At 72.1% G+C, this 49,381-nt stretch carries 49 protein-coding genes and 1 pseudogene; 42 read left to right on the top strand and 8 right to left on the bottom strand.

The window, feature by feature from the left end:
- Positions 1-97 precede the first annotated feature (97 nt).
- Positions 98-1,501 carry a xylulokinase gene (gene xylB / locus ACFE76_RS17370; RefSeq protein WP_375433034.1) on the bottom strand — a complete coding sequence of 468 codons (1,404 nt, stop codon included), beginning with the start codon at positions 1,499-1,501 and terminating at the stop codon, positions 98-100.
- A 382-nt stretch (positions 1,502-1,883) separates the two neighbouring features.
- Between xylB and ACFE76_RS17365 the strand changes: the two genes are divergently transcribed.
- Both ACFE76_RS17365 and ACFE76_RS17360 read left to right on the top strand, forming a co-directional pair.
- A complete protein-coding gene (locus tag ACFE76_RS17365) occupies positions 1,884-2,804 on the top strand; it encodes a hypothetical protein (RefSeq protein ID WP_375433033.1) in 921 nt (306 codons plus the stop codon).
- Positions 2,801-3,823 carry an HAD-IIA family hydrolase gene (locus ACFE76_RS17360; protein WP_375433032.1) on the top strand — a complete coding sequence of 341 codons (1,023 nt, stop codon included), beginning with the start codon at positions 2,801-2,803 and terminating at the stop codon, positions 3,821-3,823. The genes ACFE76_RS17365 and ACFE76_RS17360 overlap by 4 nt, the downstream gene beginning before the upstream one ends.
- Here ACFE76_RS17360 and ACFE76_RS17355 read toward each other — a convergent pair.
- Positions 3,798-4,160, bottom strand: coding sequence for a DUF2256 domain-containing protein (locus tag ACFE76_RS17355; protein WP_375433031.1), 363 nt, complete (start codon positions 4,158-4,160; stop codon positions 3,798-3,800). The genes ACFE76_RS17360 and ACFE76_RS17355 overlap by 26 nt on opposite strands.
- A 70-nt stretch (positions 4,161-4,230) precedes the next feature.
- On the opposite strand from ACFE76_RS17355, the gene ACFE76_RS17350 reads away from it, so the two are divergent.
- The 3 genes from ACFE76_RS17350 to ACFE76_RS17340 all read left to right on the top strand — a co-directional run bounded on the left by ACFE76_RS17350 (position 4,231) and on the right by ACFE76_RS17340 (position 7,083).
- Complete coding sequence (locus ACFE76_RS17350) at positions 4,231-5,019, top strand: aldo/keto reductase (protein ID WP_375433030.1); 789 nt, start codon at positions 4,231-4,233, stop codon at positions 5,017-5,019.
- Between the two features lie 19 nt (positions 5,020-5,038).
- On the top strand, positions 5,039-6,496 hold the full coding sequence (locus ACFE76_RS17345) for a CHAD domain-containing protein (RefSeq protein WP_375433029.1): 1,458 nt from the start codon (positions 5,039-5,041) through the stop codon (positions 6,494-6,496).
- Positions 6,497-6,597: 101 nt separating this feature from the next.
- The gene (locus ACFE76_RS17340; RefSeq protein WP_375433028.1) at positions 6,598-7,083 is read left to right on the top strand and encodes a pyridoxamine 5'-phosphate oxidase family protein; all 486 of its coding nucleotides are present in this window, start codon (positions 6,598-6,600) and stop codon (positions 7,081-7,083) included.
- 118 nt (positions 7,084-7,201) lie between these two features.
- On the opposite strand, the gene ACFE76_RS17335 is transcribed toward ACFE76_RS17340, so the two are convergent.
- Positions 7,202-8,575: a glucose-6-phosphate dehydrogenase gene (locus ACFE76_RS17335; protein WP_375433027.1), complete on the bottom strand. Its 1,374-nt coding sequence runs from the start codon at positions 8,573-8,575 to the stop codon at positions 7,202-7,204.
- Between the two features lie 130 nt (positions 8,576-8,705).
- Between ACFE76_RS17335 and ACFE76_RS17330 the strand changes: the two genes are divergently transcribed.
- Positions 8,706-9,344, top strand: a complete 639-nt coding sequence (locus ACFE76_RS17330; protein WP_375433026.1) for an alpha/beta hydrolase — start codon at positions 8,706-8,708, stop codon at positions 9,342-9,344.
- Positions 9,345-9,346: 2 nt separating this feature from the next.
- Here the strand turns inward: ACFE76_RS17330 and ACFE76_RS17325 are convergent, their stop codons facing one another.
- Positions 9,347-9,991, bottom strand: coding sequence for a DsbA family protein (locus ACFE76_RS17325; RefSeq protein ID WP_375433025.1), 645 nt, complete (start codon positions 9,989-9,991; stop codon positions 9,347-9,349).
- Between the two features lie 159 nt (positions 9,992-10,150).
- Here ACFE76_RS17325 and ACFE76_RS17320 point away from each other — a divergent pair, with 159 nt between their 5' ends.
- From ACFE76_RS17320 to ACFE76_RS17205, 24 genes are all read left to right on the top strand, one after another.
- Positions 10,151-10,678 carry a hypothetical protein gene (locus tag ACFE76_RS17320; RefSeq protein WP_375433024.1) on the top strand — a complete coding sequence of 176 codons (528 nt, stop codon included), beginning with the start codon at positions 10,151-10,153 and terminating at the stop codon, positions 10,676-10,678.
- Entirely contained in the window at positions 10,675-10,848 is a 174-nt protein-coding gene (locus tag ACFE76_RS17315; RefSeq protein WP_375433023.1) for a hypothetical protein, read from the top strand. Before ACFE76_RS17320 ends, ACFE76_RS17315 begins: the two co-directional genes overlap by 4 nt.
- Positions 10,849-10,871: 23 nt before the next feature.
- Positions 10,872-11,645, top strand: a complete 774-nt coding sequence (locus ACFE76_RS17310) for a TlyA family RNA methyltransferase (protein ID WP_375433036.1) — start codon at positions 10,872-10,874, stop codon at positions 11,643-11,645.
- 23 nt (positions 11,646-11,668) lie between these two features.
- Entirely contained in the window at positions 11,669-12,667 is a 999-nt protein-coding gene (locus ACFE76_RS17305) for an NAD kinase (protein WP_375433022.1), read from the top strand.
- Between the two features lie 51 nt (positions 12,668-12,718).
- Complete coding sequence (recN, locus tag ACFE76_RS17300) at positions 12,719-14,416, top strand: DNA repair protein RecN (protein WP_375433021.1); 1,698 nt, start codon at positions 12,719-12,721, stop codon at positions 14,414-14,416.
- 176 nt (positions 14,417-14,592) lie between these two features.
- The gene (gene steA / locus ACFE76_RS17295; protein WP_375433020.1) at positions 14,593-15,771 is read left to right on the top strand and encodes a putative cytokinetic ring protein SteA; all 1,179 of its coding nucleotides are present in this window, start codon (positions 14,593-14,595) and stop codon (positions 15,769-15,771) included.
- Positions 15,768-16,706 carry a copper transporter gene (locus ACFE76_RS17290; protein WP_375433019.1) on the top strand — a complete coding sequence of 313 codons (939 nt, stop codon included), beginning with the start codon at positions 15,768-15,770 and terminating at the stop codon, positions 16,704-16,706. Before steA ends, ACFE76_RS17290 begins: the two co-directional genes overlap by 4 nt.
- Positions 16,703-17,560: a hypothetical protein gene (locus ACFE76_RS17285; protein WP_375433018.1), complete on the top strand. Its 858-nt coding sequence runs from the start codon at positions 16,703-16,705 to the stop codon at positions 17,558-17,560. Before ACFE76_RS17290 ends, ACFE76_RS17285 begins: the two co-directional genes overlap by 4 nt.
- A complete protein-coding gene (locus ACFE76_RS17280) occupies positions 17,557-19,161 on the top strand; it encodes a lipid II flippase MurJ (RefSeq protein WP_375433017.1) in 1,605 nt (534 codons plus the stop codon). The genes ACFE76_RS17285 and ACFE76_RS17280 overlap by 4 nt, the downstream gene beginning before the upstream one ends.
- A complete protein-coding gene (locus ACFE76_RS17275) occupies positions 19,148-20,209 on the top strand; it encodes a glycosyltransferase family 4 protein (protein ID WP_375433016.1) in 1,062 nt (353 codons plus the stop codon). The genes ACFE76_RS17280 and ACFE76_RS17275 overlap by 14 nt, the downstream gene beginning before the upstream one ends.
- A 53-nt stretch (positions 20,210-20,262) precedes the next feature.
- The gene (locus ACFE76_RS17270; protein WP_375433015.1) at positions 20,263-21,945 is read left to right on the top strand and encodes a CTP synthase; all 1,683 of its coding nucleotides are present in this window, start codon (positions 20,263-20,265) and stop codon (positions 21,943-21,945) included.
- Complete coding sequence (locus ACFE76_RS17265) at positions 21,942-22,613, top strand: NUDIX domain-containing protein (protein ID WP_375433014.1); 672 nt, start codon at positions 21,942-21,944, stop codon at positions 22,611-22,613. The genes ACFE76_RS17270 and ACFE76_RS17265 overlap by 4 nt, the downstream gene beginning before the upstream one ends.
- Before the next feature lie 44 nt (positions 22,614-22,657).
- On the top strand, positions 22,658-23,152 hold the full coding sequence (locus ACFE76_RS17260) for an NINE protein (RefSeq protein ID WP_375433013.1): 495 nt from the start codon (positions 22,658-22,660) through the stop codon (positions 23,150-23,152).
- Positions 23,153-23,306: 154 nt separating this feature from the next.
- Positions 23,307-23,639 (top strand): hypothetical protein, encoded by a 333-nt coding sequence (locus tag ACFE76_RS17255; protein WP_375433012.1) that lies wholly within the window; start codon positions 23,307-23,309, stop codon positions 23,637-23,639.
- Positions 23,632-24,462: a response regulator gene (locus tag ACFE76_RS17250; protein WP_375433011.1), complete on the top strand. Its 831-nt coding sequence runs from the start codon at positions 23,632-23,634 to the stop codon at positions 24,460-24,462. The genes ACFE76_RS17255 and ACFE76_RS17250 overlap by 8 nt, the downstream gene beginning before the upstream one ends.
- A gap of 94 nt (positions 24,463-24,556) precedes the next feature.
- On the top strand, positions 24,557-25,672 hold the full coding sequence (gene ald / locus ACFE76_RS17245) for an alanine dehydrogenase (protein ID WP_375433010.1): 1,116 nt from the start codon (positions 24,557-24,559) through the stop codon (positions 25,670-25,672).
- Positions 25,673-25,694: 22 nt separating this feature from the next.
- Positions 25,695-26,609 carry a site-specific tyrosine recombinase XerD gene (xerD, locus tag ACFE76_RS17240; protein WP_375433009.1) on the top strand — a complete coding sequence of 305 codons (915 nt, stop codon included), beginning with the start codon at positions 25,695-25,697 and terminating at the stop codon, positions 26,607-26,609.
- 200 nt (positions 26,610-26,809) lie between these two features.
- Positions 26,810-27,703 (top strand): ParA family protein, encoded by an 894-nt coding sequence (locus tag ACFE76_RS17235; RefSeq protein WP_375433035.1) that lies wholly within the window; start codon positions 26,810-26,812, stop codon positions 27,701-27,703.
- A complete protein-coding gene (locus ACFE76_RS17230; protein ID WP_375433008.1) occupies positions 27,688-27,999 on the top strand; it encodes a hypothetical protein in 312 nt (103 codons plus the stop codon). The genes ACFE76_RS17235 and ACFE76_RS17230 overlap by 16 nt, the downstream gene beginning before the upstream one ends.
- A complete protein-coding gene (locus ACFE76_RS17225; protein WP_375433007.1) occupies positions 27,996-28,874 on the top strand; it encodes a segregation and condensation protein A in 879 nt (292 codons plus the stop codon). The genes ACFE76_RS17230 and ACFE76_RS17225 overlap by 4 nt, the downstream gene beginning before the upstream one ends.
- 13 nt (positions 28,875-28,887) lie before the next feature.
- On the top strand, positions 28,888-29,556 hold the full coding sequence (locus tag ACFE76_RS17220; protein ID WP_375433006.1) for an SMC-Scp complex subunit ScpB: 669 nt from the start codon (positions 28,888-28,890) through the stop codon (positions 29,554-29,556).
- Positions 29,553-30,338, top strand: coding sequence for a pseudouridine synthase (locus ACFE76_RS17215; protein WP_375433005.1), 786 nt, complete (start codon positions 29,553-29,555; stop codon positions 30,336-30,338). The genes ACFE76_RS17220 and ACFE76_RS17215 overlap by 4 nt, the downstream gene beginning before the upstream one ends.
- 78 nt (positions 30,339-30,416) lie before the next feature.
- Positions 30,417-31,784 carry a Pup--protein ligase gene (gene pafA / locus ACFE76_RS17210; protein ID WP_375433004.1) on the top strand — a complete coding sequence of 456 codons (1,368 nt, stop codon included), beginning with the start codon at positions 30,417-30,419 and terminating at the stop codon, positions 31,782-31,784.
- A 227-nt stretch (positions 31,785-32,011) separates the two neighbouring features.
- Positions 32,012-33,031: an FKBP-type peptidyl-prolyl cis-trans isomerase gene (locus ACFE76_RS17205; protein ID WP_375433003.1), complete on the top strand. Its 1,020-nt coding sequence runs from the start codon at positions 32,012-32,014 to the stop codon at positions 33,029-33,031.
- A 15-nt stretch (positions 33,032-33,046) separates the two neighbouring features.
- Here the strand turns inward: ACFE76_RS17205 and ACFE76_RS17200 are convergent, their stop codons facing one another.
- On the bottom strand, positions 33,047-34,183 hold the full coding sequence (locus ACFE76_RS17200) for a DUF3866 family protein (protein WP_375433002.1): 1,137 nt from the start codon (positions 34,181-34,183) through the stop codon (positions 33,047-33,049).
- Between the two features lie 161 nt (positions 34,184-34,344).
- Between ACFE76_RS17200 and ACFE76_RS17195 the strand changes: the two genes are divergently transcribed.
- Positions 34,345-35,301, top strand: a complete 957-nt coding sequence (locus ACFE76_RS17195) for a helix-turn-helix transcriptional regulator (protein WP_375433001.1) — start codon at positions 34,345-34,347, stop codon at positions 35,299-35,301.
- Entirely contained in the window at positions 35,298-36,296 is a 999-nt protein-coding gene (locus ACFE76_RS17190; protein WP_375433000.1) for a helix-turn-helix transcriptional regulator, read from the top strand. Before ACFE76_RS17195 ends, ACFE76_RS17190 begins: the two co-directional genes overlap by 4 nt.
- Here ACFE76_RS17190 and ACFE76_RS17185 read toward each other — a convergent pair.
- Positions 36,282-36,608, bottom strand: coding sequence for a MerR family transcriptional regulator (locus tag ACFE76_RS17185; protein WP_375432999.1), 327 nt, complete (start codon positions 36,606-36,608; stop codon positions 36,282-36,284). The two genes, ACFE76_RS17190 and ACFE76_RS17185, sit on opposite strands and share 15 nt — an antisense overlap.
- 99 nt (positions 36,609-36,707) lie before the next feature.
- Between ACFE76_RS17185 and ACFE76_RS17180 the strand changes: the two genes are divergently transcribed.
- From ACFE76_RS17180 to ACFE76_RS17155, 6 genes and pseudogenes are all read left to right on the top strand, one after another.
- Complete coding sequence (locus ACFE76_RS17180; protein ID WP_375432998.1) at positions 36,708-37,127, top strand: Hsp20/alpha crystallin family protein; 420 nt, start codon at positions 36,708-36,710, stop codon at positions 37,125-37,127.
- 102 nt (positions 37,128-37,229) lie between these two features.
- Positions 37,230-37,445, top strand: coding sequence for a hypothetical protein (locus ACFE76_RS17175; protein ID WP_375432997.1), 216 nt, complete (start codon positions 37,230-37,232; stop codon positions 37,443-37,445).
- Between the two features lie 65 nt (positions 37,446-37,510).
- Positions 37,511-37,663, top strand: a pseudogene (tatA, locus tag ACFE76_RS17170) (twin-arginine translocase TatA/TatE family subunit); the annotation flags it as partial.
- Between the two features lie 277 nt (positions 37,664-37,940).
- Positions 37,941-38,843 (top strand): twin-arginine translocase subunit TatC, encoded by a 903-nt coding sequence (tatC, locus tag ACFE76_RS17165; RefSeq protein WP_375432996.1) that lies wholly within the window; start codon positions 37,941-37,943, stop codon positions 38,841-38,843.
- A gap of 4 nt (positions 38,844-38,847) precedes the next feature.
- On the top strand, positions 38,848-39,750 hold the full coding sequence (locus ACFE76_RS17160; RefSeq protein WP_375432995.1) for a diacylglycerol/lipid kinase family protein: 903 nt from the start codon (positions 38,848-38,850) through the stop codon (positions 39,748-39,750).
- A 39-nt stretch (positions 39,751-39,789) separates the two neighbouring features.
- Positions 39,790-42,732, top strand: a complete 2,943-nt coding sequence (locus ACFE76_RS17155; protein ID WP_375432994.1) for a DEAD/DEAH box helicase — start codon at positions 39,790-39,792, stop codon at positions 42,730-42,732.
- Positions 42,733-42,748: 16 nt separating this feature from the next.
- Here the strand turns inward: ACFE76_RS17155 and ACFE76_RS17150 are convergent, their stop codons facing one another.
- Both ACFE76_RS17150 and ACFE76_RS17145 read right to left on the bottom strand, forming a co-directional pair.
- Complete coding sequence (locus tag ACFE76_RS17150; protein ID WP_375432993.1) at positions 42,749-44,200, bottom strand: metallopeptidase TldD-related protein; 1,452 nt, start codon at positions 44,198-44,200, stop codon at positions 42,749-42,751.
- Positions 44,197-45,699: a TldD/PmbA family protein gene (locus ACFE76_RS17145; protein WP_375432992.1), complete on the bottom strand. Its 1,503-nt coding sequence runs from the start codon at positions 45,697-45,699 to the stop codon at positions 44,197-44,199. Before ACFE76_RS17145 ends, ACFE76_RS17150 begins: the two co-directional genes overlap by 4 nt.
- Positions 45,700-45,798: 99 nt before the next feature.
- Here ACFE76_RS17145 and hisF point away from each other — a divergent pair, with 99 nt between their 5' ends.
- From hisF to ACFE76_RS17125, 4 genes are read left to right on the top strand one after another with little or no spacing between them, the layout of a single operon-like run.
- On the top strand, positions 45,799-46,572 hold the full coding sequence (gene hisF / locus ACFE76_RS17140) for an imidazole glycerol phosphate synthase subunit HisF (RefSeq protein WP_375432991.1): 774 nt from the start codon (positions 45,799-45,801) through the stop codon (positions 46,570-46,572).
- Between the two features lie 16 nt (positions 46,573-46,588).
- Positions 46,589-47,530, top strand: a complete 942-nt coding sequence (locus tag ACFE76_RS17135; RefSeq protein ID WP_375432990.1) for a 2-hydroxyacid dehydrogenase — start codon at positions 46,589-46,591, stop codon at positions 47,528-47,530.
- The gene (locus tag ACFE76_RS17130) at positions 47,527-47,961 is read left to right on the top strand and encodes an HIT family protein (RefSeq protein WP_375432989.1); all 435 of its coding nucleotides are present in this window, start codon (positions 47,527-47,529) and stop codon (positions 47,959-47,961) included. The genes ACFE76_RS17135 and ACFE76_RS17130 overlap by 4 nt, the downstream gene beginning before the upstream one ends.
- Positions 47,958-49,217, top strand: a complete 1,260-nt coding sequence (locus ACFE76_RS17125) for a glycosyltransferase 87 family protein (RefSeq protein WP_375432988.1) — start codon at positions 47,958-47,960, stop codon at positions 49,215-49,217. Before ACFE76_RS17130 ends, ACFE76_RS17125 begins: the two co-directional genes overlap by 4 nt.
- Positions 49,218-49,381 lie beyond the last annotated feature (164 nt).

Genomic DNA, 49,381 nt, shown 5'->3' with positions numbered 1-49,381 from the left:
GAGACTAGGACGTCGCCGGACAACACACTTCAAGGCCGACCCCATCAGGGGCCGGTCTTGAAGTATTTTCACGCCCAAAAACGTCTCGCAGCATTGCTCAGCTGGTGGTCGGAAAATGAGCGTGCATGACCGCTTGGTAGCGCTCATCTGTCGCCGCGGCCGCGTGTTGTTCTTTCGTCGTCGGTTCGTGCTGACTAACGACCGGAACCGGCCACTCGGGCAGTGTGCCGCTGGACGCCCAGGCGGCCTGACGTGCTGCCCCCACGGCGACGCTCTCGAAGCTGTCCGTGACCACCACGGGCAAGCCGAAGACCGCCGGCGCAATGCGGCGGACCGCTTCGGACTGGGAGGCGCCACCGGTCAAGGTGATGGCGTCGATCGGCCTAGTCTGTTCCTGTAGGACGCGGACGCCGTAAGCCAGACTCCAGAGGACGCCTTCAATCGTGGCGCGCGCGACGTTCGCGGCCGTCATGTTCGCCAGCGTCATCCCCACCAGCTCACCTTGGGCGTCCGGCAGCGGGGGCGTGCGCTCGCCCTCGAGGTAGGGCAGGAAGACCAGGCCGCCGGCACCGGGTGCTGCACTCAACGCGAGCCCGCTGAGCTCGGCCAGGCTGACCCCGAGCAGCTCGGCGGTCGCCACCAGGTTGCGGGCCCCGTTCAGGGTGCAGACCAGCGGCAGGAAGGATCCGGATGCGTCCGCAAACCCAGCGACCGTGCCCGTCGGGTCGTGGGTCTGCTCGTCGGTACGCGTGAAGGCCGTCCCACTCGTGCCCAAGGACACGACCGCCGCGCGCGCCGACACTCCGAGCCCGAGGGCGGCGGCCATGTTGTCCCCCGTACCGGGGGCGATGGCGATGCCGGTCGGCGTCTCGCCGACCAGCTCGTCCGGCTGCGCCACCCGAGGCAGGGTGAGGTCGTGGCCGATGGCCAGGCGCACCAGGTCGTCGCGGTAACGGTTCGCGGTCGCGTCGAAGTAGCAGGTACCGGACGCGTCTCCGCGGTCGGTCGTCGGCTCGCCGCGCCGCCCCCCGATCTGCCAGGACAGCCAGTCGTGGGGCAGCAGGACGCGGGTCGTCCGCTTGGCGTGCTCCGGCTCGGCTCGGGCCAACCAGCGCAGCTTGCTCACCGTCATGGAGGCGACCGGGACCGAGCCGACGGCGTCGGCCCACGCGGCCGCGCCGCCCAGCTCGCCGATCAGGTCCCGCGCGTCCGGCGCTGAGCGGTTGTCGTTCCACAGCAACGCGTCTCGGACCAGCTCACCGGTGTCGTCGAGGGTGACCATGCCGTGCTGCTGGCCACCGACGGCCAAAGCCGACACCCCATCGAGCAACTGCGGGTCGGCGGTGGCCTCCTCATAGGCGGCGAGCCAGGCGTCAGCGCTGACTTCGGTGCCGTTCGGGTGGGCGGCCCGCGCGGACCGCATCACCGCGCCGGTCTCGCCGTCGCACACCACGACCTTCACCGACTGGGTGGAGGAGTCCACCCCCGCCACAAAGCTCATGCTCGTGCTGCTCCGTCCTGGCCGTTGGCCGTCGCCGTGCCGCTGTCGGCCGTCGAGACCGCCAGCCCATAGTCGAGGACGGGCTGCCGCCGGGCCGCAGCGGGTGTCCCGGCCACCTCCCCTCCACGGCATCGTCGTGCTCGAATCCGAGTTCACTGACCCTGTTCGGCGCCAGGCGTTCCCGCGCGACCGCCGGCCTCGTGCTGATGACCACCGACTCCGAGGAGGCGGCCACCAAGCGGGCCCTGCTGCTCGGCCCGCCGTCGGATCGTCCCAGTGATCTCGGGCAAGATTCGGCCAGAGCTCGTTCTGCTCCTTCGCCGCCGTCGCGGCCGGAGCCGCTCACTTTGCTTGCGGGCGGCGACCTCGGCAAGATTGAGCGGTGGACCAGCCGAACCGCCCTGACCGTCGTGACCCTCAGCCCTCGCCGCGCTCGGGTGGGTCGGGCGGCGACCGCCGTTCCGGCCCGCCGCCGAACCGGTCAGGGGCTGACCGCCGTCCGGACCGCTCGGGGGAGGACCGCCGGCCCCGGGGGGGCGAGGGTCGTGGCCGTCCGGAGCCGCCCCGGCCGGGCCTGGAACGCAAGGCCAACGAGCCGCCCATCCCCGAGGGGATCGACACCCGGGTGCTGCACCGAGCCGCGCGCGCTGAGCTGCGCGGTCTGCCACAGGAACTCGCCGAGATCGTCGCCTCCCACCTGGTGGTGGCCGGCCAGCTGATCGAGGACGATCCCGAGCAGGCCTATGCGCACGCGGAGGCGGCGCGGCGTCGAGCCGCCCGGCTGCCCATCGTGCGCGAGGCGGCGGCCGAGACCGCGTACGCCGCCGGGATCTGGGACGTCGCGCTGAGTGAGTTCCGGGCACTGCGCCGGATGACCGGGACCCACGACTACCTGCCGGTGATGGCGGACTGCGAGCGCGCTCTCGGTCGCCCGCACCACGCCCTCAAGCTGGCCCGGGAAGCAGACCGGCTCGAGCTCGACCCCGGGCTGAGGATCGAGATGACCATCGTCGAGGCCGGTGCCCGGGCCGACCTCGACCAGCATCCGGAGGCGCTACGGCTGCTGCAGCGCGCGGTCGCCGACACCAAGCCGTCCTCGCCGGTCCGGCTGCCGGTCGCGCGCCTGCGGTACGCCTACGCCGAGGCCCTGCTGCAGGGCGGCGCCGAGACCGAGGCTCGTCGCTGGTTCGCCGCGGCAGCCTCCCTGGACACCGAGGGCGAGCTCGACGCCGGCCAGCGTGTCGACGAGCTCGACGGCTTGCTGATCGATTTCGACGAGGACGAGTCCGAGGACGACTCGTGAGCGGGGACGCCGCGCTCGTCGACGGCTACGACGCGGCGCTCTTCGACCTCGACGGGGTGGTCTACCTCGGCCCGGTCGCGGTGGTGGGCGCCGTCGACGGGATCGCGGAGCTGCGCCGCCGCGGCTGCACCCTCGGTTTCGTCACCAACAACGCTGCCCGCTCACCGCGGGCCGTCGCCGAGCACCTCGTCGAGCTCGGCATCGAGGCTGGTAAGTCCGACGTGGTCACGTCCGCTCAAGCGGCGGCCCACCTGCTGGTGGCCCGCTTCGGACCGGGGGCCCGCATCCTCACGGTCGGCGGTGAAGGGGTGCTGGACGCGCTGGCGGAGTCGGGCCTGCAGGCCGTCCGCTCCGCCGACGACGACCCGGTGGCGGTGATCCAGGGCTTTGGCCTCGCCCTCGCCTGGCAGGAGCTGAACGAGGCCGCCATCGCGATCAACCGGGGCGCCTACTGGGTGGCCACCAACGACGACCCGACCCGGCCCACCGACCGTGGCCTGGTGCCCGGCAACGGCGCGGCGGTCGCGGCCGTCCGCTTCGCGGTCTCGGTCACCCCGGAGGTGGCGGGCAAGCCGTACCGGCCGCTGCTCGACGACACCATCGCCCGCCTGGGGGCGACGCACCCCATCTTCGTCGGTGACCGGTTGGACACCGACATCGCCGGCGCGGTGAACGCCGGGCTGGACAGCCTGCTCGTCCTCAGCGGGTCCCACGGTCCGGCGGACCTGCTCGCGGCCTCCCCCGAGTCGCGGCCGACCCACCTCGGGGACGACCTCACCGCCCTGCTGCGGCCGGCCCGGGTGGCGCGATCCGACGGCGACGACTGGGTCGTCGACGGCGTCACCGCCCGCGCCGAACGGGGACAGCTACAGCTCCACGGCAGCTCCGAGGACCCGCTCGCGGCGCTGTGGGCGACCGCTCAGCTGTGCTGGGCTGCGGCCGACCGGGGGGAGCCGCTCGAGGTGGCCGAGGCCCTCACCGTGCTCGCGCGGTTCAGGTCCGTCGGCGACGGATCGTGACCGCGCCGGTGGCTGTGGACGGGTCGACCACCCGCCCGCGCTGCACGAGCTCGACCTCACCCGCCGCCTCCAGCCGACGGGCGGCGCGGCGGACGGGCTCCCGTACGTCGGCCAGACCGAGCGCCGGCAGCGCCGCCGCCACAGCGACATCGGTCACGTCACCCCGGGTCATGAGCAGCCGACGGATCTCGTCCTCGATCCGGCGGTCGGTCGCGGAGACGCCGCGGGCCCGGCAGCCCGCGCTGCAGTAGCGGACCTCGTCCCAGTCGCGTTCCCACTTCTTCCGCCAGGTGATGCGGCGCCCGCACGACTGACAGGGCTTCGAGGGGACCGGCACCGTCCCAGTGTTCCCGACCCGGGACCGGCAGGCCGTTTCGGGAACGGGGCCGCCGGATACGGTGGCAGACATGACCGACGTCGCCTACGCTCTGCCCGCGGTCGCGCTCGGCCGCCACGCGATGCCGCTGCTCGGTCTGGGCACGTGGCCGATCAGCGACGACGAGGTCGCCGCGACCGTCGACGTGGCCCTGGAGGCCGGCTATCGCCATCTGGACACCGCCACCGGTTACGGGAACGAGGCCGGTATCGGTCGTGCCCTGACCGCCGCCGGATCGGTCGCCGCGGACGTCTTCGTCACCACCAAGCTGCCCCCCGACCACGCCGGCCGGGAACGCCGGACGCTGGAGGAGAGCCTGGCCAAGCTGGGTCGCGGCTACGTGGACCTGTGGCTGATCCACTGGCCGCCGAACGGTCAGGCGTCGCCCGAGGTGTGGGAGGAGCTGCTCCGGGCTCGCGCCGACGGCCTGGCTCGCGCGGTCGGGGTCAGCAACTACTCCCTCGAGCAGATCGACGAGCTGACCCAGGCGACAGGTGAGACGCCGGAGGTCAACCAGATCCGGTGGGGGCCGCTGCTCTACGACGCCGACATGGTCGCCGGGCACGGCGAGCGCGGCGTCGTGCTGGAGGGGTACAGCCCGCTGAAGGCGAGCAACCTGGCCGATCCCCAGCTCGTCCGGATCGCGGCTCGGCACGACGCCAGCCCGGCCCAGGTGGTCATCGCCTGGCACCTCGCGCACGGTTTCGTGGTCATCCCCAAGTCGGCGGAGCCGGCCCGGATCGCCGCCAACGCCGCTTCGGTGCTCGTCCCCCTGACCGCCGACGAGGTCGACGCCATCGACGCCCTGTCCAAGCCATGAGCAGCAGAAGAGGGAGTCGATGCTGACCCAGCACCGAGAGCGCGAGGACAAGTTCGAGGTCACCGAGGACTTCGTGCTGCCCGGTCTCGACGACCTTGCGGCCGCCGGGGCCCCGGTCGGCACCGGCTCCTTCCGGCTCGCCAGCCTGTACCACGACACCGACGACGGCGACCTGCGTCGAGCCCGTCTCACCTTGCGCCGCCGGACCGGCGGCCCTGACGCCGGCTGGCAGCTCAAGCTGCCGGCCGGTCGTGCCCGTACCGAGGTGGCCAGCCGGTCCCGCACGCGTACGGTGCCGGTGGCCCTTGCCGACGTCGTGCAGGGACTGACCCGCGGCCGGCCCCTGGTGCCGATCGCCGAGCTGAGGACCGATCGCACCGTCAGCCGGCTGGTGGACGCCGACGGCGTGCTGCGGGCCGAGGTCGCCGACGACCGGGTGAGCAGCACCACGTACGGGACCTCGGCGCGGCTCGACCACTGGCGTGAGGTGGAGGTGGAGCTCGGACCGGCCGGCGACGAGGACCTGCTCGCGGCCATCGGGAGCCGGCTGGCCGACGCCGGGGCCGTACCCTCGGCGTACGGGTCGAAGCTGTCCCGAGCCCTCGGCACGGCGCCGCGGGCCGCTGAGGCGGAACCGCCCGAGATCACCACGGTGGCGGACGTGGTCACCCGCTACATCCGGGCCCAGTGCGTCGAGATCTTTGCCGGTGACCTGGCGCTCCGGCTGGGCGAGCCGCAGGTGCACCGCACCCGGGTCGCGATCCGACGGCTGCGCAGCACGCTCCGGGTCTTCGCCGGGCTGCTGGACGCCGAGCCGAGCCAGCGGCTCGACGTCGAGCTGAGCTGGTTCGCCGGCCTGCTCGGCGAGGTCCGCGACCGCGAGGTCTTGTTGATCCGGCTGCAGCAGCAGGTGGCCGAGCTCGAACCCGAGCTGGTGCTCGGCCCGGTCGCCGCTGACCTGGACGCGATGCTCAGTGGCGAAGCCGCCCAGTTCATGCGGACCGCCCGGACCGAGATGGGGACGCCGCGTCACGTCGAGCTCTTGGCGGCCGTGGCCCGGTGGCAGACCGAGCCGGCCTTCCTCGAGGGCGCGGCGGCGCCGGCGAAGCAGGTCCGGACCCTCGTCGACTCGGCTCGGGCCACCATGCGACGTCGGCTGAAGCGTGCGCTGCGTCCTGGCCCGGACTTCGACGAGCGCCTGCACCGGGCCCGGAAGGCGGCCAAGCGGGCGCGGTACGCCGCCGAGCTGGCCGAACCGGTGTGGCCGAACGCCGCGGCGGTGGTCGAGATGGCCAAGGATCTGCAGACCCGGCTCGGGGAGCACCAGGACAGCGCGGTCTCCGCCGCCTTCCTCCGCCGGGCCGGCGCCGCCGCCGGTGGACGTGCCGGCCACAACGGCTTCACGTACGGCCTGCTGCTGGCCCGCGAACAGCAGCGGGCGGCCGATATCCGGGCTGCGCTCGGCGTCTCGGACTGACCGGCGTGGGCCACGTGCTCGGCTGAGGGCCCGCGTGCAAGGCTCGACCAAGGACACCCGCCGCGCGAACCTACGTCGGCGGACGAGGAGAGGACGAAAGCATGAGCAACGACACTGAGGGCGCCGCCAAGCTGGCCGAGCTGGCGCGGGACATCAAGATCGCGATGTTCACCACCACGGACGACCTGGGCCACTACGTCAGCCGACCGATGGCGCAGCAGGAGGTCGAGGCGGACAGCGACCTGTGGTTCTTCGCCGAGCGCGACAGCCACGTCGTCGGCCACATCGCCCAGCGGCCCCACGTCGGGATCACCCTGAGCTCGAGCGACACCTGGATCTCCATCGACGGCGAGGCGGAGGTCGTCGAAGACGTGGCCCGCGCCAAGGCGCTGTGGAACAGCTGGGTCGAGGCCTGGCTGCCCCAGGGTCCCGAGGACCCCAACGTCGTGCTGATCAAGGTCAACGCGCACAGCGCCGAGTACTGGGACACCCCCGGCGGTCGGGTCGCCTCGATCCTGAGCTTCGTCAAGGCCAAGGCGACCGGTGAGACCTACGACGGCTCCGAGAACAAGAAGATCGACCTCTGAGGCGGTTCTCGCCGTCCGGGGGCCGGGCGGCGCCGTGGGGCACAGAGCTGGCAGTCCGGTACCGGCGGCGTCCCGTACGAGGTCCCGACCGCTCCCCTCGTGCCGTCAGCGGCCGCCGTCAGAGCGCCCAGCCCTCCGGCCCGTCCGAGCCAGCGGCGTAGGTCTCGAGCGGGGTCCGGCCGGCCCGCCAGGCCTGCAGCACCGGGTCGACGATCCGCCAGCACTGCTCGGCGGTGTCGCCGCGGACCGACAGCAGCGGGTCGCCGTCGAGCACCCCGGCCAGTACCTCGCCGTAAGCGGGCAGCCGACCGGCGCCGAGGTCGGCCTCGAGCCGCACCCGGTCGAGGACGAGCGGGTCGGCCGGTCCGTTCACGTTCATGTCGAACGAGATCTGGTCGGGTCCCATCCGCAGCCGCAGCTGGTCCGAGGCGGGCTGGCCCCGCAGCCCGGTGGGCAGGTGCACCGGCTGACGAAAGCTGATGATCACCTCTTTGCGGCGCTCGCCCAGGGCCTTGCCCGAGCGTAGCCGGAACGGGACGCCCGCCCAGCGCGCGTTGTCGATGCCGACGGTCAGCTCGGCGAGGGTCTCGGTACCGCGGTCCGGGTCGACGCCGGGCTCGGCGGTGTAGTCGGGCACCAGCCGTTCCTCCACCGTGCCGGCGGTGTAACGGGCCCGCCGGCCGGCGGTCACCGGGTCGTCGTCCCAGAGCCGGGTGGCGCGCAGCACCGACGCCATCGCGTCGCGCAGGTCGATCTCGTTCACGGCGGCCGGCGGGTCCATGGTGGCGACGGCCAGCACCTGCAGCAGGTGGCTCTGGATCATGTCCATCAGCGCGCCCGCAGAGTCGTAGTAGCGCGCCCGGTTCTCCAGCGTGAGCTGCTCGTCGAAGACGACGTCGACCCGCTCGATGTGCGTGGAGTTCCAGATCGGCTCGAACAGCCGGTTCGCGAACCGGACGCCCAGCAGGTTGAGGACGGTCGAGCGGCCGAGGAAGTGGTCGACCCGGTGCACCTGGCCCTCGGGCACGAGCTGGGTGAGCAGGTGGTTGAGGTCGGTCGCGCTCTGCTGGTCGGTGCCGAACGGCTTCTCCAGCGCGAGCACCGTGCCCTCGGGCAGCTCGACCTCCGTCAGCGCGGTGCAGGCGAGGACGGTCACCGCCGGGGGCAGCGCGAAGTACAGCGCCGCCGGGGCCGGGGTCGCCTCGAGCAGCGTCCTCAGCTGGCCGGCGTCGGACACGTCGGTCCGCAGGTAGCGGGTGTCGGCCAGCACCGCATCCAGCGTCTCGGTCGAGACCGAGGCCGACTCGAAAGCGGTGCGGACCCGCTGCTTCCAGGTGTCGGCGTCCCAGTCCTCGCTGCCCGCCCCGACCAGCCGCACCGATCGACGCTCCGGTTCGGCGTCGAGCAGCTGTCCCAGGGCGGGCAGCAGCAGCCGACCCGAGAGGTCGCCGCTGGCCCCCAACAGCAGGAAGGCCTTGATCGAGCTGGTCATCTGACCCTCGCTTTCTCACCGGCGGGGGCCGGGACGTCACGCCGACGTCGGGCCGTCCGGGCGGACGCGCTCCGACCCGCTCACCGTATCCAGTACCAGGATTCGGTCGTTCGGCTGTCATGGTGAGGGGATGGAAGACACGAGACGGCCGGTCGCCCCGGAGCAGGTGCTGTGGTCGGTCCCCGAGAGCGAACGGGCCGGTCGACCCCTGCTGGTGCTGCTGCACGGGCACGGGATGGACGAGCGGATGGGTACCGAGCTGCACGACCAGCTGCCTTCGGAGCTGGTGCTGGCCGCGATCCGCGGACCGATCCCGGTCGGCAGCGGCTACGGCTGGTATCCCCTGAACGCGAGCCTGGGGCTGAACCAGATCGACTCCTCGGCGCGGGCGGTGCTCGACTGGGTCCGGGTGCAGGACCACCCCTCGGTCGGCATCCTCGGCTTTTCCCAGGGCTCCTCGATCGCGCTGCAGTGCATGCGGGTCGCGCCCGACCAGTTCGACTACGGCGTCGTGCTCTCCGGCTTTGCCGTCCCCACGGCCGTGGCCGGCGACGCCGCGCTGGCCGAGCGTCGGCCGCCCGTCTTCAGCGGTCGGGGCGACGCCGACCCGCTCATTCCCTTGCCCCTGGTCACCATGACCGACTCGTGGCTGGCCAAGCACACGACGCTCACCCGGCAGGTCTACGCCGGGCTGGGGCACAACGTGTCGGCCGCGGAGATCGCCGACCTGGCTGCGTTCTTGCGCGACCAGGTCAGTCTGGCCGGCTGAGCTCAGTCGAAGTGGAGTGAGTCGGTGCGTTCGCGCTTCAGCTCGAAGAAGTACGGGAAGCTCGCGAGCGTGACGCTGGCGTCCCACAGGAGTCCGGCTTCCTCGCCGCGCGGGATCCGGGTGATCACTGGCCCGAAGAAGGCGGTGCCGTTGACGTGGATCGTGGGGGTGCCGACACCCTTGCCCACCTTGTCCATACCGGCGTGGTGGCTGACCCGCAGCGCCTCGTCGTAGTCGGTGCTGCTGGCGGCGTCGGCCAGCTCGGCCGGCAGGCCCAGCTCGGCGAGCGACTCGGCGATGACGACCGAGAAGTCCTTGATGCCCTGGTTGTGGATCCGGGTACCCATCGCGGTGTAGAGCGGAGCGAGCACCTCCTCGCCCTTGAGCTGGGCGGCGGCGATCGCGACCCGTACCGGGCCCCAGGCCTGTGCGAGGGCCTCCCGGTAGGCCTCGGGGATGTCTAGACCCTCGTTCAGCACAGCCAGGCTCATCACGTGGAAGTGCACGTCGATGTCACGCACCGTCTCGACCTCGAGGATCCATCGCGAAGTGATCCAGCAGAAGGGGCAGAGCGGGTCGAACCACAGGTCGGCCTGGTCGCGGCCGCTCGTGGCTGCGGTCTGAGGTTCGGTGGTCGTGCTGGTCATCTGGTCTCCTCGCGGGTCGTGCCGCCAGGTCACGATGGGGACTTCGGCGGCGTTGCTCTCTGGGCGGCAACACCGGGCTCGGTCGACATGTTCCGGTGAGGGGTTAGCGTGGACGAGACGGCCACGTGAGGGCCTGACCGGCGGCGATGAAGGAGCACGATGGTTCTCGATGCGGTCCAGAGCTATCTGGGCCTGGCGAATGCGGTAAACAAGGCGGCGCGGGCCCGGGCCGAGGCGGTGGCGCGGAGCATCATCGCCCAGGCCGGGCTGGAGGAGGCCGCGGCCGAGGCGAGTGATCGCGCCAGCCGGCTCGCGGAGGAGGCTGCGGCCGCCCGGCAGGCCAACCGGGAGCTGATCGAGACGCTGCTGACCACCGAGATGACCAAGGCGGCGAACCGCTTCGGCTTCGTCCGGTCCGACGACCTGGACGAGGTGCGGGAGGAGATCGCCGAGCTGCGGACACAGCTGGCGAAGGCGCAGGCGGCGGCCTCCCGCGCCGCCTCGCGGAAAGCGACCGGGACGCCACGGAAGTCGGCGACCGGAGCGGCCGCGCCGGCCACGCCGGCCACGGTCCCGCCGGCGAAGAAGGCGGCCGCCAAACGGAGTGCGGCCAAGAAGGTCGACGCCGCCGAGACCAGCGACGCCGTGACCGTCGTGCCCGCCCCGACCACGGACGCAGGCGCGTGAGCGCCTCGACCCCGGAGCCGCCGCCGGCCGTCGACGACCCCCGGCTGGCCGACGCGCTGGCCGCGATCAGTGACCTGGAGGGTGTCCCGCTGGCCGAGCACCACGACCGGCTGGTCCAGGCGCACGAGGTGCTGCATGACGTGCTGCACCCCGACGCCCCCGGCCGCTGACCGGTCCGGAGCCGGACCGGCTGCTGCGGTTGGACCGGCTGCTCGTGGAGCGCGGTCTCGCGCGTTCGCGGGCCCAGGCGCAGGCGTTGATCCGCGACGGTGTCGTCCGGGTGGACGGTGCGGAGGTGCGCCGGCCGGCCGAGACGATCGCGGCGTCCGCGCACGTCACCGCACCCCTCGACCCGTACGTCTCGCGGGCCGCGCACAAGCTGATCGGGGCGCTGGACGACCTCGAGCTGCGCGTCGCCGGCCGGGCGCTGGACGCCGGCTCCTCCACCGGCGGTTTCACCCAGGTGCTGCTGGAACGGGGCTGCGACCCGGTGCACGCCGTCGACGTCGGCACCGACCAGCTTGCCCCGGGACTGCGCGCCGACCCGCGGGTGGTGGTGCACGAGCGGACCAACCTGCGCGACCTCCGGCTCGACCACCTGGGCGCCCGGGTCGACCTCACCGTGGCCGACGTCTCGTTCATCTCCCTCACCCTGGTGGTGGGCCCGCTGGCCGCGGTGACCGACCCCGCCGGGTCCATGCTGCTGATGGTCAAGCCCCAGTTCGAGGTCGGCCGCGAACGGCTGGGACGTGGCGGTGTGGTCCGCGCCGCCGACCAGCACGCCGAAGCCGTCCGCGCAGTGGCCGTCGCGGCGGCGGCGTCCGGCTGGCACGCGTGGGCCGTCTGCCCGAGCAGGTTGCCCGGCCCCGCCGGCAACCGCGAGTTCTTCCTGCTGCTGCGGACGCCGCCCGCACCCGTACCTCTAGACGTCGCCGCCGCGGTGGTCGCGGCGTCCCTGACGGGCTGAACCTGCCGCCTATGCTGTGCCAGGTGACCGAGGCCCCCGAAGTCCCCCCCGCGCAGGCGCCCGGGGACCCGGCGCGACGGATCGCGGTGCTCACCCACATGGGCCGACCGGCCGCGATCGACGCCGCGACCCGGCTGATCGAGGGACTGCACCGAGCGGGGATCGTGTCCGCGCTGCCGGCCGACGACCTGGAGCTGCTCGACCCCCGGCTCGCCCCCGCGGTGACCAGACTGACCAAGCCCGTCTCCCGCGCCGACGGCATCGAGCTGATGGTGGTGCTCGGTGGCGACGGCACGATCCTGCGCGGTGCGGAGTGGGTCTTCGCCACCGACCTCCCGCTGCTCGGGGTCAACCTCGGTCACGTCGGTTTCCTCGCCGAGGCGGAGTCGTCCGAGATCGACAGCATCGTGACCGCCATCGTTGACAGCTCCTACACCGTCGAGGAGCGCTTCACCGTCCAGGTCACGCTGCGGGAGTGCTCCAGCGGTGAGGTCGTGTGGTCCTCGTACGCGATCAACGAGGTCTCGATCGAGAAGGCGGCCCGGGAGCGGATGCTCGAGGTCGTGGTCGAGGTCGACGGACGTCCACTGTCCCGCTGGGCCTGCGACGGAGTGCTGGTCGCCACACCGACCGGGTCCACCGCGTACGCGTTCTCGGCCGGCGGTCCGGTCATCTGGCCAAGCGTCGACGCGCTGCTGATGGTGCCGCTGAGCGCCCACGCGCTGTTCGCCCGACCACTGGTCCTCGGTCCGGACTCGACGGTGATCATCGAGCTGATCGAGGCGTCGCCGACCCACGGCGTGGTCTGGTGCGACGGCCGTCGCTCGGCCGAGCTGCGCAGCGGGATGGAGATCGAGGTACGCCAGGGCGAGCACCGGCTACGCCTCGCCCGGATGTCCGAGGCGCCGTTCACCGACCGGCTGGTGAACAAGTTCGGGCTGCGGGTGGAGGGCTGGCGTGGGGCCGCCGAGAGCGACCACGCCTCGGTGCTGGAGCCCCGGCGGGCCTGGACGTCCTCATGATCATCTTCCCGACCATGATCATTCTCCGACCATGATCATCAGGACCGGCCGATGATCGACGAGCTGCGGATCACCGACCTCGGCGTGATCAACGAGGCGACGCTCGCGCTCGACCCGGGGTTCACCGTCGTCACCGGCGAGACCGGCGCCGGCAAGACCATGATCGTCACCGGGATCGGGCTGCTGCTGGGCGAGCGAGCCGATCCGCGGTCGGTCCGCAGCGGCGCCGAACGGGCGCGGGTGGAGGGGTCGTTCCTCGTTGCCGACGAGGCGCTGGCTGAACGGGTGAGCGAGGCCGGTGGTGCCGTCGAGGAGGGCGAGCTGCTCGTCGCCCGGCACCTGACTGCGGCCGGTCGCTCCCGTGCGTACCTGGGCGGGGCCCAAGTGCCGCTCGCGGTCTGCGGCGAGCTCACGTCGGAGCTGATCACCATCCACGGCCAGTCCGAGCAGGTCCGGCTCGCCGGTGCCGAGCGGCAGCGCGAGATCCTCGACCGGTCGGCGGGCCCCGAGCTCGCGGAGACCCTCGAGCGCTACCGCAGCCGCTACGCCGAGCGGCGGACCACGGCCGGCGAGCTGGCCCGGCTGCGCGCGGAGGGCCTCGCGCGCGCTCGCGAGATCAACCTGCTGACCTTTGGCCTGACCGAGATCGAGCGCGTCGCTCCGGAGCCGGGGGAGGACCTCGCCCTCGCGGCCGAGGCCGACCGACTGCGGTCTGCCGACGACCTCCGGCTCGCCGCGTCGACCGCCATCGCCGCGATCGCCGGCGCCGAGGACGAAGCCGGCGGCGCCCTGACCGGCGTCGTGCTGGCCCGCAAGGCGCTCGAGACCGAGTCCGACCCCGAAGCCGCCGACCTCGGCCGGCGGCTCGCCGAGGTCAGCTACACCCTCGGCGACGTGGCCGCCGACCTGGCGCGCTACCTCGACCGGCTCGACGCCGAGCCGGGCCGGCTCGAGTGGATCGCGGGCCGGCGGTCCGCGTTGGCGGGGCTGACCCGCACGTACGGCGCGAGCGTCGACGAGGTGCTCGCCTGGTCCGCGGAGGCCGTGACCCGGCTGCTGACGCTCGAGTCCTCCGACGACCGGATCGTCGAGCTCGAGGCCCGGGTCGGCGCCCTGGACGCCGAGCTCGCCGAGCTCGCCGGCCGGCTCTCGACCGCCCGGGCCGCCGCGGCGGAGCGGCTCAGCGCCGACGTGCTCGCCGAGCTGGCCGCGCTGGCCATGCCGCACGCGCGGCTGATCTTCCAGCTCACCAGCACCGACCTCGGACCGTACGGCGCTGACCGGGTCGACCTGCTCTTCAGCGCCAACCCCGGCAGCGAGCCGCGCAGCCTCGCCAAGATCGCGTCCGGCGGGGAGCTGTCCCGCGTCCGGCTCGCGCTCGAGGTGGTGCTCGCGGCCGACGCCGGTCAGCACACGCTCGTCTTCGACGAGGTGGATGCCGGGGTCGGTGGTCGGGTCGCCGTCGAGATCGGTCGCCGGCTGGCCGCACTCGCCCGGCACAGCCAGGTCGTGGTGGTGACGCACCTGGCCCAGGTCGCCGCCTTCGCCGACCGGCACTACGTCGTGGTCAAGTCCGACGACGGCCAGGTCACCACCAGCGGGGTGGTGCGGGTGGCCGAGGAGCAGCGGGCCGCCGAGCTCGCCCGGATGATGGCCGGGCTGGAGACCACCGACTCCGCCCTCGCCCACGCCGGTGAGCTGGTCGAGCTTGCTGTTTCTTCCCGCTCGCGCCCGGTCAGCCCCTCATGAGCCTGTCTTCCTCGCTCGCTCGCAGGACGACTCCGTGCGCGGCTCACGCTGCCCGGGGCGTGTCCTGCTGGCTCGGTCGTCCAGGCAGGGCCAAGGCCTGACCTACCCGACGCTCGCAGGCGCGCCGTCGGTCGAGCGGGTGCGAGGCCTACGTCGCATGGGAGACTGACGCTGCCATGAAACTGCCCAGCCTGCTGCGACGACGCAGCGCGCCCGAGGTGGGTGGCGTCGCGCGGCTGGACCGGCGGACGAAGAACCTCACCAAGCGGCTCCGGCCGGGCGAGATCGCAGTCATCCACCACTCCGACCTCGACCGGGTCAGCGCCGAGGCGCTGGTGGCCGCGGGCGTCAGCGCGGTGGTCAACGCCGTGCCGTCGGTGTCGGGCCGCTATCCCAACCTGGGTCCCGGCATCCTGCTCGAGGCGGGCATCGCGCTGGTCGACGACGTGGGAGAGGACATCTTCACCGCGGTCAAGGAGGGGGACCGGCTGACCCTGGACTCCGGTCTGCTGCTCGACCCCGACGGTGCCGTGGTCGCCGAGGGCACGCTGGTCACCACGGACCTGCTCGAGGAGCAGCTGCGAGTAGCCCGGGAAGGTCTCTCGGCCCAGATCGAGGACTTCACCGAGAACACGATGCGCTACCTCCGCGAGGAGAAGGAGCTCCTGCTTGAGGGCATCGGCGTCCCCGAGATCCGTACGGTGATCGAGGGTCGGCACGTGCTGATCGTGGTCCGGGGCTATGACTACCGCAGCGACCTCGACGCCCTGCGGCCCTACATCTCGGAGTACAAGCCGCTGCTGATGGGCGTCGACGGCGGCGCGGACGCGCTGCTCGAGGCGGGGTACAAGCCGGACATGATCATCGGCGACATGGACTCCTGCTCGGACGCGGCGCTGCGCTGTGGCGCCGAGATCATCGTGCACGCCTACCGTGACGGCCGCGCTCCCGGCGTCGAGCGGGTCGCGCAGCTCGGCGTGCCGACGGTGGTGTTCCCGGCGCTCGGTACCAGCGAGGACGCGGCCATGTTGCTGGCCGACACCAAGGGCGCCCGGCTGCTGGTGGCGGTGGGAACTCACGCGTCGCTGGTGGAGTTCTTGGACAAAGGTCGCTCGGGAATGGCGTCCACCTTCCTCACCCGGCTGCGGGTGGGGCCCAAGCTCGTCGACGCCAAGGGCGTGTCGCGGATCTACCGCAGTGAGATCAAGGGCTGGCACCTGATACTTCTGGTGCTCGCCGGAATGCTCGCCCTGCTGTCATCGCTGCTCTTTACCGACATCGGTTCGGCCGTGGGCAGCGTCTTCGCCGCGCGGATCGGCGACTTGTTCTACTGGATCAAGGAACTGTTCACGTGATCAACTTCCGTTACCACATCGTCTCGTTGATGGCGGTCTTCCTGGCCCTCGCGGTCGGGATCGTGGCCGGTGTCTCTCTGGGCCCGTCGGTGAAGGAGGGGCTCAATGTTCAGCTCAACGCGCAGGCGGAGCAGGACCGCCTCAAGGTTGTCGAGCTCCGCGCTGAGCTCGACCAGGCCAACGCGCTCGCCAAGTACCGGGACGCGTACGCCACGCGGGTCGGCCCCCAGGTGACTGCGGGCGCACTCGGCGGCTTCGGCGTCGCCGTCGTGGTGATGCCGGACGCGCCCAGCGCGGTGGTGACGAACATCAGCGAGGCCGTGGGCGACGCCGGCGGCACCGTGGTGCGCTCGGTCAAGGTCGACGACGACGCCTTCGACGCGGCCAAGGCCGAGGGCCTCGACGCGGTGGTGGAGCCTTACCAGAACGAGGCCGGTCTGGAGGACTCGATGACGGCGGCGACCCGCTTCGGTCGGGTGCTCGGCTGGTCGATCGGGGCCAAGGCACCCCAGGAGCGCGACCAGAACGCGGTCGCCGCAGGGGAGGCGTTGCAGAAGGCCGGGTTCGCCACGTTCAGCGACGACTCCAGCCGGCGAGCGGAGCTGATCATCGTGGTCACCGCGCCGGCGCCCAACCCGCAGCTGTCGCCCGACGTCCTGCAGGCCCACGTGCAGACCGATGTCGCGTTGCTCGTCCACGCCAGCGGGGTGGTCGTCGCGGGACCCGACAGCGAGAACATCAACGGCACGGACGTGCTCGCGGTGCGGTCGGACTCGGGGGCCGCCGGCAGGCTGAGCACCGTGGACGTCGCGGACCTGCCCAGCGGCGTCACCACCACCGTCCTCGCCGGCCAGCAGCAGCTCCTCGGCCAGCACGGCCACTACGGCGCCCTCGCCAAAGCCGACGCGCCGTTACCCACCCTGCCGGTGCGGTGAGTCCTACGGTGACGGGGCGGGCTCTGGTCGGCGGGACCGCCGCCGCGCTCACCGCGGCCGGGGTGTCGTGGTGGGGGGTCCGGACGACGTCACCGACGTCCCGCTGGGCTCGGACCAACCACGCGGGGGCGCCGGTCACGCTGCTCGAGGGCCCGGCCGCGGTCGCGGCGGTGCTCGTCGGTCTGGTCGTCGCCGTCGACCGGCCTCGGCCCGAGACCGCGGCGGTCGCCGTGGCGGTGGTCGGCTCCGGACTGGTCGGGGCGTACGACGACCTCTACGGCTCGGGCGAGGCCCGCGGCTTCCGTGGCCACCTGCGGGCGCTCCGCGACGGCCGGCTCACCACCGGCATGGTCAAGATCGTCGGCGTCGGCCTGACGGGTGCAGCTGTGGCCGGTCTGCTCGCGGTCGGCTCGCCGCACCAGCAGCAGCGGCGGGGGCTCGTCGACGTTGCCGTGGACACCGCGCTGGTCGCCGGGACGGCCAACCTGGTCAACCTGCTCGACCTGCGGCCGGGTCGGGCGGCGAAGGTCGTCGGCCTGCTGGGGCTCGCCCTGGGCGGAGCGCGACCGGCAGCTCCCGCCCTCGGACCGCTGCTCGGTGCCGTCGGCGGCTCACTGCCGGCGGACCTGGGGGGCCAGTCGATGCTCGGGGACTGCGGGGCGAACGCTCTCGGCGCGGGCCTGGCCACCGCCGCCGCTGCGGTGCTGCCGCGGTCGGCCCGGCTGGTGGCACTCGCGGCGGTGGTCGCCCTGAACGGGGCCAGCGAGCGGGTCAGCTTCACCGCCGTGATCGAGCGGACGCCGTGGCTGCGCCGGCTCGACGCCCTCGGCCGACCCGCCGTTCCCCTGAGATGAGCGGTCGATCGGGGTCGGTGATCCTGAGCCTGGCCAGCCTGACCCTCGCGGCCCGGGTCGTCGGGTTCGGGCGTTCGGTCGTCTTCTCCAAGACCGTCGGCGACACCTGCCTCGGCGACGCGTACAACGCGGCGAACGCGCTGCCCAACATCTTGTTCGAGATCGTCGCCGGCGGTGTGCTGGCGGGGGTCGTCGTCCCCGTCGTCGCCCGGCACGTCGCCGCGGGACGGCGGGAGTCCACGGCGCAGACCGTATCGGCGCTGCTGACCTGGACCCTGGTCGTGCTCACCCCCGCCGCCCTCGTGGCGCTGTTCGCGGCGCCCTGGTACGGGCGGCTGTACGCCAGCGACGCCTGCGCGGGCAGCGCCGACACCGTCGCCGCGCTGCTGGTCGCGTTCGCGCCGCAGGTCTGGCTCTACGGCCTGGCCGTGGTCAGCGCCGGCGTGCTGCAGGCGCACGCCCGGTTCCTCGCCGCGGCGCTGGCGCCGCTGCTCTCCAGCGTCGTCGTGGTGGCCACCTACCTCGGGTACGCGGCGTTGGCGCCCAGCGCTTCCCGGGACGACCTGGCCGCCCTCACGTCCCGGGCGACCGCGGTGCTCGGCTGGGGCACCACGCTCGGGGTGCTCGTCCTGGCCGGCTGCACGCTGGTGCCGCTGGCCCGGCTGGGGGTGCGGGTCCGGCCGCGCTGGCGCTTCGCCGCCGGGGACCGGTCGGTGATCGGCCGGATCGCGCTGGCCGGCATCGTCGGCCTGGTGCTGCAGCAGCTGAGCGTGCTGCTGATCAGCTGGGCCACCCAGCGCAGCGGCGACCCGGGCGCGCTGACCCGCTTCACCTGGGCGAACGCGCTCTACCTGCTGCCGTACGCGGTGCTGGTCGCCCCGCTGCTCCAGCTCGCCTTCCCTCGGCTCGCGGCCGCGGCCGAGGGCGAGCAGGGCAGCGCCGCCGTGTCGCGGGTGCTGGCCGCCACGGTCGCCCCGGTGGTCGGTCTGGCCTGGCTGGGCGCCGCGCTGCTGGCCGCGACGGCCGTTCCGGTGGCCCGCGTCTTCGTCCTCGGACCAGGGTCGGGCCGGACGGCCGCCCTGGCCGCGCCGATCGCCGCGTTCGCGCCGGCGGTGGTCGGCTTCGCCCTCCTCGGTCTCGCCTCGCGCACCCTGCTGGCCCAGCACCTCGCCCGCGACTCGGGCCTCACCACCGGGACGGGCTGGGCGACGGTGATCCTCGCCGTCGCCGTGCTGCGGCTGCTGCTGCCCACGACCGGGCTGGTGACGGGGGTGGCGGCCGCCGTCTCGTTCGGGATGGCGGTGGGCGCCGCCGTCGGCTGGTCGCGGCTGCGCCGCCGGCTGCCCGGTCCGCTCGGGCTGGGCCGGTCGCTGCTCACCGGGGGACTGGCCGCCGTGATCGCGGTCGCGCTGCTCTGGTGGCCTGCCGGCCGGCTGGCGGACGCCTCGCTGGTCGTCGCCCTGCTCGGCGGGATCGCCGTGGCGGTCGGCGCCACCGGGATCTACGTCGGCGTCCTGGCCGTGGTCGACCGGCCGTTGCTGGGCCAGCTCCGCCGGCTGCGCTCGACGGCCGGGGCGGAGGTCGCGCATGCGGATCGCTGAGGTGCTGGGCGCCAGCACCGGCGGGATCGGCCGGCACGTGGCCGGCCTGGCGCCGCGACTGGTCGCCCTCGGTCATGACGTGACGGTCTACTGCCCGGCGGCGACCGCGGCCGCCCACGACTTCGGCCCATCGAAAGGCTCAGGGAACGGATTCGGCGTCGAGCCGTTCAGCCGGCTGTCCCGGCTGGGCGGCGTCGACGTCATGCACGCCCACGGCTACCAGGCGGCTGCCCGGGCGCTGCCCTGGGCGCGGCTCGCCCGGGTGCCGCTGGTGGTCACCTGGCACAACGCCATCTTGGGCACCGGCCGACACGCGGCCGTCGGCCGGACGCTGCAGCGGCTCGTGGCCCGCGGCGCCACCCTGACGCTGGGCGCCAGCAGCGACCTGGTCGACCAGGCCCGGGCGTACGGCGCCCGTCGGGCCGAGCTCGGGCTGGTCGCCGCGCCGACGCTGCCGCCGGCCGCGGTGCCCCGGGCGGCGTACCGGGCCTCGCTCGGGCTCGCCGACAGCGACGAGCTGCTGGTCACCGTCGGCCGGCTCGCCCCGCAGAAGAACCTGGGCATGGTCCTCGACCTGGCCGCGGCGCTGCGGACGCGGCCCCGGCTGCAGCTCGCCATCGCCGGCGACGGACCGCTGCACGCCGAGCTGGCCACCCGGATCGCCGCCGAGCAGCTGCCGGTCCGGCTGCTGGGCCGCACCGACGACGTGGCGTCGCTGCTCGGCGCAGCCGACGGCTTCCTGCTCACCTCCACCTGGGAGGCGCGGGCGTTGGTCGCGCAGGAGGCGTTGCTCGCCGGCCTGCCGTTGTTCAGCACCCGGGTCGGCGGCATCGGTGAGCTGGTCGGCGACGCGGCCGTGCTGTTCGCGCCCGACGACGTGGCCGGGGCCGCGGCGGCGATCGCGGCGACGTTGGACGACCCCGTACGGCTGGATGACCTGCGCGCCGCAGGGCGCCGGCAGGCCGCCGACTGGCCGGACGAGGACCGGGTGGCTGCGAACCTCGCGGCGACGTACGCTGCCCTGGTCACCGACGCTGCTGCTGGCTGACCCCGCGGCGGGTCATTCGACCCGGGGCGCCGTCCGACGTAGGCTGGAGGCCCGTGGGAGCCCGCGAGAAGTACACCAAGCACCTGTTCGTCACCGGCGGGGTCGCCTCGTCCCTGGGCAAGGGACTGACGGCATCCAGCCTCGGCTCGCTCCTCGTAGCGCGTGGCCTCCAGGTGTCGATGCAAAAGCTCGACCCGTACCTGAACGTGGACCCGGGCACCATGAACCCGTTCCAGCACGGCGAGGTCTTCGTCACCGAGGACGGCGCTGAGACCGACCTCGACGTCGGCCACTACGAGCGCTTCCTCAACGTCAACCTCTCAGCCGAGGCCAACGTCACCACCGGAAAGGTCTACTCCTCGGTGATCGCCAAGGAACGGCGCGGGGACTACTTGGGGGACACCGTCCAGGTCATCCCGCACATCACCAACGAGATCAAGGAGTCCATGCTCGCCATGGGCGGGACTGATGCCCAGGGCGTCCACATCGACGTGGTGATCCACGAGATCGGCGGCACCGTCGGCGACATCGAGTCGCTGCCCTTCCTGGAGGCGGCGCGTCAGGTCCGGCACGACGTCGGCCGCGAGAACGTCTTTTTCCTGCACGTCTCACTGGTGCCCTACATCGGCCCGAGCGGTGAGCTCAAGACCAAGCCGACCCAGCACTCGGTCGCCGCGCTGCGCCAGGTCGGTATCCAGCCCGACGCGGTGGTCTGCCGCTCCGACCGCGAGATCCCCGAGTCGGTCAAGCGCAAGATCTCGCTGATGTGCGACGTGGACGAGCAGGCCGTGGTGGCCTGCGTCGACGCGCCGAGCATCTACGACATCCCCAAGGTGCTGCACCGCGAGGGCCTCGACGCGTACGTGGTGCGCCGGCTCGACCTGCGTTTCCGAGACGTCGACTGGACCCGCTGGAACGACCTGCTGGAACGGGTCCACCACCCCAAGGAGGAGGTGACGGTCGCGCTGGTCGGCAAGTACATCGACCTGCCCGACGCCTACCTCTCCGTCAGCGAGGCGTTGCGGGCGGGCGGGTTCGCCAACCGGGCCCGGGTGCAGGTGCGCTGGGTGCAGTCGGATGAGTGCGAGACCGCCGAGGGTGCGGCGCGGCTGCTGCACGACGTGGACGGCATCGTCATCCCCGGCGGCTTCGGCATCCGCGGCGTCGAGGGCAAGGTCGGGGCGGTCCGCTACGCCCGCGAGCACCAGGTCCCGATCCTCGGGCTGTGCCTCGGCCTGCAGTGCATGGTGATCGAGGTGGCCCGGCACCTGGCCGGGCTGGAGGGGGCCGACTCGAGCGAGTTCAGCCCCGGCACCCCGCACCCGGTGATCGCCACCATGGCCGAGCAGGTGGCCATCGTCAACGGCGGCGGCGACCTGGGCGGGTCGATGCGGCTCGGCTCCTATCCGGCCGAGCTGTCGGCCGGCTCGGTCGTGGCCAAGCGCTACGGGACGACCGAGGTGACCGAACGGCACCGGCACCGCTACGAGGTCAACAACTCCTACCGCGACCAGCTGGAGGAGGCGGGACTGGTGATCAGCGGCACTTCGCCGGACTCCCGGCTGGTCGAGTTCATCGAGCTGCCCGACGACGTGCACCCCTACTTCGTCGCGACCCAGGCGCACCCGGAGCTCAAGTCGCGGCCGACCCGGCCGCACCCGCTGTTCGTGGGGCTCGTCGAGGCGGCGCTGGACCGCAAGCTCTCCACCCGGCTGCCGGTGGGAGAGCGCGCGTGAGCGGACCGTCGGTGACGGTGCTGGCTGCGGCCGAGCTGACCGACGTCGCGCTCAGCTGGCCCGTCACGGGGACCACCGTGCTCGGCCACGGCGTCATCGCCGACTTCCTGCGGGACGACATCACCGCACCCGACGGCAGCACGATCAAGCGCGAGTACCTGCGCCACCCGGGCGCGGTCGCGGTGATCGCACTCGACGACGCCGAGCGGGTCGCCCTGGTCCGGCAGTACCGGCACCCCGTCCGGCACCGGCTGGTCGAGCCACCCGCCGGGTTGCTCGACGTCACCGGCGAGGACTACCTGATCGGGGCCCAGCGAGAGCTGGCGGAGGAGGTCGACCTGGCCGCCGGGACGTGGCATGTGCTGGTCGACCTGTTCTCCACTCCCGGCATCGTCGGTGAGTCGATCCGGATCTACCTGGCCCGGGACCTGTCAGCGTCCGTGGCCGACGGGTTCGTCCGCGAGGGCGAGGAAGCCGACATGGACGTCGTCTGGGCCTCGCTGACCGACCTGGTCGAGGCCGTGCTGGCCGGTCGGTTGCACAGCCCGAGCCTGGTCTCCGGCGTGCTCGCGGCTGAGGCCGCCCGGGCGCGCGGCTGGGCCTCGCTCCGCCCGGCCGACGCTCGCTGGCCGGCGCGCGAGTCCCTGCTGGCCGCGACCGCCGACTGAGCCTTCACAGCACTGCGGGGACCCGGGCGTGGAACACTTGGTCCATGTCGGATCCGACGCGCCCCCCGTACGAGCCTGAGCCCACCGTGCCGCTCGACCGCGCCGGCGACTACCGGCCCTACCAACCGCCGCCGCCGTACAGCCAGCCCACCCCGTTCAGCCAGCCCACCCCGTACGGCCAGCCCACCCCGTACGGCCAGCCCACCCCGTACGGTCAGCCCGACCCGTACGAGCAGCCGGCGGCGATCTACCTGCAGCCGGTCGACCCGCGCCAGCTGGCGTACCAGCAGAGCCTCTACAACGCCCAGAAGTCGCGGCTCGCGGCCGGGCTGCTGGCGATCTTCCTGGGCAGCCTCGGCGTCCACAACTTCTACCTGGGTCGGACCGGCATCGCGGTCACCCAGCTGTTGATCACCGTGCTCACCTTGGGCTTCGGCGGCATCCTCGTCTCGATCTGGGCCCTGATCGAGGGCATCTTGATCTTGACCCGCTCGCCCAGCTTTGCCACCGACGGCCGGGGCATCCCGCTGCGGGAGTAGGGCGGGCCGGAGCGTCGACGTCTCGGTGACTACCGAGGGTTCTGTAAGACTCAACGAGGGGGCGATCCTCACGATCCGTCCCGTGCAGCCAGCCAGAGCTTTCGAGATGATCTAGACCCCCGAAGTGTCAGCCCGCTTCACTACGGTACCGATCATGGAAGTTCTCGCGCTTGTGGGGATCCCGCTGGCGGGAGTGCTCGGTTCGCTGGTCGGCGCTTGGTGGACCAGGAGAGATGCGCGGCGAGCAAGGGTGGGAAGCGACCTCGAGAACCTGCGCCACGAGCTGTGGGAGGAGGAGCCTCGTCGACGCCGGGCAGCGCAGGAAACGATTCACGAGCTCATGAACCGCGGGCTGCTAACCGACGAGCAGCTGATCGCCGCGAGCATCACACTGAAGCATTGGGCCGCAGTAAGATGGGATCTCACGCTCGAGCAGCGTCGTCGCCTTGGGGTCGACGGTGGGGACGACGGAGGTAGCCGTGGTTGACGTACTCGACAATGGCCATCGATTCACGACCGAGGACGTTCGCGTCGCTCGGCTGATCCGCGATATCGATGTTCGGCTGGGACGGCCTGTCGACCCGCTTGTCGATCGAGTTGCGCGTGGCGCGGCAAGCCGGGCGTCTTTGCGTGTCGAGCCACAGGACATACGCGATCAGAGCACCACCTTGCCCTCGACTCGAGTCGAAGTGTTTCTTGTGATGCATGATGAACCTGCGCAGAAGGTACTGACGGACCTGCTCAAGTCGGAGCCGAACATCACCGTCGTTGGCGAGGCGGGTACGGCGGCTGAAGCGCTGCGCCGGATCCCGAGCTCGCACCCTGACGTGGCGCTGCTCGACGGGCGCCTCCCCGACGGCAGCGGCATCGACGTCTGTCGGGAGATCCGCTCGGCGCACCCGGAGATCCGCTGCGTGATCCTGACGTCCTTCGACGACGACGAGGCGCTCTTCTCCGCGATCATGGCCGGCGCGTCGGGCTACCTGCTGAAGGAGGTCGGCGGCTCGAGCCTGGTGGCCGGTATCCGCCAGGTGGCCGAGGGCCGGTCGCTGATCGACCCGGCCGTCACCCAGAAGCTGTTGGACCGGCTCCGGAACCCGGTCCGCGAGGTATCGAAGGTGGACGCACTGACCCCGCGCGAGCGCGAGATCCTGGACCTGGTCACCGACGGGTACACCAACCGTCAGATCGGCGACAAGCTCTTCCTCGCCGAGGGAACGGTGAAGAACTACGTCTTGATTCTGCGCACAAAACTCGGAATCGACATGACTGGGGATACAAGGGCGATTCGAGTACCTCGAAGCATCTAGGCCTTGAGGTCACTGAGCAGACTTCTCGCAGTAGTGTGCCACTATGCTCGCGACGAGGCGGCCCGACCGAGCGACCTGAGGAGTGCGACCCCGCATGCTGGTAGGAGTTCCGACCGAGATCAAGAACCACGAGTACCGGGTGGCGATCACCCCGTCCGGGGTGCACGAGCTGGTCCGTCACGGCCACGACGTGATCATCCAGTCCGGGGCCGGCGTGGGCTCCTCGATCCCTGACGACGAGTACGTCGCGGCGGGCGCCAAGATCATTCCCGACCATGAGCAGGTCTGGGGTGAGGCCGAGATGATCATGAAGGTCAAGGAGCCGGTCGCCGAGGAGTACGACCGGATGCAGCCCGGTCAGCTGCTCTTCACCTATCTGCACCTGGCCGCGAACTCGCCCTGTACGCAGGCCCTGCTGAACCGCCGGGTGACCGGCATCGCGTACGAGACCGTGCAGCTGCCGAACGGGGCCTTGCCGCTGCTCGCGCCGATGAGTGAGGTGGCCGGCCGGCTCGCGACCCAGGTCGGCGCCTACCACCTGATGGCCTCCGGCGGCGGCCGCGGCACCTTGATGGGCGGCGTCTCCGGCGTGTACGCGGCCAAGGTCGTGGTGATCGGGGCCGGGGTGTCCGGGATGAACGCGGCGGCGATCGCGCTCGGCATGCAGGCCGAGGTGCTGCTGCTGGACCGCAACGTCGACAAGCTGCGCGACGCCGACCGGATCTACCAGGGGCACCTGCAGACGGTCGCCTCCAACATCCTCGAGGTCGAACGGGCCGTGCTGGACGCCGACCTCGTCATCGGCGCTGTGCTGGTGCCCGGCGCCAAGGCGCCGACCGTGGTCAGCAACGAGCTCGTCGCTCGGATGAAGCCAGGCAGCGTCCTGGTCGACATCGCCATCGACCAGGGTGGCTGCTTCGAGGACAGCCGGCCGACCACGCACGCCGAGCCGACGTACCGGGTGCACGAGTCGGTCTTCTACTGCGTGGCCAACATGCCCGGCGCGGTGCCGAACACCTCGACCTACGCGCTCACCAACGTGACCCTGCCGTACGCGGTCAGCCTGGCCGACCACGGCTGGCAGGCCGCGCTGCGGGCCGACCCGGCGCTGGCCCTGGGGCTGAACACCTACGACGGCGCCCTGGTCAGCGCACCTGTGGCCGCCGCGCACGGGGCCTCCCACGTCGAGCTCGCCGACGTCCTCGGCTGACCCGGCCGCGCTGTCGCGGCTGGTGCAGACCTACCTCGACCACCTGAGCGTCGAGCGTGGGCTCTCCCGGCACACCCTGACCGCCTACCGGCGCGACCTCCGACGCTACGTCGAGCACCTCGCCGCCGAAGGGGTGACCTCGGTCCAGCAGGTCACCCCCGCGCAGGTGGCCGGGTTCGCCGTCCGGCTGCGCGAAGGCGGGCCGCAGCCTCCGTTGGCGGCGGCGAGCGTCGCCCGGGCCGTGGTCGCCGTCCGCAGCCTGCACCGGTTCGCGGTCGAGGAGGGGGTGAGCGCCGACGATCCCGCCGGCGAGGTCCGCCCGCCCGCGCAGCACCGCCGGCTGCCCAAGGCGCTGCGGCTCGACCAGGTGCAGGCGATGCTGGAGGTGCCTGCCACCGACACGGTGCTCGGGCTGCGGGACGCGGCGCTGCTGGAGCTGCTGTACGGTACCGGCACCCGCGTCTCCGAGGCGGTCGGGCTCGACCTGGACGACGTCAGCCGGCTGCTCGACGCCGACCCCGAGACCACGCCGGGGCTGCGGGTGCTGGGCAAGGGCCGAAAGCAGCGGGTGGTCCCGGTCGGCTCGTACGCCCGGGCGGCGCTGGCCGCCTACCTCGTCCGGACCCGGCCCGACCTGGTCGGCCGGGGACCGGGGACGCCGGCCCTGTTCGTCAACGCCCGCGGCGGTCGGCTCTCCCGGCAGAGCGCCTGGACGATCCTGCGGACGACGGCCGAGCGAGCCGGCATCGACGCCGAGGTCTCCCCGCACACCCTGCGGCACTCCTTCGCCACCCACCTGCTCGACGCCGGGGCCGACGTCCGAGTGGTCCAGGAGCTGCTGGGCCACGCCTCGGTGACCACGACGCAGATCTACACCCTGGTGACCGTCGACCATCTCCGCGAGGTCTATCTGACCTCCCACCCTCGCGCGTACTAGGCTGCCCCGGAGCGTGCGCCGCCCCCGGACGCGCCCCGCGCACCGAGGAGTTCTGAGTGGAAGAGGCCGACCGCCCCGACGGGACGTCCGACGTACGGACCGCTCCGGTCGACCTGGCGGGCCTGTTCGACCCGGCCGAGGACTCGCCCGGCAGCGAGGGGTTCGTCGTCCCCGGGGCCCCGGTGCTCGCGGAGGCGCTGATCCCCGAGCCCCTGATCCCCGAGCCCCTGATCCCGGCCCCGCTCGCGCCCGCGGTCACGCTCGGCCCGACCGGCCGGCCGTGGCCCGACCTGCCCGAGCCGACACCGGCGACCGGTGGTCCGGCGGTGGTGATCGCGCTCTGCAACCAGAAGGGCGGCGTCGGCAAGACGACCACCACGATCAACCTCGGAGCGGCGCTGGCCGAGCTGGGCCGCAAGGTGCTGTTGGTCGACTTCGACCCCCAAGGCTCGCTGTCGGTGGGCCTGGGGGTCAACCCGCACACGCTCGAGCGCAGCATCTACAACCTGCTGCTGGGCCGCGACACCACGCTCGAGCAGGTCATCGACGCCACGAACGTGCCCGGGCTGGACATCCTGCCGAGCAACATCGACCTCTCGGCCGCGGAGATCCAGCTCGTGTCGGAGGTGGCCCGGGAGCAGACGCTGCTGCGGGTGCTGGAGAAGGCGAAGCCCGACTACGACTTCATCCTGATCGACTGCGCGCCCAGTCTGGGGCTGCTCACCGTCAACGCCCTGACTGCGGCGGACAAGGTCTTGATGCCGCTGGAGTGCGAGTTCTTCGCGCTCCGCGGGATCGCCCTGCTGACCGACACCATCACCAAGGTGCAGGACCGGCTCAACCCGAGGCTGGGCGTGCTCGGCATCCTCGGCACCATGTACGACCCACGGACGCTGCACAGCCGCGAGGTGCTCGAGCGGGTCGTGCAGGCGTTCGGCGACCAGGTCTTCCACACCGTGATCCGGCGGACGGTCAAGTTCCCCGAGACCACCGTGGCGGGGGAGCCGATCACCACGTACGCCACCCACTCGCCCGGTGCGGAGGCCTACCGCAACCTGGCCCGGGAGGTCTTGGCGCGATGCCTCGCCGGGTGAGCCTGCCGGGGGCCGCGGAGCTGTTCCGGCCGACCGAGGTCGAGTCGCCGCCGGCTGAGTCCGAGCCGGTTCCGGCCAAGGGCTCGGGCCGGGTCCGGCACGACGAGAAGATCACCGTCTACGTCAGCCGGGACGAGCTGCTGGCGCTCGAGCAGGCCCGGCTGACCCTGCGGGCCGACCACGCGATGGCGGTCGACCGCGGCCGGATCGTCCGCGAAGCCATCGCCGCTGTGCTCGACGACCTCGAGCGGCACGGCCCCGACTCCGAGCTGGTCCGGCGGCTCGCCGCGTCGTGAACCGCGCTCCGACGGCGATCACCGCGACCGGGCGGGAGGACCAGCCACCCCCGTTCTCGGTGCACCTCGTGAACTTTGAGGGACCGTTCGACCTGCTGCTGCAGCTGATCTCGCGGCACAAGCTCGACATCACCGAGGTCTCGCTGTCGAGCGTCACCGATGAGTTCCTGGCCCACATCAAGGCCGCCGGTGCCGACTGGGACCTCGACCAGACCAGCTCGTTCGTGGTGGTCGCGGCCACCCTGCTCGACCTGAAGGCGGCGCGGCTGCTGCCCTCGGGTGAGGTCGACGATCCCGAGGACCTGGCGCTGCTCGAGGCCCGTGACCTGCTCTTCGCCCGGCTGCTGCAGTACCGCGCGTTCAAGGCGGTCGCGGCCTACCTGGCCACCACGCTGGACGAGCAGGCTCGCCGTCATCCGCGCGACGTCGGGCTCGAACCCCGCTTTGCCCGGCTGCTGCCCGAGGTGGTCTTGACCCTCAGCCCGCAGGACCTCGAGGCCCTGGCGGCACGAGCGCTGGCCCCCAAGCCGGTCGACGTCGTCTCGCTCACCCACCTGCACGCGCCGACGGTCAGCGTCCGCGACCAGGCCCGGCTGATCGTGGACCGGCTGCGGCGGACCGGAGCGCTCACGTTCCGCGTCCTGACCGGGGACGCGCCCGACCGGGTGACCACGGTGGCGCGCTTCCTGGCCCTGCTCGAGCTCTTCCGCGAGGGCGCGGTCGCGTTCGAGCAGGTCGCCGCCCTGGCCGAGCTGACCGTACGCTGGACGGGGTCGAGCGAGGGCGAGCTGGACATCTCCGACGAGTTCGACTTTCCCGAACCGACCGACGAAGCCGCCACCGCCGACGAGGACCGACAGATGACCGACCGATGACCGAGACCGCCAGATGATCGCCTTGGGCAGCGAGGACCTGCTGACCCCGGAGCGCCCCCCGCGCAGTCCGGCCGAGATCAGCGGCGCGCTCGAGGCCCTGCTGCTGCTGGCCGAGGAACCGCGGCGGACGGCTGACCTCGCCGCGGCGGTGGGCGAGCCCGAGTCGGTGGTGCAGGACACCCTCGCCGAGCTGGTCGCCTTCTACGACGAGACCGGTCGCGGCTTCGAGCTGCGCCAGGTCGGCGGCGGCTGGCGCTACTACACCCGCGAGGAGCACGCCGAGCTGATCGCGGCCAGCGTGCTGGAGGGTCAGCAGGCCCGGCTCAGCCAGGCCGCGCTCGAGACCCTCGCCGTGATCGCCTACACCCAGCCCATCTCGCGCGGCCGGGTCTCCGCCGTCCGCGGCGTGAACGTCGACGGCGTGATCCGCACCCTGGTGGCCCGCGGCCTGGTCGAGGAGGCGGGCCAGGATCCCGAGTCCGGGGCCGTCGTCTTCGTCACCACCAGCTACTTCCTGGAGCGGATGGGGCTGCGGTCCCTCGGCGACCTGCCCGCCCTGGCCCCCCACCTCCCTGAGGCTGAGGCGCTCGAGGCCGAGCTGGGGCTCCTGGCCGACCAGGCGCGCGACCGCGGCGTACCCGAACAGCAACCCGAGCACGACAACGAGAAGAGTGACCAGTGAACGACTCCGACGACCGCGACCAGGAGCGGACCGACACCGACGGCATCCGGCTGCAGAAGGTACTCGCCATCGCCGGCATCGCCTCCCGCCGAGCCTGCGAGATCATGATCAGCGAGGGCCGGGTCGAGGTGAACGGCCAGCTGGTCGTCGAGCAGGGCCGGCGGGTCGACCCCGAGACCGACGTGATCCGGGTGGACGGCTCGCGGATCCCGCCGCCCCGCCGGCACCTCTACCTGGTGATCAACAAGCCCCGCGGCGTCGTCTCGACGATGGACGACCCTGAGGGCCGCAAGAACCTGAACGACCTGATCGAGGGCCGCCGGCCGGGCAAGCAGAACCGGCTCTTCCACGTCGGGCGGCTCGACACCGACACCGACGGACTGTTGATCCTGACCAACGACGGCGACTTCGCGCACAAGCTGGCGCACCCGTCGTACGAGGTGCCCAAGACCTATCTGGCCGAGGTCAACGGGGTGATGCACCCGGCGACGGTCAAGCGGCTGCGCGAGGGGATCACGCTCGAGGACGGGCTGGTCCGGCCGAGCTCGGTGAAGCTGGTCTCGACCGCCGAGGACCGGTCCCTGGTCAAGCTGACGCTGCACGAGGGCCGTAACCACATCGTCCGGCGGATGATGGACTCGGTCGGGCACCCCGTCCGGCGGCTGTCGCGGACCGGCATCGGTCCGGTGCGGCTCGGCAGTCTCAAGAGCGGGGACCTGCGAGACTTGACCCGCGACGAGCTCGGTGGCCTGCTGGACCTGATCGGTGAGTCCCATCCGTGACGTTGTCCGTCGCGATCTTGGTGGAGCGGTGATACTGGCTGGACGCGTGACCTCGGAGCGACGGACGGAGGAAGTGCAGTGGACCGCCGGATCTACGGCCTGGAGACCGAGTACGGCGTCGCCTGCACCTCAGGTGGTGCCCGCCGGCTGACCCCGGACGAGGTGGCGCGCTACCTGTTCCGCCGGGTCGTGACTTGGGGCCGCAGCAGCAACGTGTTCCTGCGTAACGGCTCCCGGATCTACCTCGACGTCGGGTCGCACCCCGAGTACGCGACCGCCGAGTGCGACGACCTGGTCCAGCTGGTCAACCACGACCGGGCCGGTGAGCGGATCCTCGAGGACCTGATCGTCGACGCCGAGCAGCGGCTGGCGTCCGAAGGCATCACCGGCGACATCTACCTGTTCAAGAACAACACCGACAGCCACGGCAACTCCTACGGCTGCCACGAGAACTACCTGATCTCCCGGGTCGGCGACTTCTCCAAGATCACCGACGTGCTGGTGCCGTTCCTGGTCTCCCGGCAGCTGATCTGCGGCGCCGGCAAGGTGCTGCACACCGCCCGCGGCGCCGAGTACAGCGTGAGCCAGCGGGCCGAGCACATCTGGGAGAGCGTCTCCTCGGCCACCACCCGCAGCCGGCCGATCATCAACACCCGCGACGAGCCGCACGCCGACCCGGAGCGCTACCGCCGGCTGCACGTCATCGTCGGCGACTCCAACATGAGCGAGACGACGACGCTGCTGAAGGTCGGGTCGGCCGAGCTGGTGCTGCGGCTGATCGAGGCCGGGGTGCCGATGCGCGACTTCACCCTGGAGAACCCGATCCGGGCCATCCGGGACATGAGCCGGGACCGGACCGGGCAGGTCAAGGTGTCCCTGGCCAACGGCCGTCGGATCTCGGCGCTGGAGCTGCAGACCGAGTACTACGGCCGGGTCGCTGAGTTCGTCGAGCGAGGCAACCTGAACACGCCGGTGATCGACCGGGTGCTCGACCTGTGGGAGCGGTCGCTGCGGGCGGTCGCGGAGGACAAGCTGGAGCTGATCGACACCGAGGTCGACTGGGCGATCAAGCTCAAGCTGCTCGACCAGTACGCCGCCAAGCACTCGCTCAGCTTTGCCGATCCGCGGATCGCGCAGCTCGACCTCGCCTACCACGACATCCGGCGCGGCCGCGGGCTCTTCTCGATCCTCGAAGGACGCGGACTGGCCGCCCGGGTCACGTCGGAGCCAGCGATCTTCCGGGCCAAGTCCGTCCCGCCGCAGACGACCCGGGCCAAGCTGCGCGGCGACTTCATCCGGGCTGCGCAGGAGGGTCGCAACGACTACACCGTCGACTGGGTGCACCTCAAGCTGAACGACCAGGCGCAGCGGACGGTGCTCTGCAAGGACCCGTTCGTGTCCAGCGACGAACGCGTCGACCGGCTGATCGCCTCGATGCGCCGCTGACCAGCCGGAGCCATTGGTCTCGGGGGACCTGAGCCACGCGCCCTGAGCCTTGTCGAAGGCCTCGAAGAGGTTGCGCCAACCTGTCGTACCAGTGACCGCAACCCCTTCGGGGCCCTCGACGGGCTCGGGGCGCGTTGCTGTTGCCGGGACTGCCGACCTCGTCACGTGCCCGCTTCCTCGGCCGTCGCGCACGGGTGGCACCCAGGTCGGGCGGGTAAGGTGCTCCGGTGCGTCTGAACCCCTCCCAGTCCCTGGTCGCCGTCGGGCTCCTCTCCTCGCTGCTGGTGCTCGGCGCCTGCGGCAAGGACGACGCGACGTCCAACGCGAGCACGGCGGCCCCCAGCGCGTCGGCCGCTCCGTCCGCGAGCGCGAGCGCGAGCGCGACCCCGGCGAAGATCAAGGCGTCCACCAACCTCGACGCGGTCACGGTGACCGGCGCGTACGGCAAGCAGCCGAAGGTCAAGGTGAAGTCGCCCTGGGCCATCGACAAGACCCGGACCCAGGTGCTGGACGCCTCCGACGGCCAGGTCGTGAAGGCCGGCCAGACGGTCGAGGTCAACTACTACGGAGTCGACGGGCGGACGGGCAAGAAGTTCGACGAGTCGTTCAGCACGGGCAAGTCGGTCGCGTTCTCCCTCGACCAGGTGGTGCCCGGCTTCAGCAAGGGGCTGACCGGCCAGCGCAAGGGCAGCCGCGTCGTGATCGCGATGCCCGGCTCGGACGGCTACGACTCCTCCGGCGGCAACGCCCAGGCCGGCATCAACGTCGGCGACACGCTGATCTTCGTGGTCGACCTCGTCGACGTGCAGCTGAGCGGCCCCGAAGGCGCCGCGGTGACCCCGAAGGCCGGCGTGCCGACCGTCTCCGGGTCCGGCGACAAGATCAACATCACCATTCCGAAGGGTGACCCGCCGACCAAGCTGGTCGTGCAGCCGCTGATCAAGGGCACCGGCAAGAAGGTCGCCGCCACGGACACCATCACGTTCAACTACCGCTACCAGCAGTGGAGCGACGGCAAGCTGATCGAGCAGTCCTACGGCAGCCCGGTGGGGTCCGCCGCGCTCAGCGGGTTGCTGCCCGGGATGCAGCAGGGTCTGGTGGGCCAGACCGTCGGCAGCCGGGTGCTGCTGGTCATCCCGCCGGCGCTCGGCTATCCGACCGGCAACGCCACCCCGAAGATCGAGCCCGACCAGACCCTGGTGATGGTCGTCGACCTGCTCTTCACCCAGGCCGGCCAAGGAGGCTAGGCCGCCGCCCGTCGGTCAGGGCAACCTGAGGAGGGCCGCAGCGTGCCGGCCCGCGGCGGCGGCGGCGAGGAAGTAGGCGGGGTCGCCGTCCAGGTCACGGCCCATCGTCGACATCGGGACGGGGGAGCTGCGGAGGGCGACGTCCAGCCCGGCCAGCGGCACCCGGACCAGCCGGTGGCGGGCCCCGAGCCCGGCCAACGCCTGCTCGACCGGGTCGGCCAGCGCCGCGACCGCGTCCAGCCCCGCCATCCCTGCCAACGCTGGCGCGTCCGCCAGGACGGGCACGGCCAGATCAGCGGGCAGCAGGGCGACCCGGCCGTACGCCGTGAGGCTGTGGTGGGAGAGCCCCTGGTGGCGCGGCCGGGCGTCCGCGCCGGAGATCCGCAACGACCCCACCGGACGGCCGCCCAAGGTGGCGGCGGCGTTCACGGCTTCGCCCGCGCCGACGCCGGAGAAGCCCCAGCGGGTGCCGGTGCCGAGGTTGCCCGGCCCCTGGCTGACCACGACGAGGTCCGCTTCGAGGGCCAGACGAGCGGCCAGCAGGCCCGAGTGCACGGTGACCGCCTCGAGGTCACCGCCGAACGCCTGGCCGACCGTGACCGTCCCGGCCAACAGCCCCGCCTCGCGCAGGGCCGCCACCGAGCGCGAGAAGGCAAGTGGCAGTGCCCCCTGGTCGCTCATCACGTACACCACCCGGGTGCCCGGCCGGTCGTACGCGATCGCCACCAGGGCCGGGGTGAGCGCGGAATGCAGGTCGGCGACCAGCACCGGCATCCCGGCCAGGTCGTCGGCGTCGGCGAGCAGCTCGTGGTGGGGCGAGCCCTGCTCGTCGGCTCCGGCGACCATCGCCTGCAGCGGCAGGTAGCGGGCCTTGACCAGGTGCCCCGCCGGTTGTGGTGGCTGACCGCGCAGTCGCCCGGCCGGGTCGAGCGCCGCGATCACCAGGGCGTAGCCGCCGGTGCCCAGCCCGCGGTCCAGAGCCGCCACGTTGAGCAGCACCCGGTCGCCGATCTCGGGCGCGGCCATCAACGAGGTGTAGGCCAGCGCCCGGATCTCGGTGGCTGTCTCGTCGGCCCGCAGGACCGTCAGCTCGACCGCCCCCGGCCACTCCCGACGGATCGCGGTGACCTCGCCGTCCGCCCAGATGATCACGTGGGCGACCCTAGCGCTGACGGATGCTCCGTAGATCCGGGTCGACGCCCCCCACCCGCCGGGAAATCGAAGAGCCGGAGCATTGATCAGCGCAGTGCGCCGACACCCGGCTGATAATCTGGCGCGGCCCGAGACCCCAGACGGGTGAGGAGGACGCACGCATGGCACCGCGCAAGACCGAGCGCATCCTCAACCTGACGATCTGCCTGCTGGTGTCTGGCCGCTACCTCTCCAAGAGCCGGATCCGTGAGGCGGTCGAGGGTTACCACGGCCTCAGCGACGCGGCCTTCGAGCGGACCTTCGAGCGGGACAAGGACGAGCTGCGGGCTCTCGGGGTGCCGATCGAGGTCGGCAGCTTCGACCCGCTCTTCGACGACGAGGCCGGCTACCGGATCCTGCCGGGGGAGTTCGAGCTGCCGCCGATCGACCTCGACGCCGAGGAGGCGTCAGTGGTCGGCGTGGCGGCGCGGGTGTGGCAGCACGCGAGCATGGCCGAGTCGACCGGTAGCGCCCTCGCGAAGCTGCGGGCCGCCGGGATCGAACCGGACGCGTCCCAGCTCGCCTCGCTCGAACCCTCGGTGCAGGCCAGCGAACCAGGCTTCGAGCCGCTGTGGAACGCCGTCCTGGAACGGGTCCGGATGAGCTTCACCTACCGCGACGCGAACCGGCGGACGCTGGAGCCGTGGGGGATGACCGCCTCCAAGGGCCGCTGGTACGTCATCGGCCGCGACGTCGACCGGGACGCCACCCGGATGTTCAAGGTCTCGCGGATCACCGACCTGCCGCGCCGGGAGTCCCGGCCCGGGGCGTACGCCGTGCCCGAGGACCTCGACCTGCGCGCCCTCGCCCGGTCGCTCGCCCCCCGCGAGCCGACCGAGCGCACCGTGCTGGCGATCCGTCCGGGACGGGCGCCGGGGCTGCGCCGCCGCAGCGAGGCCGCCCAGTCCGACCAGGCGCTACCGCCGGGCTTCGAGGTCGTCGCCGTCGGGTTCAGCGACCTCTCCTCCGCGGCAGAGGAGATCACCCGGCACGCCGCCGACGTGGTGGTGCTCGAGCCGGTCGAGCTGCGCGAGCTGGTCCTGCGCGGCCTGACCGCGGTGGCCGCGGGGGCCACGTGACGTCCCAGGCGCAGGTCCGGCGGCTGCTCAGCCTGGTGCCGTACCTGCGCGAGCACGACGGCGCGGCCATGGCCGACGTGGCCCGGGCGTTCGACATCAGCCTGCGGACGCTGCGGGAGGACCTGAACGTGCTGTGGATGTGCGGCATGCCCGGCCTCACGCCGGGGGACCTGATCGACATCGACATGGACGCCGTCGACGGCGAGGGCGTGATCCACCTCAGCAACGCCGACTACCTGACCCGCCCGCTGCGACTGTCGGCGGACGAGGCGCTCGCCTTGGTGCTGGGCCTGCGGACCCTGCGTGAGATCGCCGGCCCGGGGCAGCGCGACGCCGTCGACCGAGCGCTGCGCAAGCTCGAGCTGGCCGCGGGTTCGACGGATCCGAACCAGGCGAGCGTCCGGGTGACGGCAGGCCAGGGCGAGGTGCAGTCCCGGATCGCCGACGGGCTGCAGCGTGGCCGGCGGCTCGACCTCACCTACGACGTGGCGTCGCGAGCCGAGACCACCCGACGGCTGGTCGACCCGCTGCGGGTCTTCGTGCTCGAGGGCTACGGCTACCTCGAGGCCTGGTGCTACTCCGCGCAGGCGTTGCGGACCTTCCGGCTGGACCGGGTGGTCGAGGTGGTGGTGACCGACACCCCGGTGGCCGCCCACGACGTGCAGCTCAAGGACCTCACCACCGGCTGGTTCGAGGCGCTCCGGGACGCACCGCTCGTCACCGTCGACCTCGCGCCCGAGGCGGCCTGGGTCGCGGAGTACTACCCGACCGAGGCGGTGTCCGCGCGCGCCGCCGGCGGGCTGACCGTGACGCTGCGGGTGACCGACCCGGCGTGGCTCCGCGGGCTGTTGCTGCAGCTGCGCGGTGGTGCCGTGGTGGTCGCCCCGGCGGGCGCCGGCGACTCGGCGGCCGAGGCGGCGCAGGAAGCCCTCGACCAGTACGCGGCCCTCCTCGACGAGCGCACGGTCGCGGACCCAGACTCAGTCGGGGTCTGAGCCGGGGCTCGGGTCCGGCCGTCGCTCCGGAGCTCCAGCCTCGCGCTGCGCTGCCGCCAGGTCGTCCTGCAGGGTCAGCACCATGGCCACTCCGACGAGGTTCAGACCATCGGCCAACAAGGCGACGATCCGCCCCAGCCGGACGATGTCGTTGCGGCTGTAGAGGCGGGTGCCGCCGGCGGTCCGGCCGGGCTCGAGCAGACCGCGCCGCTCGTACAGCCGCAGGTTCTGCACGCCGGTGCCAGCCAGCGCGGCTGCCACCGTGATGCCGTAGACGCCGCGGTCGTCGCCCGGCTCGTCTGCTGTCCGCACGGTTGCATCCTAGCTGCCCGTGGTGGTAGAAAATACCTGTAGCGGTCACCATAGATCGTGACCAGCGCGCTCGACACAATCGACGATGGAGGAGGAACCATGTTGGTGCGCACCGATCCTTTCCGCGAGCTCGACCGGCTCTCGTCCCAGGTCTTCGGGACCGCCGCCCGGCCGGCCCTGATGACCATGGACGCCTGGCGCGAGGGCGACACGTTCCTGGTGGAGTTCGACCTGCCGGGAGTGGACGCCGACTCGATCAGCCTGGACGTGGAGCGCAACGTGCTGACCGTCCGCGCTGACCGGCCGGCCCGCGAGGGCATTGCCGAGCTGGTCGCCGCCGAGCGGCCGCGCGGCGTGTTCAGCCGCCAGCTGATCCTCGGCGACAACCTCGACACCGAGCGGATCGACGCCAGCTACACCAGCGGCGTGCTGCGGCTGCAGATCCCCGTGGCCGAAAAGGCGAAGCCCCGCAAGATCTCCGTGAGCACCGAGGACGACCAGCGGGTGATCAACGCCTGAGCGTCCCCCCGCTGAGCCGGTGGCCCTCGTGGCCACCGGCTCAGCTGTTTCTCCGGGCCACGGCTGGCTTCGCTCCGACTCGGCGACCAGTAGGCTGCGGCCGTGCTCTGGGTCTGGATCTTCCTCGCCATCGCGCTGGTCGGGCTGGCGATGCTGGTCGGCTACGCCGTCTGGCTGGCGCACCTCACCGCGGACGTGCTGAGCGAGGTCGGCGTGCTCGCTGACCGCGCCGGACAGCTCGGTGACTTGCTTGGACAGATTGGCGAGGACGCCAGGTTGAGCGGCTCCAGTCCTCTCGACCGCGGCCAGGTTGGTTAGCCGGGCGTAGGATGAGCGGGCGCGGCACTCAGCCGCCGGCACCGAAAGGGAGCGTCATGGTTCCGATGGCGGGTCTGATGCCTGGACCTCAAGAACTGATCATCATCCTCATCATCGTGCTGCTGCTGTTCGGCGGCTCTCGACTTGCAGGCCTCGGAAAGTCCACGGGTAGGGCGATCAAGGAGTTCAAGGAAGAGACCAAGGGACTCAAGTCGGGGGACACCCCGCCAGCGGCCCCCGGCGCAACCGCTCCGAACCCGTACCAGACCGACGCTGGCTCGACCTTCGTCCCCGGACCGCCGCAGGCCGGCGTCTCCTACCCGCAGCCGCAGCAGAACGGCGCCAAACCGCCCGCCCCGCAGTACAACGACGCCCCGTACGTCGCGCCTCCGCAGGGAACCCAGGGCATCAACGGAACCCCGTACGGCCAGCCGCCGCAGGGCCAGCCGACCGAGCACGACGTTCGCCGCGACGTCTGACCTCGCCGAGCACTGAGTGTCTCTGAGCATCAAGGGTCGGCCGATCCGCTTCAGCCTGGCCTGGCTCAAGCCGCCGCCGCTCCCGGCCGACGGGTCGATGTCGCTGTTCGAGCACTTGAGCGAGCTGCGGTACCGCCTGGTGGTCGCCTCCTTGGCCATTGTGGCGGGGATGATCGTCGCCTGGTTTTTCCGGGAGAGTCTGCTGGACGTGCTGAAGATCCCTTACTTATCGGCCATCGCCGACCTCAAGACCAAGAAGCCGGACGCCCAGACGCTGCTGGTCAACATCAACTTGACCTCCCCGCTCGCCCTGGCCCTGAAGGTCTCGGCGCTCGCCGGCGCCATAGCCACCGCTCCGATCTGGCTCTACCAGCTGTGGGCGTTCATCGCGCCCGGTCTGCTGTCCCGGGAGAAGAAGTGGACGATGATCTTCCTGAGCGCGGCGACGCCCATGTTCCTCGGCGGAGTCGTCGTCGGTTACTTCGTGATGCCCAAGGGCATCCAGGTGCTGCTGAGCTTCACCCAGGACGGCGTCTCCAACCTGCAAGACGTCAACGCTTACCTGTCGTTCCTGATCCGCATCATGCTCGTCTTCGGCATCGGGTTCCTGCTGCCCCTGGTGGTGCTGATGCTCAACATCGTCGGGGTCATCAAGGCCAGTCAGCTGGCCAAGTACCGGATCTACATCGTCTTCGCGACGTTCGTCTTCGGTGCCGTCGCGACCCCGTCCACCGACCCGTACTCGATGCTCCTGCTCGCCCTCCCCATGACGGTGCTCTTCCTGGTCGCTGAGGTGCTGGCGCACGTCCTCGACCGGCGCAAGGTACGGCGAGTCGGTGACGACCTGGTCCTGGCCGGCGGTGTCGAGAACGACCAGGCGCTCCGGCAGCTGTCCGACGACGACGGGCGCGAGCAGTAAGCCGGTGACCAACCGGATCAGCCTGGTCGTCAACCCGACGGCCGGCCGGGGTCGGGGTGCGGTCACCCTCGCCCAGGTGGAGGGCCGGTTGCGGGCCGCCGGCGCGCAGGTCGAGACCTTGCGTAGCGAGAGCTGGTCCGACGCCGCGGCGCTGATGACCGCAGCCGTCCGGCGTGAGGTGGACGTGCTGGCCGTGATGGGCGGCGACGGGATGATGCACCTCGGGCTGAACGCCTGCGCAGACGCGGGCGGGTTGGGCCGGACCGCGCTGGGGATGATCCCGGCCGGCACCGGGAACGACCTGGCCCGGGGCGTCGGCCTCGACCCGACCGACACCCTCGCCGCGGCCGAGGTGGTGGCGGGCGGTCACCGGCAGGCTCTCGACCTGATCCGGGTGGGGGACCGCTACGTCGGCGCGGTGCTGGCCACCGGGTACGACGCCCGGGTCAACGGACGTGCCAACGCGATGCCCTGGCCGCGCGGGTCGATGCGCTACACCGTGGCGGCGCTGGCCGAGCTGCGCGTCTTCCGGCCGCTGAGCTACCGGTTGACCCTGGACGGCGAGGTCCGCGAGCAGCGCGCGATGCTCGTGGCGGTCGGGAACACCTCCACCTACGGCGGCGGGCTGCGGATCTGCCCCCGCGCCGACCCTTGTGACGGGCTGCTCGATGTGACGATCATCCACCCGGTCAGCCGGCTCAAGCTGCTCCAGCTGCTGCCGCAGATGCGATCCGGTCGGTTCGCGCGAGATCCGTGCGTCGAGCAGCTGCGGGCCCGTGCCGTCACGGTGGCCGGCGACGGTCTGGTGGTCTACGGCGACGGCGAACGCCTCGGGGTTGCACCCGTGGACGCCACCGTCGCTCCGGCCGCGCTGTCGCTGATGGCTGCGGGACCCGGCGTGCGCTGACGCGGGCGGTTGCCGGCGGCCGGTAACTTGGGCTCCATCATGGCCGCTTCCCCGTACGACCCCGGCTCTCCTGACACCCCCCGCAGCCCGGCCGAGGCCTACGCCCGCTTCCGCGGCGCCCAGTCGTCGCCGCGGCTGACCGCGTTCGCCGACGGGTACGGGTTCCCCTTCGACGACTACCAGCGCGAGGCGTGCGTGCACGTCGAGTCCGGCTCGGGGGTGCTGGTCGCGGCACCGACCGGGGCGGGCAAGACGATCGTCGGCGAGTTCGCGGTCTTCCTGGCCCTGGCCGAGGGCCGTAAGTGCTTCTACACCACGCCGATCAAGGCTCTCTCGAACCAGAAGTACGCCGACCTGGTCCGCCGGCACGGCGCCGCCAACGTCGGCCTGCTGACCGGTGACTCCTCGATCAACTCCGAGGCCCCGGTGGTGGTGATGACCACCGAGGTGCTGCGCAACATGATCTACGCCGGCTCAGCCACCCTGGCCAACCTCGGCTTCGTGGTGATGGACGAGGTGCACTACCTGGCCGACCGGTTCCGCGGAGCGGTCTGGGAAGAGGTGATCATCGGGCTCGCGGAGTCGGTCCAGGTGGTGGCCCTGTCGGCGACGGTCAGCAACGCCGAGGAGTTCGGCGAGTGGCTGGGTGCGGTCCGCGGTGAGATGGCGATCGTGGTCTCCGAGCGCCGGCCGGTGCCGCTCTTCCAGCACGTGATGGTCGGTTCCACGATCTTCGACCTGTTCGCCGGCGAGGCACCCACCGCAGCCACGGGGCCGCAGGGGTCCAGCTCGGAGGTGAACCCGGCGCTGGTCAAGGTCGCCCGCGAGGAGTCCCGCTTCGTCCGTGACGACTCACGCAAGCCGCGCGGCCGCAGCGGCCGCGGCCGGACGAACGTGAGCTACGGCAGCGGCGCGTACGGCGGAGGCGCGCACCACTCGCGCACCCACGGCTCCCAGGCCGACGGGGCCGGCCGCCGGCCACGCTCCCTCTCCGCGCCGAGCCGCGCGGAGATGATCGAGCGGCTGGACGAGCAGGCACTGCTGCCCGCGATCGTCTTCATCTTCTCCCGGGTGGGCTGCGACGCCGCGGTTCGCCAGCTGCTCGCGTCCGGGGTCCGGCTCACCACCAGCGCCGCCCAGGTCGAGATCGGCGCGATCCTCGCCCGGCACGTCTCCGGCCTCTCGCCCGCCGACCTGCGGGCGTTGGACTACGAGCGCTTCGCCGAGGCCCTCGTGCGCGGGGTGGCGGCCCACCACGCCGGCATGCTGCCCGCCTTCAAGGAGTGCGTGGAGGAGGCGTTCCTCCGCGGTCTGGTCAAGGTGGTCTTCGCCACCGAGACCCTGGCGCTGGGCATCAACATGCCCGCCCGCAGCGTCGTGCTGGAAAAGCTGGTCAAGTTCAACGGCGAGACCCACGCCGACATCACGCCGGGGGAGTACACCCAGCTGACCGGCCGCGCCGGCCGTCGCGGGATCGACGTCGAGGGCCACGCCGTGGTGCTGTGGCAGCCCGGGCTCGACCCGCGCGCGGTCGCCGGGCTGGCGTCGCGGCGGACGTACCCGCTGAACTCCTCCTTTGCTCCCACCTACAACATGGCCGTCAACCTGGTGGCCAGCGTCGGCCGGCAGCGCGCCCGGACGCTGCTCGAGCAGTCCTTCGCCCAGTTCCAGTCCGACCGCTCGGTCGTCGGGGTCGCACGGACGCTGGCCAAGAACACCGAGGCGATCACCGGCTACCTCGCGGCGGCGCACTGCGACCGGGGTGACTTCACCACGTACGCCCGGCTGCGTGCCGAGGTGTCGGAGCTGGAGGCCGCCGCTGCGCGCGACCGGCGGACCGACCGCCGAGCCGAGTCGACGCAGGCGCTGCTCGAGCTCAAACCGGGCGACATGCTGCGGGTGCCCAGCGGCCGCAGCCAGGGCTGGGTGGTCGTCATCGACCCCGGGACCCGGGTGGACCAGCAGGGCCCGCGACCCTTGGTGATGACCGAGGACAGGCAGGTACGGCGGCTCTCGCTGACCGACTTCCCGGCGCCGCCGGTGGTGGTCGGCCGGATGAAGATCGGCAAGCAGTTCAACCCCAAGGAGCCGGCGTCGCGCCGCAACCTGGGGGCCGCCTTCCGCAGCCGGCTCGCCACCGTCGACCTGACGCCGACCCGCGCCCGCAGCGGTGCGCTGGAGTCCGAGATCGCCGAGCGGATCGCGACCCTGCGGGACGAGCTGCGGCGACACCCCTGCCACCTCTGCCCGGACCGGGAGAGCCACGCGCGCTGGACCGAGCGCGCGCACACGCTCGAACGCGAGAACGCCCGACTGCAGGCCCGCTCCGACACCCGGACCAACACCATCGCGACCCACTTCGACCGGATCTGCCTGGTGCTGGAGTCGCTCGGCTACCTGACCGACGACGCGTCCTCGGGCAACGGCCGGCGGCAGGTGAGCGACTCAGGCCGGACCCTGGCGCGGATCTACTCCGAGCTGGACCTGGTCGCCGCCGAGTGCATCCGGGAGGGCGTGTTCGACGACCTGACCGCGCCGCAGCTGGCCGCCGTGCTGTCCTCCCTGGTCTTCCAGGCGCGGCGGAGCGACGACGGTGCCCGCCGGCCGCGGATGCCGGACGCCCGCAGCAACGACGCGATGACCGAGGTGCGGCGGATCTGGCGCAGCGTGTCCCTGGTCGAGCGCGACGCACGGCTGCCACGCGGGCCCGAGCCCGAGGTCGGGTTCAGCGAGATCGCCTTCGGCTGGGCGGCCGGTCGTTCGCTGTCGGCCGTGCTGTCCGACAGCGACATGACCGCCGGTGACTTCGTCCGCTGGGTCCGCCAGGTCACCGACTTCGCCGGCCAGGTCGCCGACGCTGCCGGCCCGGGCCCGCTGCGTGACGTCTGCCGCCAGCTGTTGCGCGCGATGCGACGCGGCGTGGTCACCTACTCTGTCGACGACGAGCCCGCCGACGACCTGAGCGGCGCCGACCTGCCCTGAGGCTCGGTGGCGGTGCTCAGGACGCCTGGCTCACCGTGGACATGGTGAAGTCGGGCACCCGGATCGGCGGCATCGCCGTCCGGTTGAAGAAGTCGTTCCACTCCCGACAGAGGGTGAGCTCGGTCGCGCCGACCTCGGTGATCCGGCCGAGCAGCTCCACCGGGGACTCGTTGAAGCGGAAGTTGTTCACCGCTCCGGTCACCTCGCCGTTCTCGATCAGGTAGACACCGTCCCGGGTCAGTCCGGTCAGCAGCAGCCGTTCGGGGTCGACCTCGCGGATGTACCAGAGACAGGTCAGCAGCAGCCCGCGGTCGGTGTTCTTGATCATCTCGGCCAGAGATGCCGTGCCCTGGGCGGTCTCGCCGGAGTTGATCTTGGTCGGAGCCCCGATTTCCATGATCAAGTTGTCCGCCGGTGGGGTGACGCGCCGGCCGGTCGCGGTGGCGTACGCCCGGTTGCGGATCAGCTCGGTCAGCACCCCGTCGGCGATCCACGAGGTGGGGTGGATCGGCAGTCCTGCGTCGAAGTCCCAGGACGTGCCGTCCTCGCTGGCCAGGTAGTCCACGAACGGTACGGTCTCCAGCCCGGGGTACGCCGGGTCTGAGCGCAGCGTCACCGGCAGCGGGGAGAGCCGCTGGCCGATCCGGGTCTGGCCGTCCCCGGCCGTGAACACGTTGCGCCCCTCTTCCGCGTCGCGGGCGCTGGCCGTCCAGTAGGCGTAGATCAGCAGGTCGGCCACCGCACCGGGCGGCAGCAGCGTCTCGTATCGGCCGGGCGGCAGCGCGACCGTCGTCGCGGCCCAGCCGAGCCGGGTGACCAGCTCGGCGTACCCGGCGGCGACGTCCACGTCGGTGAAGTCGCGGGTCGCCGCGCCCACCCAGGCCGAGGCGCTCAGGTCGGCGGTCTTGCCGTTGAACTCGAAACGCCCGGTCGGCTGGACGCCGCGCAGCCGCAGTCCGGCCGTACTGCCGAGGTAGGTGGTGGTGACGATGTGCTCGGCGAACCCGTACAGCAGGTGTCCGTCCTTCGTCGCGGCGGCGAAGGCCTCGCCGAGGCCCTGCGCCAGTGCGGCCAGCACCTCGACCCCAGTGGTCGCGGGGGCGGTCGACCAGTCGGCCGCCGGCGCGCTGGCGCCCACCAGCGGAGCGGCGTTCTCCGACGGCGGCCCGCTGCGCGCGGCCGCCTCGGCCGCGGCGACGACCGCGGCGACGTCTGCCGGCCCGGACAGCTCCCGGCTGACCGTGCCGACCGCGGTCCCGCCCTCGACAGGTGCGGTGGCCACGACGGTCAGGGTGCGGCTGTGCATCTCGCCGTTGGTGGTCAGCGCGTTCGCCGCCCAACGCAGGTTGGCCTCCCAGCGTTCGGTCAGGTGCACGACGGCGGGCAGGCTGGCTGCGGTCAGCGCCAGCTCGACCAGCTGCTGCACCGCTGGGTCGGTCGCCTCGTTCCCCACGGGCGCGACGGTCATCGGGAGCCCCCTTCGGCGGCGGTGTTGAGCACGTTGACGCCCCGGAACAGCGCGGACGGGCAGCCGTGCGAGACGGGAGCGACCTGGCCGGGCTGGCCCTTGCCGCAGTTGAAGGCGCCGCCCAGCAGATAGGTGGACGGTCCGCCGACGGCCTCCATCGACCGCCAGAAGTCGGTGGTCGTCGCCTGGTAGGCCACGTCCTTGAGCTGGCCCACGATCCGGCCCTCGGTGATCCGGTAGAACCGCTGGCCGGTGAACTGGAAGTTGTAGCGCTGCATGTCGATCGACCAGGACTTGTCGCCCACCACGTAGATGCCCCGGTCCACGCCCGACACCAGCTCGGCGGTGGTCGGGCCCTCGGGGGCAGGCTGCAGCGACACGTTCGGCATCCGCTGCATCGGGATGTGGCCGGGGGAGTCGGCGAAGGCACAGCCGTTGGAGCGGCCGAGCTGTTTCTCGGCGGCCATCTGCCGGTTCAGCTGGTAGCCGACCAGGGTGCCGCCGGCGATGATGTCGAACTCCTGCGCCGCGACGCCCTCGTCGTCGTAGCCGACGGTGGACAGGCCGTGCTCGACCGTCCGGTCGCCGGTCACCGTCATCACCGGGCTGCCGTAGTGCAGCGTCCCGAGCCGGTCGAAGGTGGCGAACGACGTGCCCGCGTACGCCGCCTCGTAGCCCAGCGCCCGGTCGAGCTCGGTCGCGTGGCCGACCGACTCGTGGATGGTCAGGAACAGGTTGGTCGGGTCGATCACCAGGTCGTAGTGGCCGGCCTCGACGCTCGGGGCCGCGACGTGCTCGGCGAGGATCTCGGGCAGCTGCGCGGTCTCGGCGTCGAAGTCCCAGCCGTGGCCGGTCAGGTACTCCCAGCCGCGGCCGGCGGGCGGCGCCAGCGTCCGCATCGTGTCGAAGCCGCTCTCGCCCACCCGGACTGCGGTGAGCTGGGGCTGGATGCGCACTCGCTGCTGCCGTGTGGTCGTACCGGCCAGGTTGGCGAAGTACTTGTTCTCCTGCACGTAGGCCAGCGACGCCGTGGAGTGCGTGACCCCGGGCGCGCCCAGCAGCTGCTCGCTCAGCGCAAGCATCCGGTCGTGCTGCTCGGCCTCGTCGACGTCGAACGGGTTGACCTCGTAGGAGGACACCCACCGCGCGTCGGCGTATACCGGCTCCTCAGCCAGCTCGACCCGACGTGGCGTCAGCGGTAGGGCGACCTTGGCCGTCACCACCGCACGCTCGGCCAGCCGCGCGGCCGCCTCCGCGGTCAGGGCGATGTCGGACGCGAACCCCCAGACGCCGTGGAACAGCACCCGGACGGCGAGCCCCAGCGTCTCGCTGGTGGTCGCGCTCTCGAGCGCCCGGTCGCGGTAGCTGCGGTTGGCGGCGCGGATCCGCTCGATCCGCAGGTCGGCGTAAGAGCAGCCCAGCTCGGTGGCCCGAGAGAGGGCGGCGTCCCGCAGCCGTTCGAGCGGCAGGTCGAGAAAGCTGTCGTCGAGGTCGGCCACGATCCTCACCCTAGCCCGACCGGCCCACGCGTCCTGAGCCTGTCGAAGGCCTCGAAGAGGTTGCGCTGGGGACTGGCGAACTCGCCTAGAGTGGCGGCCATGTCGGTCGCCATCCGGGTCATCCCCTGCCTGGACGTGCACGAGGGCCGGGTGGTCAAAGGGGTCAACTTCGTTGACCTCCGCGACGCAGGCGACCCGGTTGCCCTGGGCACCCTCTACGGCCAGGAAGGCGCCGACGAGCTGACCTTCCTCGACGTGTCGGCCTCGGTCGAGGGTCGCGCGACGACGCTCGAGGTGGTGCGGCGGACGGCCGAGACGGTGCTGATCCCGCTCACGGTCGGCGGCGGCGTCAGCTCGGTGGCCGACGTCGACGCGCTGCTGCGGGCCGGCGCCGACAAGGTCTCGGTCAACACCGCGGCGGTCCGTCGTCCGGAGGTGATCAGCGAGATCACCGCCCGCTTCGGCAACCAGGTGCTCGTCTTGTCGGTGGACGCCCGTCGCGCACCCGGGGCGCCGTCCGGCTTCGAGGTCACGACCCACGGCGGTCGGCGCTCAGCCGGTCTCGACGCCGTCGCCTGGTCGCGGCAGGCTGCCGCGCTGGGGGTGGGGGAGATCCTGCTGAACTCGATCGACGCCGACGGCACGACCGACGGCTTCGACCTGGAGATGATCGCCGCTGTCCGGGCCGCCGTCGACGTCCCGCTGATCGCCTCGGGCGGGGCCGGCCGGGTCGAGGACTTCGCGCCCGCCGTCGCCGCCGGAGCCGACGCCGTGCTCGCGGCCACCGTGTTCCACTTTGGTACCGTGCGCATCTCGGAGGTCAAGGAGGCGCTCCGGAATGCCGGGCGTCCCGTGCGCCTCGGCGCCGCCTGAACGAGGAGTGTGTGTCGTGCCTGCCCAGAAGTCGCCGGTCGCCTGGCTGCCCTACCGCAGCATCGCCGAGGCCGAGGAGCGGATCGGCGGGATCCCGGACGGCGTGACCGTCGCCTGCTTCCAGGGCCAGGACGACTGGCCGGACTCGATCGCCGAGGTCAGCTTCTTCGTGGTGCCCTACCTCAAGGGCCCCGAGGTCCTCGAGCGGGCGGCGGAGATGACCAGCCTGGCGGTCGTCCAGACCCTGACCGCCGGCGTGGAGAACTTCCTGCCGGTGGTGCCGGACGGGGTCACGCTCTGCAACGCCGCGGGGGTGCACGACGCCAGCACGGCCGAGATCGCCCTCGCGCTGGCGCTGGCCCAGGGCCGCCACCTCGACGAGTTCGCCCGGCAGCAGACCACCGGCAGCTGGCTGCCGCGTTTCGGCACGGCCCTGGCCGACCAGCGGGTGCTGATCCTCGGCTACGGCCACATCGGCGAGGCCATCGAGGCGCGGCTCGCCGGCTTCGAGGTCGCGTCGGTGACCCGGGTCGCGCGCCGGGCCCGTGACGGTGAGCCTGCCGTGCACGCCATCGACGAGCTCGACGCACTGCTGCCCGAGGCCGACGTGGTCTTCGTGATCGCGCCCCACACGCCGCAGACCGAGAACATCTTGAGCGGCCCCCAGCTCGCGCTGCTGCCCGACGACGCACTGGTGGTGAACGTGGCCCGCGGCAAGCTGGTCGACACCGACGCGTTGGTCGCCGAGACCAGCTCCGGCCGGCTGCGCGCCGCGCTCGACGTCACCGAGCCCGAGCCGCTGCCGGCGGACCACCCGCTCTGGTCGGTGCCGAACGTCCTCATCTCGCCCCACGTCGGCGGGGCCAGCTCGGCCTTCTGGCCGCGTGCGGACCGGCTGATCGCGGCCCAGCTGCGCCGCTACGCCGCCGGGGACGAGCTGGAGAACATCATCCGATGAGGGTTGGGGCTCCGCCGACCGACCCGGACTGTGTCTTCTGCGGCATCGTCGCCGGTACGATCCCCTCCCGTCAGGTCTACGCCGACGAGCACGCCGTGGCCTTCCTCGACCTGGCGCCGTGGCACCGCGGGCACACCCTCGTCGTGCCGCGCCGGCACGTGCCCGACCTCCTCACCGGCGAACCGGCCCTGACCGAGATCGCCCCGGCCGTCGACGCCGTCGCCCGGCTGCTGCAGCAGCGACTCGCCGCTGACGGCATCAACCTGGTCTCCTCGGCCGGGGCCGTGGCCGGCCAGGAGGTCTTCCACCTGCACGTGCACGTCGTGCCGCGGTACGCCGACGAGCCCGGCCTGCTCCGGCTGGTCAATCCCGCCAGCGCGCCCGAGGGCGAGCTGGAGTCGGTCTTCGGGCAGATCCGGGCCGGCGCGTGAGCACGGCGGTCGGGAGGCCGTCGAGCCCGGGCCGTGCGCGGCGCCGTCCGGTCCGCGCGCTGGTCGAGCTGCTGCCGCCGTTCGCGGTGGCGCTCGCGCTCTTGCCGTACGTCATCTCCTACGGCACGGCGCGGCCGTGGCGCCCCTCGACCATCGACCTGCAGGTCTACGTCTACGCCGTCCACGACATGCTCGCCGGCAAGGACATCTTCGCCACCCACACGCCGTTCTGGAACCTTTACTTCATCTACCCCCCGATCGCCGCCGTGCTGATGGTGCCGCTCGCGATCGGCCCGTACGTGATGTGGCAGGTGATCTGGACCGCCGTGCTCGTGCTCGCGCAGCAGTCGGTGCTGCGGCGGTGCGGGGTGCCCCGCGGCTGGAAGCTCGCCCTGCTCGGCGTCGCCGTGGTGCTGGCCGTCGAGCCGATCCGGACCACGCTCGGCTACGGCCAGGTCAACACCATGCTGATGGCGCTGGTGGTGGCCGACCTGCTGCCCGACCGGCCCGGAATACGCAGACGCATCCCGCAGGGCTCGCTGGTCGGGCTGGCGGCGGCGATCAAGCTCACGCCGCTGCTGTTCGTGGTCTTCCTGTTCCTGATCGGTCGCCGCCGGGCGGCGATCACCGGCGCCATCAGCTTCGCCGTCTTCACCGGGATCGGCGCGCTCGTGCTGCCGCAGGAGACGCTGTCCTTCTTCGGTGGCCTGTCCGGCGGCGACACCCGGACGGCGTCCCCCCTCTACTCCGGCAACCAGTCGCTGCTCGGTGTCTTCTTCCGGCTCGGCGACAGCTCCCGGACCACGACCCTGCTCGGGCTCGCGATGGCCGGCATCGTCGCGCTGCTCGGCGCCCTGGTAGCCGCCCAGTGGTGGTCGCGCGGCGAGAAGGTGTTCGCGGTGGCGCTGGTCGGCCTGTGCACCTGCCTCGCCTCGCCGCTGTCCTGGACCCACCACTACGTCTGGATCCTGCCGATGGCCGTGGCCGTGGTCACGGCCTCGATCCCGCGCTGGGCGCGCTACCTCGCCGGCGCCTGGGTGCTGTGGGTCTGCGCCTGCCTGCCGCTGGCCGTGCTGCCGTACGGCGGGGGCCGCGAGCGCACCTTCGACGCCCTGCAACAGACAGTGGCCAACCTCGGACCGGTGCTCGGCGTGCTGCTGGTCCTCGGACTGGCGGTCCAGCTGTTGGTGGGTGCCCGCGCGAGCGCGCCACTCCGCAGGTCGGACGCCCCGAGAACGCCGGCGCCTGCGGCGTAAGTTGGCCGTCATGACCACCGACGTGACCGCCGCGCCCCCGACGACCCCGCCCGATATCGATATCAAGCCCCGATCCCGGGTCGTCACCGACGGGCTCGAGGCGACGGCGTCGCGCGGCATGCTGCGGGCGGTCGGGATGGGCGACGACGACTGGGTCAAGCCGC

The organism is uncultured Friedmanniella sp. (assembly GCF_964244005.1).
Taxonomy (GTDB): domain Bacteria; phylum Actinomycetota; class Actinomycetes; order Propionibacteriales; family Propionibacteriaceae; genus Microlunatus.
The sequence above is the reverse complement of the archived record's forward strand: the minus strand, read 5'-3'. Positions and strand labels throughout refer to the sequence as shown.

Bases quoted from the DNA above. Each gene is read 5' to 3' on its own strand.
- xylB (WP_375433034.1), bottom strand. From the start codon at position 1,501: ATGAGCTTTGTGGCGGGGGTGGACTCCTCCACCCAGTCGGTGAAGGTC.
- ACFE76_RS17350 (WP_375433030.1), top strand. From the start codon at position 4,231: ATGACCGACGTCGCCTACGCTCTGCCCGCGGTCGCGCTCGGCCGCCAC.
- ACFE76_RS17345 (WP_375433029.1), top strand. From the start codon at position 5,039: ATGCTGACCCAGCACCGAGAGCGCGAGGACAAGTTCGAGGTCACCGAG.
- ACFE76_RS17340 (WP_375433028.1), top strand. From the start codon at position 6,598: ATGAGCAACGACACTGAGGGCGCCGCCAAGCTGGCCGAGCTGGCGCGG.
- ACFE76_RS17335 (WP_375433027.1), bottom strand. From the start codon at position 8,575: ATGACCAGCTCGATCAAGGCCTTCCTGCTGTTGGGGGCCAGCGGCGAC.
- ACFE76_RS17330 (WP_375433026.1), top strand. From the start codon at position 8,706: ATGGAAGACACGAGACGGCCGGTCGCCCCGGAGCAGGTGCTGTGGTCG.
- ACFE76_RS17325 (WP_375433025.1), bottom strand. From the start codon at position 9,991: ATGACCAGCACGACCACCGAACCTCAGACCGCAGCCACGAGCGGCCGC.
- ACFE76_RS17320 (WP_375433024.1), top strand. From the start codon at position 10,151: ATGGTTCTCGATGCGGTCCAGAGCTATCTGGGCCTGGCGAATGCGGTA.
- recN (WP_375433021.1), top strand. From the start codon at position 12,719: ATGATCGACGAGCTGCGGATCACCGACCTCGGCGTGATCAACGAGGCG.
- steA (WP_375433020.1), top strand. From the start codon at position 14,593: ATGAAACTGCCCAGCCTGCTGCGACGACGCAGCGCGCCCGAGGTGGGT.
- ACFE76_RS17280 (WP_375433017.1), top strand. From the start codon at position 17,557: ATGAGCGGTCGATCGGGGTCGGTGATCCTGAGCCTGGCCAGCCTGACC.
- ACFE76_RS17275 (WP_375433016.1), top strand. From the start codon at position 19,148: ATGCGGATCGCTGAGGTGCTGGGCGCCAGCACCGGCGGGATCGGCCGG.
- ACFE76_RS17260 (WP_375433013.1), top strand. From the start codon at position 22,658: ATGTCGGATCCGACGCGCCCCCCGTACGAGCCTGAGCCCACCGTGCCG.
- ACFE76_RS17255 (WP_375433012.1), top strand. From the start codon at position 23,307: ATGGAAGTTCTCGCGCTTGTGGGGATCCCGCTGGCGGGAGTGCTCGGT.
- ald (WP_375433010.1), top strand. From the start codon at position 24,557: ATGCTGGTAGGAGTTCCGACCGAGATCAAGAACCACGAGTACCGGGTG.
- ACFE76_RS17230 (WP_375433008.1), top strand. From the start codon at position 27,688: ATGCCTCGCCGGGTGAGCCTGCCGGGGGCCGCGGAGCTGTTCCGGCCG.
- ACFE76_RS17220 (WP_375433006.1), top strand. From the start codon at position 28,888: ATGATCGCCTTGGGCAGCGAGGACCTGCTGACCCCGGAGCGCCCCCCG.
- ACFE76_RS17195 (WP_375433001.1), top strand. From the start codon at position 34,345: ATGGCACCGCGCAAGACCGAGCGCATCCTCAACCTGACGATCTGCCTG.
- ACFE76_RS17180 (WP_375432998.1), top strand. From the start codon at position 36,708: ATGTTGGTGCGCACCGATCCTTTCCGCGAGCTCGACCGGCTCTCGTCC.
- ACFE76_RS17155 (WP_375432994.1), top strand. From the start codon at position 39,790: ATGGCCGCTTCCCCGTACGACCCCGGCTCTCCTGACACCCCCCGCAGC.
- ACFE76_RS17150 (WP_375432993.1), bottom strand. From the start codon at position 44,200: ATGACCGTCGCGCCCGTGGGGAACGAGGCGACCGACCCAGCGGTGCAG.
- hisF (WP_375432991.1), top strand. From the start codon at position 45,799: ATGTCGGTCGCCATCCGGGTCATCCCCTGCCTGGACGTGCACGAGGGC.
- ACFE76_RS17130 (WP_375432989.1), top strand. From the start codon at position 47,527: ATGAGGGTTGGGGCTCCGCCGACCGACCCGGACTGTGTCTTCTGCGGC.